Source organism: Pseudoalteromonas sp. CST2 (genome assembly GCF_028599385.1).
GTDB lineage: Bacteria > Pseudomonadota > Gammaproteobacteria > Enterobacterales > Alteromonadaceae > Pseudoalteromonas > Pseudoalteromonas atlantica.
This window is the reverse complement of the sequence record NZ_JAQREO010000020.1, coordinates 1-57,671: the sequence shown is the minus strand read 5'-3', so window position 1 is coordinate 57,671 and position 57,671 is coordinate 1. Positions and strand designations below refer to the sequence as shown.

The window sequence follows — 57,671 nt, the reverse complement described above, 5'->3', positions numbered from 1 at the left end:
TTCCCCGTCTCAGTGGGGTCGCATTATAGGGAGAACAGATTTTTACGCAAGCACTTTTTTAAAGAAAAACCAAAAAAAAGCACTGTTCGGTCAATATGTGAACTAAACCCTCTATAACTGGTAGTTTTATAATCAAAACAGGCCTTTTCTGGCCTATATTTAAGTGTTGCTGTTACACTCAAGCGACTATAACTGGTATTTAAAAGGTATATATATGGCTATCCGTTCTTATAAAGGTGTGACTCCCTCTTTTAATTCGTCTGTTTATGTTGATGAGTCGTCTGTTTTGGTAGGAGATATTACGATTGGTGACCACTGTAGCGTATGGCCTTTAGTGGCAGCGCGAGGAGATGTTAACTATATACGTATTGGTGAACGTACAAATATACAAGACGGTAGTGTTCTTCATTTATCACGTGCGACTAAAAGTAACCCAGATGGTTACCCACTTATTATTGGTGATGATGTGACAGTAGGACACAAGGTGATGCTGCATGGATGTACGCTTGGAAATCGTATACTTGTTGGTATGGGCGCTATTGTAATGGACAATGTAATAGTAGAGGACGACGTTATTATTGGTGGGGGTTCATTAGTACCGCCAAATAAACGATTGGAGTCTGGTTATTTATATGTTGGTAGTCCAGTAAAGCAAGCCCGCCCATTAACAGAGCAAGAGCTTGCCTTTTTAAAAGTATCTGCAGATAACTATGTGCAATTAAAAGACGAGTATTTAGCAGAGATCAACTAGATTCACTTCTATCTGCCCTGCCGAGTTATAACTTTCATCTTCTATAAGTTGCTCGGCACATTCTTCGTAATCAAATCGGTATTTATCGAAATGCTGCGTTGCATGGCTTTCATCTTGAAGCCCTAGCTTTCGTAAATCTATAATACACTCCACCAGCATCCCTGTTACTTGTGCAAAAAAGACTAGTTGGTGGGAAGGTTCTCTAAACTCGAGTCTATCTATAAACTGTATGGCTTGATTCATTTAAGCATGCCTTGTTTTAGTGCTTTAACAACAGGAAGTATGGCGGGCATTTTATTACGCCATACATAATATGCCTGTGCAGCTTGGCCTACTAACATACCACTGCCATCTAACAGCTTAGCGTGGTTATTATGCTCTGCAACCCAGTTCATAAATACGGTATTTTGCTGGGAGTAAAACATATCGTATGCCACTGCGCACTGACTTAGGTGTTTTTCGTCAAGTGCAGGTAACTCGTTGTTCATACTGCTAGAGGTAGAATTTACGATAAGTGAGTAATTGCTTACTGGTAATGTATCAAACCCATAGCCTGTTACCTTGCCATATTCAGCAAATAGTTGCGCTAAGTCTTGCGCTTTTTTTGCCGTGCGATTAACAATCGTTATTTCAGCTGGATTATGCTCAAGTAGCGGTAGTATTACCCCTCTTGCTGCGCCACCAGCACCAATAATTAAAATACGCTTATTGGTAATTGTCACTTCATTGGCAAGTAAATCATTAACAAAGCCCACGCCATCGGTGTTATCGCCTAACAAAGTGCCATCATCGCGTTTTTTAAGTGTATTAACTGCACCAACAATTTTAGCAAGCGGGGTGAGTTCATCAGCCATGGCATACGCTTGCTCTTTAAATGGCATAGTAACGTTGGCACCTATTCCGCCTTGCTCAAAAAAGGTGGTTACTGTTTTTTCAAAGTGATCGATAGGTGCTAATATTGCGCGGTAGTCGATTTGCTCACCCAAAGATACAGCAAATTGTTTATGTATCGCGGGGGATTTTGAATGTTTGATTGGATTTCCAAAAACCGCATATTTGTCCATTTTAAAGCAACCTCTTTGCAGCTATACACTGCCTATTAACGATGATAAGTAATATGATTAAACGACTTTTTTCAAAATCTAAACCAGCTCCTGAGCAACCAGCGCCCACTCCTGAGAAAACACCGTATGAAATTATTGGTGGAGAAGCGGGTACCCGTGCTATTGCTAATAGATTCTACGACATAATGGCCAGCGATGAATACGCCAAACCATTATATGATATGCATCCTCTGCCATTAGATAGAATTCGCCAAGTGTTTTTTGAGTTTTTATCGGGTTGGTTAGGCGGCCCTAACCTATTTACTGAAAAACATGGCCAACCTATGCTGCGCAAACGCCATATGCCTTTTACTATAAATAAAGACCTGCGCGATCAGTGGATGTATTGCATGAATAAAACGCTCGATATAGAAGTAGACAACCCCCTACTGCGCGAAGGGTTAAAGCAGTCTTTTGGACAACTTGCCACCCATATGATTAATGAGCACTAATTGTAACTACTTAGCAAAAAGGCGCTGTTAAGCGCCTTTTATTAGGGTTTATTGAGCTTTGCGGAAAACAGCCCCTACCTTAATTTAATATTTATAACTGCCACTCTCTGGCTATCAAATCAGTAGGTTTAGTGGTTAGCCACTCTTGTGGACGTAAATAGTATTGATACAAATTAGCCTCTGCGCTGTCGGGCGCGGGCTTATAATTGTATTCCCAACGCGCCAGTGGCGGCATCGACATTAATATAGACTCTGTGCGCCCACCGCTTTGTAAGCCAAATAAAGTGCCTCTATCCCACACAAGGTTAAATTCTACGTAACGACCGCGGCGATACAATTGAAAGTCGCGCTGCTGTTGCGTGTATTCATCATTTTTACGACGCTCAATAATAGGTAAGTATGCATCTAAAAAGCCATTACCAACCGATTGCATAAATGCAAAGCTCTGCTCAAACCCTAGTTCGTTTAAGTCATCAAAAAATAAGCCGCCTACACCGCGTGTTTCGTCGCGATGTTTTAGGTAAAAATATTCATCACACCACGTTTTGTATTTTGGATACACTTGTTCACCAAATGGTGCACAAATGTCGTGTGCGACTTGGTGCCAATGCTGTACATCTTCAAAAACGGGGTAAAAAGGCGTTAAGTCAAACCCTCCGCCAAACCACCAAATAGGCTCTTCGCCTTCTTTTTCGGCTATAAAAAAGCGCACATTGGCATGACTTGTAGGAACATGTGGGTTTTTTGGATGAATAACTAATGAAACACCACATGCATGAAAGCTTCGCCCTGCAAGCTCTGGCCTATGAGCGGTCGCAGAGCCCGGCATAGATGCACCAAACACATGCGAGTAGTTAACGCCGCCTTGCTCTATTACATTACCGTTAGTGGTAACACGCGTACGCCCGCCACCGCCTTCGGCACGTTGCCAGCTATCTTCTACAAATTTTGCATTGCCATCGGCCTGCTCTAAACCTTGGCAAATGGTGTCTTGCAAAGCCATAAAATACGCTTTTACTTGTTCTAATAATTCGCTTTGCATATTAACCTCTAAATACTTTGCCGGTCATGGCATCTTTAATTGTGCTTGGCTGCGTGTTGCCCCCTAAGGGCTCATCAATGTAACAGCCTACCTTATCTGCAAATTGCTGCTTGGCTTGTTCAATACTTGTTACGGTTGGCTGTCCGGTTAAATTAGCACTAGTAGAGACAAGAGGCTTACCTAATTGCTGGCATAAGCGCTTAACACTTGGATGATCAGTAACCCGTACGGCAATCGTATCAAACTGCCCTGTTAACCATTTAGGCGTATTTTTAGCTGCAGGCATTACCCAGGTAATAGCACCGGGCCAACTAGAAAAAATATCAGCGCGCTTGTCCATTGGCAGCTTTACATCGTCAACATACTTTAATAACTGGCCGTAGTTATCGGCGATTAAAATAAGGCCCTTTTCAACGGGACGCTGTTTTATTTTTAGCAACTTCTCAACAGCTTGCTGATTATCTGGATCACACCCTAAACCATAGACAGCTTCAGTAGGATATAAAATAACTTCACCTTGCTCTAAGCAAGATATAGCCGTAGGCAATGTAGAAAGGTCTGACAAAATATGCTCCAGAAATTTATATTAATCAGTAGTGGTAAGTTTATGCAGGCAACTTTTTTGTGGGCACTGTAGCACAGTACCATTGGCCATTTTTTTCTCAATAACAAGCGGCCAATCGCACTTAGGGCATGGCTTGGCTATGGGTTTGTTATTTAGAGTATATTTACAGCTTGGGTAACAATCGCATGAGTAAAACGTTTTACCAAATTTATTGCTGCGTGCAACTAGCTGCCCTTTTTTGCATTTAGGACACCCAGGTAATACATCATCGTTATTATTAGGTTCGTCATCGTGGGCGATATAATGACACACAGGGTACCCTGTACACCCAATAAACATACCATAACGGCCGTTTTTAACCACCAGCGGTTTTGTGCACTGTGGGCAGGCTGAATCTTCAAGCACCTTTATTTCGTTGCTGTCGTGATGCGCTAATGGGCGAATAAAGTCGCATTTAGGGTAACTCGCACAACCCAAAAAAGGACCTGTTTTAGAGTTACGGATCACTAATTCAGAACCACATTGCGGGCAGACTTCGTATTCTTTTTCTAAGGCGTGTTTATCCGCCGAGAAAAGCGAATGGTCGATTTTACTCATGAGGTTCCTAATGGGTTGCTGAATTTTCGCCTAATATACCCAAACCACTTAAAGATACAAGCTGTGCATATATGTTTAAGTGGTTTGGCATACAATTTTAATGTAGAAGTTCGGTGGGTTCGTCAAATATAAGGTCTTCCATCTGCTCGTAAGCCTCTTCTGAGCCAGGTACGTTAAATAACACCATAAGCACAACCCACTTTAAGTCGTCGAGCGAAATATAAGGTTTATCTAATGCGGCAAGGCGGTCCATAACCATTTCACGGGTTACACTGTTAACGACCCTTATTTGCTCTAAAAACATCAAAAAGCCACGGCATTCAACGTTTAACATTTTGCATTCGCTATCGGTAAAAATGCGCATTGCTTGGTGAGGCTTTGTAATTAAGTAGGGCGACTCGTCGCTGCGTTGTAAATCGGCCAATTGTTCAAGCCAGTTTAACGCTTTAAAAATTTCGGTCTTATTAAAGCCCGCGCGAAGTAATTCATCGGTAAGCTCGTTTTCTTCAATATAAATATCGGCTTCACTGTGAATGTAGTTTTCAAAAAGATACATGAGAATATCAAACATATTACCTTCCTGTGCTTAGCTTTATATACCCGTCTAACACTCGCTCTATTTCGTCGTCTAACTCTAAATCGAGCAACCTTGCCAGCACTTTATCAATTGGCCACTTGGCGCGACGTACAATTTCATCAACACTGGTTACCTCATACCCTATACTATTTAACACCTCACACTGTGACTGTTTGTTTACAGGCTCCTCTTTATTATATAGACCGCTTTGATAAGAAAAGCTCACCTCATCCAAAATATCTGTTACATTTTCGACTAACTTAGCGCCCTGCTTTATTAAAAAATGACTCGCTTGCGATAAAGGGTTTTTAATAGAGCCCGGTACTGCAAACACTTCTTTATTTTGTTCAATAGCGTAACGTACCGTGATCAATGAACCGCTTTTAATTTCAGCCTCTACAATAACCACGCCTAAAGACAGCCCAGATATAATACGGTTTCTGCGTGGAAAGTTATGCGCATTAGCGGCGGTACCCGGTAAAAACTCGCTTATTAATAAGCCATGCTCTAATACTTGGTCTGTTAATAATTTATGGCGTTTGGGGTAGTAAATATCAACCCCAGTCCCTAATACACCAATTGTTTTGCCATTATTGGCCAATGCGCCTTTGTGCGCGGCACCATCAATTCCCCGCGCCATGCCCGAGGTAACAGTAATACCGGCTAAAGTAAGCTGATAAGCAAGCTCCGAGGCTATTTCGAGCCCCGTAGGGGTCGCGTTTCTACTGCCAACAATGGCCACTTGCGGGCTAGATAACAGCGATATATCGCCTTTACAAAATAACAGTAAAGGGGCACTGGCTATGTGTTTTAGCTCGTTTGGGTATAGCGCATCAAAAATACACACCACTGTAATATTAAGCTGCTGTATTTGTTGCTCGTAATGGTTTACTTGCTGCCAATTGGTATTGAGTAAGTTGCAGGCTTGGTTTTGGGTAAGGCCAAGCTGTTGTAATTCACTTTGGTTTAAATCAAATAATGATTCGAGGGGGTGAGTATGTGATAAGGCTAACAGTGTTTTAATACCTAAGCCTTTACACATATAAAAGGCAAGCCAGTGGGCTAGCTTGCCAGATGACTGATCCATGCTCTCTCCTAGAGCACCGACTCGCTACAACTTAATGAATTACTACACTATCTCCAACGCGAATTGGGTGCTGATTTTTTGTTATTAATGCATAACTCACTTTGTCATACACTTTAAATACAATTAACTCACCCACTTTTTCGTGTGGCATTGTCCATGTTGTGGTGTCTTCATCTGGCTCGCTGCCAAATAATTCACCTGCATCAGATAAAAGCTTTTCAAATTTGCTCGAATCCTCTGGATAACGCGGTCCTCGAGGGCCATCAATAACGGTGGGTGATTGGCGTTCTAAATCGAGGATATGACCAACTTCAATTTGTTGCTCAGCACCTAAGTTTAGCACCACTACATCCATTGTGCTGAATTCTCTTACTTGGCGCGGCGAGTCAATAACACTGCCGGATACACTTTGCTTAGGACGATGCATATTAAAGTACGCTGGTAACATTTGCCCTTGCATAGCAGGGAGTAAAAAATCGCCTTGTTGTATTTCTTGTTTAACTGACTCAACCCGTAAAGACGATGGTACTCCATTGCTTTCATCGCCCGTTCTAAATGCACGAGCCATACCGACATAAGTAGCGCGAGTGGCTAGCTCTTCACCGGTTTGTGTATCTATGTAAGGTTCGCCTTTGTGATAAATAGCATACGCTTTATGTACTTTTAAATCGCCCTTAACGTATAAAATATGCCCGAGAGTTTGCGTTTTAGTATTTTCGTTTGCCCCTAAAATATACGGCTTATCATCTATGTCATCGCTGTTAATCGCTTGCTCATAACTTAAATAAGGTTTAATTATTTCAAGTGGTAAAGTGGTGATGGCGTTATTACCTTTTGGTGTAATACGCCCTTGCGGCGATAACTTTCTGTACGCTTTATTAATCACCAAACGCGGGTTACCGTCGGCGTCGTACACTAACGCGAGTGCATCGCCTGGGTAAATTAGATGCGGGTTATCTATTTGCGGGTTCATTTGCCACAACTCTGGCCACAGCCATGGTTCTTCTAAATAAATGCCGGAAATATCCCAAAGGGTATCGCCTTTTTTTACAACATATTGTTTTGGAGCATCTTTTTTTATTTGTAAAACATCAGCGACTGCAGGAAAGGCAGTACTTAGTGCAAACATAATTGCAGCCAATTGAGATTTCATTGGGCTTCCTTGTATTGTTTTTTCATTATTATTGACCAAAACCTGTTAAAGGGGAACGCGAATGGCTAAAATAAGAGCATACAATACCCTAAATTAAGCACAAGTGTAAAAAGGTAACTATGGCTAGGTTAGAAGTTTTAAGATTTCCAGATGAGCGTTTACGTACGGTAGCAAAAGAAGTTGCACAGGTTGATGACAACGTTCGCCAAATTGTAAAAGACATGCTAGAGACAATGTACGATGAAAACGGCATTGGGCTAGCTGCTACACAAGTTGATATTCATCAACGTATTGTGGTGATCGACGTATCAGAAGAACGCGACGAACCACTGGTTTTAATTAACCCACAAATTATTAAAAAAGATGGTTCAACTATTAGCGAAGAAGGCTGTTTATCAGTGCCTAACTCTTACGCAAAAGTAGACCGTGCTGAAACCGTAACCGTTGCCGCTCTTAACGAAAATGGTGAAGAATTTGTACTAGATGCAGATGAGCTATTAGCTATTTGTATTCAACACGAACTAGATCACTTACAAGGTAAACTATTTATTGATTACCTATCGCCATTAAAGCGTCAACGTATTCGCAAAAAGCTTGAAAAAGAAGCTAAATTTGCCGCGAAGTAATAAGCACCTTAGGAAAACTCAGTGACAAAACCACTACGCATTATATTTGCCGGTACGCCGGACTTTGCCGCTCGTCACCTACAAGCGTTAATTCAAAGCGAACACCAAATTGTTGGAGTTTACAGCCAACCAGACCGCCCTGCTGGGCGTGGTAAAAAGTTAAAAGCCAGTGAAGTAAAAGCGCTTGCGCTTGAACATGAACTACCTGTTTTTCAGCCACAATCATTAAAAAATGAAGACGCACTCACTGAGCTTAAAAGCTTAAATGCCGATATCATGATTGTGGTGGCTTATGGCTTAATTTTACCAAAAGCCATTTTAGAGGCGCCACGCTTAGGGTGTTTAAATGTGCATGGCTCTATTTTACCGCGCTGGCGCGGTGCTGCCCCTATACAGCGCGCAATTTGGGCTGGCGATGAAGATACCGGCGTAACCATAATGCAAATGGATGAAGGGCTTGATACCGGCGACATGCTGCACATTAGCCGCTGCCCTATTGCTGCGGATGAAACCAGTGCCAGTTTATACACTAAACTGGCTGAACTTGGTCCCGGAGCACTTGTTCAAACCATTAATAAGTTAGCCAATGGCGAGCTTATAGCAGAGCCGCAAAACGACGAGCTGGCAAATTACGCTAAAAAGCTTTCAAAAGAGGAGGCAAATATTGATTGGACGATGGATGCCGTACAAATTGAGCGTAATATTCGTGCATTTAATCCATGGCCAGTGTGTTTTACTCAAATGGGTGAGCACAGCGTAAAAATTTACCAAGCCTCAGTCGTTGAGCAAACAGGCCCTGCGGGCGTTGTTTTATCAAGCGATAAAAACGGCATTGTAGTGGCGTGTGGCAAGCAGGCATTAAGTATTACACAGCTGCAACCCCAAGGTAAAAAACCAATGGCAATTAGCGACTTTTTAAACGGTCGCAGTGACTGGGTAACTCCTGGCACCGTATTAGGCGAAAACAATGAGTAATGTTCAAAACGTACGTGCGCTTGCCGCTGAAACTTTATATAACGTGGTTGATAAAGGCGCTTCGCTAAATCAAGAGCTACCATTTGCCAGCCAAGGCCTGCCCCCTAAAGACAAAGCGCTATTACAGCAAATTTGTTACGGCGTGTTGCGCTACCTACCTAGCCTTGAAAACTACTGCCAACATTTAGTAGAACAGCCACTTAAAGGTAAGCGTCGTATTTTTCAGTTTTTGTTGTATGTCGGTATCTATCAGCTGCAGCATATGCGCGTGCCACCGCATGCGGCCATTTCTGAAACCGTTAATGCCCTTGGCCAAATGCGTGCATTAGGCTTAAAAGGCTTAATCAACGCTATTTTGCGTAGCTTTCAGCGCCAACAAAGCGAGCTTGAAGAAAAAGCCAAGCAAATACCAGTGTGTTTATATAACCATCCAAATTGGTTTATTAAACAAGTGCAAGCTGCCTACCCAGACAACTGGGAAGCGCTTCTTGAAGAAAACCAACAACAAGCCCCTATGTGGTTACGTGTCAATCAAGCCCAATACAGCACGCAACAATACAGCGAAATGTTAACGGCTAACGATATAGAGCACACGTTAAACCCTGAGTTTGTTGATGGTATTAAACTAGCTAAGCCGCGTGATGTATTTTCGTTGCCAGAATTTGATGTGGGCGCCTGCTCAGTTCAAGACGCCGCAGCACAATTAGCCGCACGCTTTTTAGCACCTCAAGCTGATGAATACATTTTAGATGCCTGTGCAGCACCTGGCGGTAAAACATGTCATATATTAGAGCTTGCTGATGCAGAAGTATTAGCACTTGATAGTGACGCCACTCGCCTAGAACGTGTTAAACAAAATTTAACCCGTATCGGTTTAGGCGCAGACCTACAATGTGCAGACGCTTCGCAGCCACACACATGGTGGGATGAGCAACAGTTTGACCGCATTTTATTAGATGTCCCTTGTTCGGCAACCGGTGTTATACGCCGCCACCCAGATATAAAATGGCTTCGCCGCGCATCAGACATTGAAGATTTAGCTACACTACAGAGCGATATACTCAATAGCATTTGGCCACTACTAAAACCAGGCGGCACAATGATATACGCAACCTGTTCGGTACTGCCGCAAGAGAACCAACAGCAAGTCGCTAAATTTTTAGCTAATAATAGTGACGTTGAGCATATACCACTGCACGACAACGACACAGTTACCAACCCTGGTTTACAATTACTACCAGGTGAAAGCGACGGATTTTATTACGCTAAGCTAGTTAAAAAAGCCTAATAGCCGTACACTCAATAGCCATTTATTAAACAGTAAATGGCTATTTTTTTAATTAAACAGTAATTCGGGTAAATAATGAAAATAATCATACTCGGTGCCGGACAAGTCGGTGGTACGCTTGCTGAAAACTTAGTTGGCGAACAAAACGAAATAACCGTTGTTGATATAGACGGCAACCGCTTACGAGAGCTACAAGATAAGTACGACTTACAAGGGGTCACGGGGCACAGTGCTCACCCAGATGTGCTCAGACGTGCAGGTGCTGAAGACGCCGACATGATTATTGCGGTAACCAGCTCAGATGAAGTCAATATGGTGGCGTGCCAAGTCGCGTATAGTATTTTTAATACGCCAACTAAAATAGCCCGTATCCGATCAGAGCAATATTTAAAATACCGCGAAAAGCTATTTCATAACGATGACCTCCCGGTTGATCACTATATTGCCCCCGAAGCACTTGTTACCAAATATATTCGCCGTTTAATAGATTACCCAGGCGCGTTGCAAGTGCTGCAATTTGCCGATGGCATGCTCTCTCTTGTGGCTGTAAAAGCTTACTACGGTGGCTTATTAGTGGGTTATGCGCTTTCTGCTTTAAAAGAGCATATTCCGAATGTAGAAACCCGTGTAGCAGCAATTTATCGCCAAGGTAAAGCTATAAAGCCACTGGGCACCACGGTAATAGAAGCGGACGATGAAGTATTTTTCATTGCTGCCACTAAGCATATTCGCGCAGTTATGAACGAGCTACAAAAACTTGAGCGTTCTTACAAAAAAATTATGATAGCCGGTGGCGGTAACATTGGTGCAGGCCTTGCTCGCTCACTGGAAAAAAACCACAGCGTTAAGTTACTAGAGCGTAGTAAAGAGCGTGCTGAGCAACTCTCTGAAATGCTAGATAACACCGTCGTGTTTTGTGGAGACGCCTCAGACCAAGAACTACTATCTGAAGAGCACATAGAGCAAGTTGATGTGTTTATTGCCGTAACCAACGACGATGAAGCAAATATAATGTCGGCCATGCTTGCAAAACGCATGGGCGCACAAAAAACCATGGTGCTTATTCAGCGTGGTGCGTATGTAGATTTAGTGCAAGGGGGTGAAATAGATATTGCTATATCACCACAACAAGCAACTATTTCGGCGCTACTTACACACGTACGCCGTGGCGATATTGTTAATGTGTACTCGTTACGTAAAGGCGCGGCAGAGGCCATTGAAGCCGTTGCCCATGGCGATGAAAACACATCAAAAGTAGTTGGCCGTGCGATTGCCGATATCAAGCTACCTGCAGGTACAACGATTGGTGCTATTGTACGTAATGACGACGTACTGATTGCCCACGACGACACGGTTATTATGTCTGGTGATCACGTTATTATGTTTTTAATCGATAAAAAGCATATCAACGTAGTAGAAAAGCTATTCCAAGTTAGCGCTATATTTTTATAGTTAAACACAAAAAAGCCGCTGACTAAGGCGGCTTTAGTGGAGTATGTTTTTTTAATGCTAGGCAACCCTGCTTAGCAGCTTCTAATTACTGTACTTTTGAAAACTCTTGCTCAGAAATTTCACCATTACCATCAGTATCTAGCTGGTCAAAAATTTTCACTAGCTGTGAATTTACCTGCGCTTCTTGCTTTGAAATTGCACCATCACCATCGGCATCAAACGAGGCAAAGTCGACTGCAGCATATGCCGCTGATGAAGAAGCTAATACGATAACGGCAAGTGCTGTATTTAATGTTTTCATAGTTGTGTCCTAATTAAGAGGAAATCCTTTTCTAAGATCCATGGGTTTAAAAATTAACTAAAAAGTGCTTTTGCCAATGTGCATTACTAAGTTTTAATGCACATTGGATTAGAGCAAATGACTCTTTGCTAAGTGAACATGCGCTGTCCTGCCTAAATTGGCAAAGATCATCACACCCTAGTATTTAGAGAACTCTTGTTTTGAAAGCTCACCATTTCCATCGGTATCAAGCTCAACAAACTCAGCCATTAAATCCGCATCAACCGATGCTTCAGCTTGGCTAATGGCGCCATTGCCATCTACATCTAGCGTGTCAAAATCAGTTCCTGCAAAGGCAGCAGAAGAAGAGGCAATAGCCATAAATGCGAGTGCTTTATTTAAATGCTTCATAATTTAATCCTTCAATATAAACAAATTAGTTAAGTTCACTACGTGGTGTACGCAATCCTTGTAATCCTTTTTCGTAAGCTCCCTTGCCTACTTAGGTTGTCATTGGCAACTCAGGATTGTTACCACACTTTAAGCTTCTGAAAATTCTTCTTTTGATAGCTCACCATCTTGGTCAGTATCTAATTCTGAGAACATGCTCATCAGTTTTGCATCAATTGATGCCTCTGATTTGCTAATCGTGCCGCTGCCATCTACATCTAACGTATCAAAATCGGTTGCTGCAAATGCCGCTGATGATGAAGCAAGGGCGATAAGTGCTAAAGTTTTATTAATGCTTTTCATAATATAATTCCTTCAAGTATATGTGTGCGATTAAGTGTTTTACTTTAAATCACGTTATTGTTCAGTACAGCCAGACTATTACAACTTGAATGCCAAGTTTTAAAAGCTCATTAATTTCAATCAGTTAAAAGAGTGTTTGGCTATTTTTGATAAATTTTCGGGGGTTTTATGTTGCAAACTAGCAACAAAGGGTAAAGCTAAGTTTTTAAATACAATAAAAACAGCTAGTTACATAAGAGAAAAAAGCTACAATTTTCGGCGTAAATTGTAAGGATGAAGATTTATCGAAAAAAGAGACTAAATTTTAGCCATGAGGGGAGCTAACGTATTAAAATAACTCACTCGTAAAACTAGCCTATACTACTGATTTTTATAGAAAATAAAAATTATTTTTTGAAGTTTTAAAAATATGACTGCCACTCAAATAAAAAATGGCCATTTGTTGCTATTAAGCGAAAGTGCTTATTCTAATGGCAGCTCAAGCATCGCGGGATCGATAAAATGCTCTTTCATAAATGCCTTCATTTCATCTTCACTGGCTAGAAGTTTAATGCCACAATTAACCCCCGCAGCGTGTTCTTTTACACTGCATATTTCGCCAGTAAATGCTTTATTGTTGGTATCAACCGTCACCGTGCATTGCATATCTTTAATATTTTCATCGTTTTGATCGCCGCGTACATCAAACATCACCCCGGTAAGCGAGATGTCTTTAATCACCCCTTCAAGTACTCTATCGTCACTAAGAGTTAATTTGGCAGGTAATAAGGTAGGTATGCGTGTTTGCGCGCGCAGTGCAAATAACTGCACTTGTGTAGGGTAATTAATAAAAATGAGCCTAGCAGGGTGTGAGGCAACCGACATAAGCTGCTGCCTAAATGCTATTACTTGTCCGCCACTGCCTTCTATAACAGCTCTTACCACCACCATTACACCGTCACGTAGGTAATCACTTGCAGCAGGTAAACGCTTTGAACTTGGGTAATTTAAAATAATAAATTTATTTTCTAGCAATCCAATAAACTCTGTTTTTACGCGTTTACTACTGGTAGGCGTAACAATTTCCAAGTCGACCAATCGCCCTGTTGTTAACTGCTGTAATTTATCTAAATTAGAATGTGGCATGCCTGTTCCTAAGCATCATTTATATATTATTACCCACGCCAAAAGGTCGGCGTAAATAGCACGAGTAAGGTGAATATTTCTAAGCGACCAAATACCATGGCAATAGTTAATAGCCATTTGGCACCATCGCTCACCGCCCCATAATGCGAGGCAACATCACCTAAGCCTGGGCCTAAATTATTTAAACACGCCGCCGTAGCAGAGAACGCGGTAATGTTATCCATGCCGGTTCCCATTAGCGCCAGCATTATAATAATAAACACCAATGCGTACGCCGAGAAAAACCCCCAAACCGCTTCAACTACTTTATCGGGCAGGGCTTTACGACCAAGCTTAATAGAGTATATAGCACGTGGGTGCACTAAGCGGTTAAGCTCACGTATGCCTTGTAGGTAAAGTAAAAACACGCGTACAACTTTCATACCGCCACCGGTTGAACCTGCACAGCCACCTATAAAGCTCGAAAAAATAAGCAATATAGGTAAAAACAGCGGCCAAGTAGAAAAGTTGTCAGTAGCAAAACCGGCTGTGGTACTCATAGACACCGCCTGAAATAAAGCCTGATCGAGGGTTTCATCGCCATCGGCAAATATTTCGTTAGATGAAAGCACCGTAAAACAAATCACCACCAGCGCTAACTGTATCAGTAAAAAAACTTTAAATTCAGGGTCGCGAATATATACCTGAATATTACGACTCGCTACCGCCGCGTAATGCAGTGAAAAGTTAACCGCAGCAATAATTAAAAAGAAAACACATATAAAGTTAATGACAGGGCTATCAAAGTGCCCTATTGAGGCATCGTAAGTAGAAAAACCGCCAATCGCCACTGTAGAAAACGCATGGCATATAGCATCAAACCACTCCATACCTGCCGCCCAATACGCCAACATACAGGTTACCGTTAACGACACATAAATGTACCAAAGGTGCTTTGCGGTATCGGCAATGCGGGGGGTCATTTTTGAATCTTTTACTGGGCCAGGGATCTCAGCTCGGTATAACTGCATGCCACCGACCCCAAGCATGGGCAGTATAGCAACAGCAAGTACAATGATACCCATACCGCCAAACCACTGTAATTGCTGGCGATAAAACAAAACAGACTTAGGCAGGTATTCAATTCCGGTAAGTACCGTGGCCCCAGTGGTTGTAAGGCCAGAAAAGGCCTCAAACACCGCATCGGCCATAGACAAATTAGGTTCTTGTAAAAAAATCAGCGGTAACGATGCAAACGCCCCTAGTACTAGCCAAAACAGAACAACAATTAAAAAGCCTTCGCGTGCTTTTAAGTCGCCGTTTTCATGCCTGTTTGGGTAATAAGCTGTTAAACCAATAACCACACTAAATATAAACGCTAATACAAAAGGAACACCACCACCATCTTTATAAAATAAAGACACCACCGCAGGCGGCACCATGGTAATACTAAACAGCGCAACAAGTTGGCCAAGGATTTTTATGATGGTACGAAATTGCATGTAGCTTATCGCTTTTATTATTAGTAAATATAAGTGTGTAAGTTATTGTCTTACTCTTTGATAGTTAACTCAACTGCGCCATGGCTTAAATCAAAAATATCTTTAATGGCCTGTTTTGCTTGGCGGCTATCAATAGTAATAACCCATTCAATATTAGCAGTAAATTGTTTTTCTATATTAAGTACTTGATAATTGGTTTTTAACAATTGCTCTATTGCGCCCTGCATGCTGTATTCACTTTGGCCTACAATCTCGATACTCGGTACTTTAGTCACCGTTTTTAGCTGCGAAAGTGCATTATTAAGCGACCCACCATAGGCACGTACTAACCCACCGGTGCCCAGCTTTATACCGCCAAAATAACGGGTGACAACCGCAGTAATTTCGCCAAGTCCAGAACCCACCAGCACATTAAGCATGGGCTTTCCTGCGGTACCATTTGGCTCGCCATCATCAGAAAAACCATAAACATGGCTTCCGCCTGGGTTACCCGCTACGTGCGCCCAACAATTATGACGAGCATCTGGGTACTTTTCTTCAATGCTTTTAATAAATGCTTTAGCAGCCTGTAGGTCTGGCGTATGCGCGATATGAACTATAAAGGTGCTTTTTTTAATTTCTTCTTGATGAAACACATCATCGGCGGGGTATTTATATTCAGACATAATTAAAGCTCAATTAAAAATGGGGCCAAAAGGCCCCTTTGCATTCGCGTATTTTAGCGCGTATTGGCGAGCTCGTCTTTATTAGCTTAATCGAGCGCTAAGTCACGAGTCATATTTTCTAGGCTGTCTTCGTGAACAATAATATTGTCTTCAATACGAATACCGCCGTATGGTTTTAACGACTCAATTTTTTCCCAGTTAATAAACTGCTTACTGTCGGTTTGCGCTAAATCACCTAATAATGAATCTATAAAGTAAAGCCCTGGCTCAATAGTAAACACTTGGTTTTTCTCTATTTTACGAGTACAACGTAAGAATGGGTGCCCTTCTGGCGATGGCTGGTGGGTGCCTTTATCATCACGCATGAAGCCGCCCATATCGTGCACTTGTAAGCCAAGGTGATGGCCCAAGCCATGAGGGAAAAATGTGGAGGTAATTTTACGTTCCACAATTTCTGTTGCGGGTAAGTTTACAATATTGAAGTCGCTAAGAATTTGCGCAATACGGTTATGGCAATCAACGTGTAAATCGCCATATAACATGCCTGGCTTTAATGCGTTGCCTAGCTCAATTTGTATTGCCGTCATAGTTTGTACTAGCTCAGCAAATTCGCCCTGTTTTTTAAAATCGTACGTACGGGTTATATCTGCGGCATACCCATTAAAGTTTGCGCCAGCATCGATTAAAAACGAATTATGAGTAAGCGGTGCTTTTGGCTCAAAATGTGTGTAATGCAAAATAGCGCAGTTTTCGTTAAGCGCTACTATGTTGCCATACGGCATTTCGTTTTCGCTTTGGCGTGTAGCCATAAGGTACGCTTGCTGAATATCAAATTCGCTACCACCATTATAAAACGTATCGCGTGCTGCTTTATGTCCATCTACCGCGATGCGGTTGGCTTGGCGTAAACATTCAAGCTCGTACTGCGTTTTATAAGCGCGGTTATAATGAAAATAGTTAAGTACTGGCTCAGGATTCATAATACTAAAGCCAAGCGCTTGCGCTACCTCTAGGTATTCGCCCATGTAAGCGTATTTAGCTTTATCGTAAGGTAATAGTTTTTCAACTTGATCAGGCTGTAGCAATAATTCTATATCAAAGTACTCAGCCCAAAAATCACGCGGCTCATCTGGTACTTTGTGCCAAAAATCAACTGGGCGGTAAAAAATAAGCTTAGGTTTATCGCTACCATTTACCACAATCCAACAATGTGGATTATCAATAACAGGAAGCCATGCTTTAAAGTGTGGATTAACTTTAAATGGGTAATACATGTCGTCTAAAAACTGGCGCTTAGCTTGGCCTGAGTGAATAACTAAACCCTCGAGCCCTTCACGGTCACAAATTGTACGCGTACGTTGTTGTAATGTGGCAATATGCTCTGCATATAAAACGGCTAATTTATCCATTGTTAATCCATCTGTTAAATTTAACTTGCTTTGAGTCTACCACTTAAACGTAAAGCGCTCAAAAAAGGGGGATATTTAACATGTAAATATCCCCCTAATACTTATACCCATCGTGTTACGTTATTAGCCCTTTATTTAGCACGCTAGAATGGCTAAATATTTTAGGCAATTGGTATTACATAATTTACCCGCCCATTTTCATTTTGAGTAACGGCGCGAGCACGTTTCCTTCTCGGCCCATCCGGGTGTGATAAACCTGGCGATAAGCAAACACATTTTTTACGTAATCTCGCGTTTCTCTATACGGGATCAGCTCAACCCATAGCTCTGCAGGTATGGCTTCGTCAGGTAACCAGCGTTTAATACGATGATACCCTGCGTTGTAAGAAGCCGTAGCAAGTATTTCATTCCCTTTGTTTTTCTTTTTTAAGTACTGCAAGTAACTAGTACCTAAGCGTATATTGGTTTTAGGTTGGTACAAACGCGTACTCGATACCCTTGCTTTGTTAACGTATTCTGCCGTACTAGGGAGCAATTGCATTAAACCACGCGCATTTGCATGCGAACGCGCATCTGGTGCAAACGAGCTTTCGCGCCGTGCAATTGCAATACTCCACGCGGGGTCTATTTTGCTGCGTTTACTGTAGCGCTCAAATATATCTTGAAATGCAAACGGAAAACGCAGTTCAACATAATCCCATGCTTTAATTTTAGCTAACGTGAAAATAACGTTATCGTGCCAATTGTTTTGCGCTGCAACCTTTGAAGCAGCTAGTTTTTCTTCATCTGTAGAGGTGTTCGTTAAGTAATTCCATTCTCGGCGTGCAGAGGTAAAACGCTCGAGTTCGTAAAGTGCTTTTGCACGTTTAAAGCCCGGCGCATTCTTCACCTTCTCTACTAATTTTTGATCAACCTGCAAAGGCTGATTATTTAAATCAACTGGCAGCCCTAATCGTGCCGCCGCTAAAAAACCATAGTAATCGCGGTTAGCGGCCACTTTAGTCCAAATTTCGTCTGCTTTTTGTTGCTCGCCTCGCTTAGCATAGCTATAAGCAAGCCAATATTGCTGGCCTAAACTTAAATCGTCTTTACCTGTAAAAAAAGCCGCTATGCCTTCCCAGTTTTGGGTTTTAAGCATATTACCAAGTTGCCACTGAATTAACTTTCTGTCTTGTCGCGCTTTTGGCACCTTATTAAGCCAAAAACTGGCCTGTTTATGCCCACTTGAAGCAAGTGATAAAGCAAACGTGTAATATAAATCTGCTTTTTCTTCATCGCTGTAGGTAAACATTTTTTCTAGCTTTTGCCAGGCTCTTAAAGCCAGCGCTTTATCGCGCCAAATTAAACGCTTAACACCATAAATGGCTATTTGCGCTTCTTTTGCCGACTTAGTTTTATAACGATACAAGCCTGCTGCCGCACTAGGGTCACGGCGTACTTTTAAGTATAAATCGGCTAAGTAACGCTCGTTTTTAGGTAACAACGTTTTTAAATAAGGGAGTAAACTTTGCGTACCGCCCTGCGCTGCAAGCGTTATGCGCTTCCATACAAGCTCATTATTTAAATAACCTTTTTTGCGCCAAAGCGAAAATAGCGAGTCGCATTCATTCGGTTGCGACTTACCCACCGTCCATAAATCGGTAACCTGATTAAAAATGGCTTTTTCTGGCGCCCCTAAATCAAGCTGAAAATCTAAAAACGTGCATGTTAGTGCTGCGTTAGACGTTTCTCGGTAGTTTTTTATATAAGCTGCTTTTTTATTGTTTTTTTCAAGATACTCTAACCACGCTTTGCGTACCGGCCACTCAAGCGGGGTATGTTCATAAATGGTTAGGTAATCTTCTATTTCGCTTTGGTATTTAAAATTGGGATGGCGTTGCCAATATGTTTTTTCGACATACGGCTTTAGCGGGTGGTCTAACCCGTTTATTGCTTCTTTAAAGTCTTGGTAGCTTCCATAGCGCACTTTTTTTTCAGCATCTAAAAACGCGTCATTATCGATACTCGCTTGGGCAGAACTAAAAGGAAGAATAAAGGCAGCTGCCACAGCGCTTAATAAAATTTTTTTCATAATATCCTTTAGGTTTAACGACCTGTCAGGGTTAATAATTTCCAGTTTGAGACACTAAAACAATAATGAGAGTGCCTTTAATAAAGTATGAACAACATTTAATTTACGCACTCATAATAATTAATGAGTACCTTTTGCACATTCCAGTACACCTTAGCACCAAACCAGCTATATTTTAACCAACCGTTTGTAACCGAGTTAAATTTTTCGTTGCATTTTAATTTTAAAGCAAGCACACTGGTCGAAATGCAAACTCATCGTACCAGTCTTAGTTCGTCAACTAGGGAGAATAATAATGTTATATAAAAGCGATTCCTTTGAAGTTAGCTTCCTAAAGGAAAACATCGCCGAGTTTAAGTTTTGTGTTGCAGGTTCTGTAAACACACTATCTCAGCAAACTCTTTCAGATTGTGCAGCAGCATTAAAAGAATTAGCGTCTAATTCTGATATCAAAGGCATGATTTTTACCAGTGATAAAGATCACTTTATTATTGGTGCAGATATCTTCGAATTTTTACCAACATTTACTAAACCAGAAGAAGAATTAGTAACGTGGATCAAAAACGCAACCGACGTTTTTGACGCAATCGAAGACTTACCATTCCCAACTCTTAGCGCTATAAATGGCTTGGCACTTGGCGGCGGCTGTGAGTGGGCACTTGCTACCGATTATCGCGTTGCAAGCGAAGCCGCTAAAGTGGGCTTACCAGAAGTTAAACTAGGTATAATGCCTGGTTTTGGTGGCACAGTGCGCTTACCACGCATTATTGGCGCAGATAACGCCATGCTTTGGATCACCTCAGGCAAAGAAAACCGTGCTGCTGACGCCCTAAAAGTAGGTGCGTTTGATGCGGTAGTTAGTGCTGACAAACTTTTAGAGTCAAGCCTAGCAACACTTGAATTAGCAATTGCCGGCAAGCTAGATTGGCAGGCAAAACGCGATGTTAAACTTCAGCCACTTAAATTAAACCGTGTTGAGCAAGGCATGAGCTTTGCGATGGCAGAAGGTATGGTAATGGGTAAAACCAAAGGCCACTATCCTGCTCCGATTATGGCAGTTCGCACTATTAAAGCAGCGGCCAACTGTACTCGCGATGAAGCAATGGCAATCGAAAATGCTAACTTTGCAAAACTTGCGCGCACTAACGAAGCAGCTGCACAAACCGGTATTTTCTTAAATGACCAGTTTATTAAAGGTAAAGCACGTAAGCTTGCTAAGCACAGCGATGTAGAAATTAAACAAGCGGCTGTATTAGGCGCAGGTATTATGGGCGGCGGTATTGCATACCAGTCAGCTTATAAAGGCACACCAATCATAATGAAAGACATCCAACAGGATGCGCTTGATTTAGGTATGGGCGAAGCATCTAAACTACTGGGTGCAAAAGTTAAACGCGGCCACATGCCAATGGAAAAAATGCTGGCAACGCTTAGCAAAATTAAACCAACGCTTAACGATGCCGACCTACAAAACGCCAACATTATTGTTGAAGCGGTTGTAGAAAATCCTAAAGTTAAGCAAGCCGTATTAGCTGACCTTGAAAAGAACATGCCTGAAGGCACGGTACTTACATCAAACACATCGACTATTTGTATAGACTTACTTGCAGAAGCACTCGATAAGCCAGAAAACTTCTGTGGTATGCACTTTTTCAACCCAGTGCCAAAAATGCCATTAGTAGAAATTATCCGTGGTGCAAAAACCTCCGATAAAACAATTAATGCAGTTGTTGATTACGCTCTTAAACTTGGCAAGTCTCCAATTGTTGTAAACGATTGCCCAGGCTTTTTTGTAAACCGTGTTTTATTCCCTTACTTTGCAGGCTTTAGCAAATTAGTTGTTGAAGGCGCTAACTTTGCAAAAGTAGATAAAGTAATGGAAAACGTATTTGGCTGGCCAATGGGCCCGGCTTACCTGCTTGATGTTGTAGGTATTGATACGGCGTATCACTGTACTGGCGTAATGGCTGACGGATTCCCTGAGCGTATGGCACGCGCAGAAAAAGATCCGGTGACCGTTTTTGCTAACGAAAAACGTTTTGGTCAAAAGAACAAAGCAGGTTTTTACAAGTACGAAACAGACCGTCGTGGTCGTCTTAAAAAATCAAGCGATGCAACAGCAGTTGAGCTACTAGCGCCAATTACTGATGCACCGAAAGAATTTGATAAACAAGAAATTATCGACCGTTGTATGATCCCAATGATCAACGAAGTACTACTTTGTTTACAAGAAGGCATTGTTGCTTCTCCTCAAGAAGCTGATATGGCCCTTGTATACGGCGTTGGTTTCCCTCCATTTAGAGGCGGCGCGTTCCGTTACTTAGATCAAACAGGTTTAGCTAACTTTGTTGCAGCAGCAGACAAATATGCTCACCTAGGTGCGATTTACCAAGTATCAGAGCAAACTCGCAAATGGGCCGAAGAAGGTCGTGTTTTCTATAAGGTGGAAGGTTAATATCATGAATAATCCAGTAATTGTAGATTGTATCCGCACACCAATGGGTCGCTCAAAAGGCGGCGTATTTAAAAACAAGCGTGCGGAAGATTTAAGTGCTCACCTTATGAAAGGGTTATTAGAGCGCAACCCAGCAGTTGACCCTGCATCAATTGACGATATTTATTGGGGCTGTGTACAGCAAACATTAGAGCAAGGCTTTAACGTTGCACGTAACGCATCACTGCTTGCAGGTATTCCACACTCAGTACCAGCTACAACCGTTAACCGTTTATGTGGCTCGTCTATGCAAGCATTGCATGACGCAGCTCGCGCAATTATGACAGGCGCTGGCGACACTTACCTAATTGGTGGTGTTGAGCACATGGGTCACGTTCCTATGACTCACGGTAACGACTTTCACCCAGGCTTAGCAACTTCAATTGCACAAGCATCTGGCTCTATGGGTTTAACTGCAGAATACCTTGCTACTATTCACGGAATTAGCCGCCAGCAGCAAGACGAATTTGCATACCGCTCACATCAACGTGCACATGCTGCAACAGTTGAAGGGCGTTTCCGCCGCGAAATTTTAGCAATGGAAGGTCACGCAGCTGATGGTTCTTTAATTTTAGTTGAAGATGATGAAGTAATTCGCCCTGAAACAACGGTTGAAGGTTTATCTCAGCTTCGCCCAGTATTTAACCCTGCCTCTGGCTCGGTTACTGCGGGTACATCTTCTGCACTTTCTGATGGCGCATCAGCCATGTTAGTAATGAGCGAAGAGAAAGCAAAAGAGCTTGGCTTACCAATTCGTGCACGCGTTAAAGCAATGGCTGTTGCCGGTTGCGATCCATCAATCATGGGTTACGGCCCAGTACCAGCAAGTAAAAAAGCACTTGCACAAGCTGGTATTACTATTGATGACATTGACGTAGCAGAGCTTAACGAAGCATTTGCAGCACAATCACTGCCTGTACTTAAAGACTTAGGTTTAGCAGACGTGGTTGATGAAAAAGTGAATTTAAACGGCGGCGCAATCGCACTTGGCCACCCACTAGGTTGTTCAGGTTCGCGTATTAGCACCTCGCTTATACACTTAATGGAAGACAAAAATGCAAAATATGGTCTAGCAACTATGTGTATTGGTTTAGGCCAAGGCATCGCGACTGTATTTGAACGTGTTCAAGACTAATTATTAGCTTAAACATGTAAACCATCTTGGTGATTAAAAAGGCGAACTAGCGCAAGTTAGTTCGCCTTTTTTTATGCCACCAGCTTATTGCTGATATGAATAATGTGATCGGGTGTATTAAATTTAAACCAGATTATTTTTTACTGTATTACGCTTACCCGTTATATGCAAAACAGTTAACCAAACAGATTAATTGCGCTAAACTACCCGACCAAACCAAGCCGCGACTATTTTTACAGGTAACTTTTTATGAGCTTTGATAATCCCGATCACCAATTAGACGCCATGGGCCTACGCTGCCCAGAACCTGTAATGATGTTACGCGCTGCAATTCGTAAGATGAACGACGGTGAAACGTTATTAATTACCGCGGATGACCCATCAACCACTCGCGATATTCCAAGTTTTTGTACGTTTATGGATCACACGCTGGTGGCTACAGACGCCGATGAAGCACCGTATAGGTATGTGGTGAAGAAAGGGCTTTAAGATTTGAAAGTTGGTTTAGTAAGTTAGGTTATTTTTGAATATTTAACGCATCGTTAAGAACTTAAACCAGATGTAGGTTGGGTAGAGTTTACGAAACCCAACTTGTTTTATAACACCGAAATTTTATTCATCATACAAAGTGGTTGAATCATTATTGCACTCCCAATCTTGGCTTAGTTTTGATTTTTTAACGTATTGATGAAAGCTTGAAAATGGCCAATCACTCACTTTAATAACATGGTTATGTTTCACCGGGTTGTAGTGAATATAATTAATATGATTATTTAAGTCTTCTTCATCTCTAATTTTATGTTCCCAATAGCGACGCTGCCAAATCCCGCGCTCTCCTTTCGCTATTCGACTTTTATTACAAAACTCTGTTGCTGGCAGCTCTCGAGAAAAACCTGATTTTATAAGTCGCCAACGCATTGCGTAATTACTATCACCTTTAGGTAATTGCCAAATAGCATGAAGGTGATCGGGCATGATAACAATTGCAATCGTCTTTATTGGATGCTTTTTTGCCACCTTTGAATATACACGGCGTAATAACTCTATATTTTCCACAAGCAAAGGCTGAGATCTATCTTCTAAATTTACCGTAAAAAAATAACATGCGCCCGCCTCTAACATACGTTTATAACGCATATTTTTATCCATAAAATAAACAGATAAATAAGAGTATAGATTAGTTTTGTTAATTATAATCAAGACAAGTTTACGTAACTCAACGTATTTGATAACCACCAGCACAGTTTTATTCGCCGCATATGTTGGGTTTCGTTTCACTCTACCCAGCCTACTTAAAATCTACTTATCCATTATCGCGCTTTTGGTTTACGACTGTAATTAGACTAACTAAGCTCATTAATTTGATTGTATATTTATAGCAATCAATAAAAATTATTATTGATGTACGTTGGGTTGAGTTTTACGAAACCCAACGTATTTGATAACCAGCAGAACAGTTTTATTCGCCGCACATGTTGGGCTTCGTTTCACTCTACCTACAACATCCTTGTCATAAATCTATAAACCCACTCGGGCAGCTAAAAGCTGACAGCTCCCAGCTAACAGCTATTTCTTATTAATCGTCACTTTCGGCTTATCGTAGTCACTGTAATCAATACTTACTATGTATGTACCTTTTATTGCAGGCGAGTAACTGAAGTAGTTATAAATAGTATTGCAGTCTGCAAGTACGGGTTGGCCGAGCGTTAGTTTTTGCCCTGCAGGTTGTGAGTCGCTATAGCCGCAGTTATAGCCTTCACTAAAGTCGGCATCGGCTATTTTAAATTCGTACACTTTACCTGGGGTGCTAAATTTAACTTCTGCTTGGTAAAGCGCGCCGCCCACAGGCATAAACTGGTACTGAGGCTCTGCATCCCAAAGAGTAAAATCGCCCCTTAGGTAAATTGTTTTATCCAGCTCTTGCTGTGGCAGTACGTCGTTAATAGACACTTGGCTAGTACACGCTGTGAGTAAGCCGGCTATGGCAAGCGTTAGAATTCGTTTCATTGGTATCATTAATGGGTATCCTTCGTTCTGTTAAAACTAAAAAGCCAGCAATACGCTGGCTTTTTATTGGCTTAAGCGGTGTTATTTTTGTAGTACAGATATATCTGCAATATCTAAAAATAAGCGGCTTAACTGGCTTAATAGTGCGAGGCGATTTTGCTTTACAGCTTCATCGTCGGCCATAACCATGACGTTGTCAAAAAAGTTATCAACACTTTGGCGAATACCCGCCAATTGGCTTAATGCCTCTTGGTAGTTTCCATCGGCGTAAAGTGGTGCAAGCTCAGTTGCAAATTTTGCTACTTGTGATGCTAATACTTTTTCAGCGTCATCGCTTAATAGGCTCTCATCAACATCACCTTCGGTGGTAATGTTATTTTTAGCTAGTATGTTACCTACACGCTTATTCGCTGCTGCAAGCGCTTCTGCGGCGTCTAACGTACGGAAGTGGCTTACTGCTTTAACACGACGGTCAAAGTCAGTAGGTTTAGTAGGACGACGTGCCAGTACTGCTTGAATAACATCTACTTCAATGCCTTCGTCTTGATACCATGCGCGGAAGCGCCCTAGCATAAAGTCAAATACGTCGGTTGATACATTTAGGTTAGTAAGCTTTTCGCCAAACAGTGTTTGTGCTTTTGCTACTAGGTCTAAAATATCAAGCGGTAGCTCTTTTTCTACCATGATACGCAGTGCACCAATGGCAGCACGACGAAGTGCAAATGGGTCTTTGTCACCTTTTGGTGCTTGGCCTATACCAAAAATACCCACCAGCGTATCAAACTTATCTGCAATTGCTACTGCACAGCTGATTAGGTTTGTAGGTAAATTGTCACCCGCAAAACGCGGCATGTATTGCTCGTTTTGTGCAATAGCTACATCTTCTGCTTCGCCATCAAAGCGTGCATAGTGCATACCCATTACACCTTGCACGTCGGTAAATTCCATTACCATTTCGGTCATTAAGTCTGTTTTACTTAATAGGCCAGCACGTTTTGCAAGGTCTTTGTCGGCGCCTAGTTGCTCTGCAATGTAGCCGGCAAGTTCGCTAATACGTACAGATTTATCTTTAAGCGTACCTAACTGCTTTTGGAATAAAACAGTATCAAGTGATTCTAGGCGGCTTTCTAGGGTTTTCTTTTTATCTGTTTCAAAGAAGAACTGCGCATCAGCTAAACGTGGGCGCACTACTTTTTCGTTACCAGATATAACCACACTTGGGTCTTTACTTTCGATGTTAGATACAAACAAAAACTTATTTAAAAGTTTGCCGTTTTGATCTAATAGCGGGAAGTATTTTTGATCGTCCTTCATGGTGTAAATTAGCGCTTCGGCAGGTACATCTAAAAATGCTTCTTCAAATGTTGCCGTTAACGTTACTGGCCACTCTACTAGTGAAGTAACTTCTTCTAATAAGTCTTCATCCATTGCAACAACCGCATTCACTGCGCTTGCCGCTTCTTCTATTTGTGCACGGATTTGCGCTTTACGTTGTTCGTAATCAGCAATAACGTAGGCTGATTTTAATACGTCGAACACGTCATCTGCATGGTTAATGGTGATTTTTTCTGGATGATGAAAACGGTGGCCTTGTAACTGATTAGTTACTTGCTTACCTAAAATTTCGCCTTCAATAAGTTCATCACCAAATAAAATAGTTACGGTATGAACTGGGCGAATAAATTGTGTTTTATTCGCGCCCCAACGCATTGGCTTAGGTATTGGCAGCTTTGCTAACGACTTTGCAATGGCATCGCTCATCAGCGTTTTGGTTTCTTGTCCTGCTACTTTAGCAATATGTAAAAGCCAAGCGCCTTTATCGGTCTCAAGAGTTTGTGCTTCACTTACGTCAATACCACAACCACGTGCCCAACCCATTGCTGCTTTAGTTGGGTTACCTTCGCTATCGAACGCTGCTTTAGTTGCAGGGCCACGCTTTTCTACTTCTTTATCTTGCTGCTTTGCTTCAAGCGCTTTTACTTGTAAACCTAAACGACGAGGTGATGCATACCAGCTTACGCCTTCATGCTCAAGCTCTAGTGTTTCAAGCTCTGCAGTTAAGTTTGCGGCAAAGGCTTCTGCTAATTTGCGCAGTGCTTTTGGTGGCAGCTCTTCGGTGCCAATTTCTACTAATAAATTTTGTGCTGACATGCTTACTTATCCTTACACAGCGGGAAACCAAGCGCTTCACGTGCATCGTAATAACTTTGTGCACACGCTTTTGATAACGCTCGAACGCGTAAAATATAACGCTGACGTTCGGTTACTGAGATTGCATGGCGCGCATCGAGTAAGTTAAACGCGTGCGATGCTTTCATTACTTGCTCGTAAGCAGGCAGTGGTAAATTTGCTTCAATTAGCTTTTGGCTCTCAGCCTCACACTTATCAAACTGGGCAAATAAATCATCTACGTTTGCGTGTTCAAAGTTGTAAGTAGATTGTTCTACTTCATTTTGATGGAATACATCGCCGTAAGTTACACGCCCTAATGGACCGTCTGCCCATACTAGGTCGTAAATACTGTCTACGCCTTGAATGTACATTGCTAAACGCTCTAGGCCGTAAGTAATTTCACCGGTTACAGGAGAGCACTCTAAGCCCCCTACTTGCTGAAAGTAAGTAAACTGCGTTACTTCCATACCGTTTAGCCAAATCTCCCAACCTAAGCCCCAAGCGCCTAGTGTTGGCGATTCCCAGTTATCTTCTACAAAGCGTACTTCGTGCGTTAGGGTATCAATACCCATTGCTTCTAATGAGCCTAGGTAAAGCTCTTGAATGTTATCTGGTGATGGCTTTAAAACTACCTGAAATTGGTAGTAATGTTGTAAGCGGTTTGGGTTTTCGCCGTAGCGGCCATCGGTAGGACGGCGACACGGTTGTACGTATGCGCTCGACATTGGCTCAGGGCCAATAGATTTTAAGAATGTTTGCGGGTGAAATGTCCCTGCGCCCACTTCCATATCAAGTGGTTGAATAATGACGCAGCCTTGCTGCGCCCAATAATCCTGTAAAGCCAGGATCAAACCTTGAAAGGTTTTAACGTCATATTTTTGCATATTTGGCTTTTTACTATCTGAAAGTAGCGTGAAAATTACCCTCAGTATACCTTGTGCACACGCAGGTTTTAAGCAGTTTGTGCGGTTGTTAAAATAAAAAAGGAGCCATTAGGCTCCTTTTAAGATGTAAGTATAATTTTTTACACGTCTAAGTTAACTACGCGAAGTGCGTTGGTTTCTATAAACTCACGACGAGGCTCAACTTGATCGCCCATTAATGTTGCAAACAATTGATCTGCCGCTACAGCATCTTCAATTGTTACTTGTAACATACGACGAGCTGAAGGATCCATTGTGGTTTCCCACAGTTGGCTAGGGTTCATTTCGCCTAATCCTTTATAGCGCTGAATATAGATCCCGCGCTTAGATTCTGCGATCAACCATTCTAAAGCATCCACAAAGTTATCAACAGGTTTTGTTTTCTCACCACGTTGAACATATGCGCCTTCTTTTAAGATGTTTGCGATCTTCGTGCCAGTCACAGCAATGCGTTGGTAGTCACGTGATGCAATAAAGTCGTAATGTAATACGTGTGCTTTATCCACACCGTGCTGACGAATATTCACAACCGGGAAGTACAAGTTGCGCTCTGCATCATGCTCAGTACCCGCATGGAAAATTGTCGCATCTTCATCACGTTCAACTAAGTCATCAACAAGCTCTTTAGTCCACTCAATTACTTTAGCTTCGTTAGATAAGTCTTCTACTTTTAACTCGCTTTGGTAAATCAAACGTTCCATTACCGTGTTAGGGTATTTACGCTTTAAGCGCTCAATGACTTTAACTGTGTTTTGGTAATCTTGTACTATTTGCTCAAGCGCTTCACCTTCAATTGCACTTGCATCTTCGCTTGTGTAAAGCGCTGCATTATTTAGTGCAAGTGATGTTAGGTACTCAACAAGTGCAGGATCGTCTTTAATGTAACGCTCTTGCTTACCTTTTTTCACTTTATAAAGTGGCGGTTGTGCAATGTAAATATAACCACGCTCAACAATTTCTGGCATTTGGCGATAGAAGAACGTTAGTAGCAATGTACGAATGTGAGAACCATCCACGTCCGCATCGGTCATGATAATGATGCTGTGGTAACGTAGTTTTTCTGGGTCATATTCATCACGGCCAATACCACAACCTAGGGCTGTTATTAGCGTTGCTACTTCTTGTGAAGAAAGCATCTTATCAAAGCGTGCTTTCTCTACGTTCAAGATTTTACCTTTAAGTGGTAAAATTGCTTGGTTTTTACGATTACGACCCTGCTTGGCTGAACCGCCAGCTGAGTCACCCTCCACTATGTATAGTTCAGATAATGATGGGTCTTTTTCTTGGCAGTCTGCTAATTTACCAGGTAAACCTGCTAAATCCATAGCGCCTTTACGACGAGTCATTTCACGGGCTTTACGCGCCGCTTCACGTGCTCGTGCTGCATCAATAATTTTACCAACAACAATTTTGGCATCCATTGGGTTTTCTAATAAGAAATCAGAAAACTTTTCAGCCATTGCTTGCTCAACCGCAGATTTAACTTCGCTTGATACTAGCTTGTCTTTAGTTTGTGATGAGAACTTAGGATCAGGTACTTTAACACTTACAACCGCTGTTAAGCCTTCACGCGCATCATCGCCCGTTGCATTACTGGTTGTTTTAGCTTTTTTGTTAAAGCCTTCTTTTTCCATGTAGTTATTAAGTGTACGTGTTAGCGCAGATCTAAAACCGGCTAAGTGAGTACCACCATCACGTTGTGGAATGTTATTAGTAAAACAGTAAATGTTTTCTTGGAAGCCATCGTTCCACTGCATTGAAACTTCAACGCTAATACCATCTTCTTCACGCTCGTGAGTAAAGTGGAATACACCTTTATGTACTGGTGTTTTATTGCGGTTTAAGTATTCAACAAACGCTTGAATACCGCCATCATATTTAAAGTGGTCGGTTTTATTTTCTTCGCGTTCATCAGATAAGATGATGCTTACACCAGAGTTCAAAAACGAGAGCTCACGTAAACGCTTGGCTAAAATATCGTAATGAAAATCAAGGTTTGTAAATGTTTCTGCACTTGGCCAAAAACGCAGTTCAGTACCCGTAGTGTCAGCATCGCCAATAACAGCTAATGGAGCGTTAGGTACGCCCATGCTGTAAGTTTGCTCGTGCAATTTGCCTTCACGACGAATAGTAAGAGTTAGTTTTTCTGATAATGCATTTACTACCGATACACCAACACCGTGTAAGCCACCTGATACTTTATAAGAGTTATCATCAAACTTACCACCAGCATGAAGTACCGTCATGATAACCTCGGCAGCAGACACACCTTCTTCTTCATGGATAGAAGTTGGGATACCACGACCGTTATCTCTTACAGAGACTGAACCGTCTAAGTGAATCGTTACATAAATATCATCACAATGACCTGCTAAGGCTTCATCGATAGAGTTATCAACGACCTCAAACACCATGTGGTGTAAGCCTGTGCCATCATCGGTGTCCCCTATATACATTCCAGGACGCTTTCTTACTGCGTCTAATCCTTTAAGTACTTTAATACTCGACGAATCATAATTCTCAGACATGGTTAATCCCACTTATCTTGTTATTAGGTTGCCATGTTTCACGTGGAACATTTGTAGTTCTCGTTGCATGGGTTCCACCACAGCAGAAATACTTTCAGACAAAATTGAAGAAATAAAAATTTGAGAACTGCAATGAGCCAATAATTGCCCCACTTTCTCTTTTGTATCCTCGCCTAACTCTGAAGGTAGATCATCTATTAGCAATATAGATTGCTTATCTGTCTCTGACTCAATTAAACTATTTTGCGTTACTTTTAACGCATAAAGCAATAACTTCAATTGACCGCGTGAAAACGTATTCTCTACGGTGTTGCCAGCGACACTAAAACTAAAATCGGCCTTATGAGGGCCTTTACTTGTAAAACCTTGGCGAGCGTCTCGCTCAAAGTTTTGCTCTAATGCATCACTTAAAGACTCACTGCCTTTCCAACCTGCATTAAAGTTGATTTCTAAATCGCGTATAAGCGTTAATTCTGCACACATTTTATCAAAAAACTGCTGCTTAAACCTACTTATATACGCCATTCTTAATTTATTTATTTGTTCTGCCAGTCTAACAAATTCTTTGTCCCAAAACCTAATTTGGTCAAAATAATTCTTTGGCTTACTTTTTAATAATGCATTGCGTTGTTTAAGCACTTTATTAAACGACTGCCATAAGTAAAAAAACTCATGTTCCACGTGGAACAAACCCAAATCTAAAAACTTACGTCGCTCTTTTGGACCACCAAAAAACAATGAATAGCTTTCGGGTGTAATAATTTGCACAGGCATTAACTGTGCAAGTTCAGAGATTTTTCTACTGGCTTTGCCTTGTATTTTTAAATTAGTTTCACCACTTTGGGTTTTACTAATCCCAATAGGAATAGACAAGTCGTGTAGCGCTTTGCGGCCGTGTATTACAAACTGATCTTGCTGATGTTGAATAATACTTTTATGTTTAGGTGTTCGAAAAGATTTGCCGTGAGAAAGGTAATAAATAGCCTCTAAAAGGCTGGTTTTTCCGCTGCCGTTTTCACCATAAATTATATTAACGCCGTTGACTGGTTCTAGCGTCAGTGCCTCAATATTACGAAAATACTTGAGGCTCAAGTGACTTAAACTCATTTATAATGGGTATCTTATAATCGCATAGGCATAACCACGTACATTGCTTCTTCATCGCCCGCACCTTCAATAAGTGCACTGCTGTTTGAATCTGCTAATGTAAATAGTACATCTTCTGTTTTTAATGTATTTAGTACATCTAATACATACGATACATTAAAACCAATTTCTAGCTCATCACCCTCATACATTACTTCTACTATTTCCTCAGCCTCTTCTTGCTCAGGGTTATTAGCCGTAATTTTAAGTAAGCCATTGGCAAGGTTTAAACGCACACCTCTAAATTTTTCGTTAGATAAAATAGACACACGTTGAAACGCATTACGTAACCATTCACGGTTAGCGGTAATTACTTTATCTCCACCACGAGGTAATACGCGGCGATAATCAGGGAAGCGGCCATCCACTAACTTACTTGTAAAAGTAAATTCCACATCGATAATACGAATATGGTTAGCGCCAAATTGAATAGTAACTAATTCTTCATCGGCAACCATAAGGCGCATAATTTCTTGCACACCTTTGCGCGGTATTATTAATTGGCGCTGCGTATTTAACGATTGGCCTAATTCTTTTTGCGCTATTGCCAAACGGTGGCCATCGGTGGCCACTGTTTTTATGTCGGTATTATCTACTTCAAACGACATGCCATTTAAGTAATAACGAACGTCTTGGTTAGCCATTGAAAAATGCGTGCTTTCAAGTAATTTACGTAACTCTAAACGCGTTAGCTGAAACTCAACCTCGCCATCCCACTGCTCTAAATTAGGAAAGTCTTCCGCGGCAAGCGTTGTAAGTGAAAAGCGGCTTTTACCACTGGTTAAAAGCAGTTGGTGCTCTTGTAAGCTCAATGTAAGCTCAGAACCATCAGGCAGGCTTTTACAAATATCGAGTAATTTTTTAGCAGGTAGCGTTAACTTTGTATCGGCAATATCATCACCAACAAAAACACCTGCAACTAGTTCAATTTCAAGGTCTGTGCCTGTCATTGAAAGTTGCCCGTTTTCTACCACTAACAATACATTAGATAATATAGGTAACGTATGTTTACGTTCAATCGCACCCGATACTTGCACTAATGGCTTTAAAAATTGTTCTCTTGAAATGGTTATTTGCATAATAAAGTCAGCCCTAAGATGACAACGTTCTTATTAAATTTTGATAATCTTCTTTTATTTCGTGGCTTTCATCACGAAGTGATTTAACCTTTCTACACGCATGTAATACCGTGGTGTGGTCACGTCCACCAAATGCGTCACCAATCTCAGGTAAGCTGTGATTAGTTAATTCTTTTGATAATGCCATAGCTACCTGACGCGGCCTCGCGATAGAGCGGCTACGGCGCTTAGATAACAGATCTGACACACGTATTCTGTAATACTCAGCCACAGTGCGCTGTATGTTGTCTATAGTGACAAGCTTATCTTGTAGTGCCAATAAATCGCGCAGCGCTTCTTTTACAAAGTCGATAGAAATTGGGCGTCCGGTAAAATTAGCATTAGCTATTACACGGTTAAGCGCGCCTTCTAATTCACGTACGTTTGAGCGTAATTTTTTAGCGATAAAAAAAGCGACTTCGTGCGGTAAATTAATTTTACTCTGCTGCGCTTTTTTCATCAAAATGGCAACACGCGTTTCAAGCTCTGGCGGCTCTATAGCAATCGTTAAACCCCAACCGAATCGAGATTTAAGCCTGTCTTCTACGCCCTCAATTTCTTTTGGGTAGCGGTCAGAGGTTAAAATAATTTGCTGATTACCTTCTAATAATGCGTTAAAGGTATGAAAAAATTCTTCTTGTGAGCGCTCTTTATTAGCAAAAAATTGAATATCATCAATCATTAGCGCATCAACACTACGGTAATAACGTTTAAATTCTTCAATGGCGTTATTTTGTAGTGCTTTTACCATGTCTTGCACAAAACGCTCAGAATGCATGTAAACAATTTTAGCATCGGGCTTGTTAGCCATAATGCCATTACCTACTGCATGTAATAAGTGAGTTTTACCTAAGCCTGTGCCACCGTAAATAAATACCGGGTTAAAGGCAGAGCCAGGGTTATCTGCAACTTGTGTTGCAGCCGCTTTTGCTAGCTGGTTAGATTTACCCTCAACAAAGCTGTCAAAGGTATAGTTATCTTTTATATTAGATTTATAGCCTGATTTAGGCGCAGGCTCTACTGCTGCTTTTTGTTCTACAGGTTGCTGTTTAGCAGGTGCCTGTGAACTAGGTGATGCAGGGGCTTCAACACTTGGCGCCGCCGCTTGAGTATTTAGTAGTGGTTTACTACCTACATCAAAACGTAATTCGGGCGCTTCATCACCACAAATTTCTACCAGTAACTCATTAATACGGTTTAAATACTTTTCTCTTACCCAATCAAGAACAAAGCGATTAGGTGCGTAAATCGTTAAGGTATCTTCGGTACTTTCTGCTTGTAGTGGTCTTACCCACATACTGAATTGTTGCGAAGGCAACTCATCTTGCAATACATATAAACAACTTTGCCAAACCGACAGATACACAGTTAAACTCCCAGAGGTATAATTTTTATTCCCGCACATCAATAATGATTAAAAATCATGCATTTATTGCGTTCAATTGGCCAGCTACCCGACCCAAGACCGGGTATTATGAAGGCACTTTATCCACAAGTAAAAGATTGATTTTTATAAAATTGTTGATATCAGTGTATAAATATCTTAACAGACTGATTTATAGCGACTTTTATTTTAAAGCCTGATGACAGATCATAACAAAAACACACTGAGATCGCGAACCAATTTTACGATCTAAATGAGTTTTCCCATGCTTTTATTCACTTTTTAAACACCAGCTGTGGAAAACTTCTTAATTATGATGATCCTAGTTGATCACCCTACTTTATTACGATCCACATTCTTTTAGTCAGTCTCGGCCATTAATTCGCCTTTTTGCGCAAAAGCAGACCATTTTGCTTTAAAATTAATCCATAAATATCAAGCCAGCGTACAAAAAATGTAATAAACACGGTGTTTACAGCGCAATTATGATTGACTTTAAAGTGCTTAATCTATAATATCTCGCGCTCGCAATGGCACCTGTGCCAGGATCGCGACCTGCATAGGATGTTTTAACTTTAACCGATCGGATGAGATTGTTATGAAAAGAACTTTTCAACCTAGCGTTTTAAAACGCAAACGTGCACACGGCTTCCGTGCTCGCATGGCAACTGTAAATGGCCGTAAAGTATTAGCACGTCGCCGCGCTAAAGGCCGCAAAGTTCTTTCTGCTTAATATATAAGTGGAAGACTTTAGCTTTGGCAGGGAGTTACGTCTGTTAACTCCCTCGCATTACTCTCGCATATTTAATGAACCCGCTCGGGCTGCAACTCCTTTATTTACTCTTTTAGCTAAACCTAATGACCAAGATAAACCTAGGTTAGGACTCACTGTTGCTAAAAAACGTGTAAAAAAGGCATGCCAACGAAACCGTATTAAACGACTCGCTCGCGAAAGTTTTCGTTTAAATCAAAACACCATCGATAATATCGATATTGTGCTTATGGTAAAAAGTGGTATTGATGAGCAGTCTAACGAAGAAATAACCAAACAACTTACAAAGCTGTGGCGTAAAATAAATGAACGCTGCAAACCTGGTGCACCTAAACCACCACCTTTTAAAAAACGCCCAAACAAATCAGCTAAATCTAATAAACAAACCCGATAGCAATAGAATTGCAGGGTTAATTAGGGTATCTTTAGCTCACCTTTTAATCATGCGTTTAAAATCTCTAATTGAGCCTTTAAATACATGGTATCTATTCACTAAATATACGCAGGGGTATAAACACCATGAGGTTACTTAAACCACTTGTTGCTATTCCAAAGCGTTGTTTAGTGTTATTTATCCGCGGTTATCAAATGTGGATAAGCCCACTACTAGGCCCGCATTGTCGTTTTAATCCAAGCTGCTCTCATTACGCTATTCAAGCAATTAATTTGCATGGATTTGTAAAAGGGAGTTGGTTAGCACTTAAACGCATATTAAAATGCCATCCTTTACATTCAGGCGGAGAAGACCCCGTTCCTGAAAAATTAACCCGTATTAACCACCAACACGAGAAATAAGAGCTGTTATGGAATCGCAACGCACGTTTTTATTAATCGGTTTAATGTTAGTGTCGTTTTTATTATTTCAAGAATGGAATAATGACTACAACACACCTAAAGCCGATCCTAGTGCCACTACACAAACACTAAACACAACGTCACCAGAGTCAGATGATTATATACCGTCATCGTCAGATTCAGGTTTACCTGCTTCGGCTACCGCTGCTAAACGTTCAGTTATTGACATTACGACTGACGTTTTCAAAGTAAAAATAGACACCAAAGGCGGTGACATTGTTGAAGCAGACTTACTCCAATACGAAGAAGTAAAAGGTGAAGAAACACCATTTATGCTTCTAGGCGAGTTTGATGGCAATCAATACTTCTCACAAAGTGGTTTAATTGGTTTAAATGGCCCAGACGCATCAGCGAATGGTCGCCCTACTTACCAAGCAACGCAAAAAGCCTACACGCTAAGCGGTGATGAGCTACGTGTACCACTTACCTATGTTGATAGTAATGGCGTTAACTTCACTAAAACATACGTATTTAAAAAAGGTCAATACGATGTAGGCCTTGAGTACACAGTAAATAATGCTACAAGTGCGCCAGTGCAAGTACAGCTATACACGCAAATTAAGCGTACCGTACAAGAAAAAGGCAGCTTAGTAGATCAAAACTATTTAGGTGCAGCTTACGGTACTGATGAAGAGTCGTACGAAAAATACAGCTTTTCAGATATGGCTGACAAAAACCTAAATAAAAACACCCAAGGCGGTTACGTTGCATTTATTCAGCATTACTTTGTAAGTGCATGGGTACCTAAGCAAGACGAAACACACACGCTTTACAGCTTAATTACTAAAAGTAATGCCGCTATTATTGGTACAAAAGCAGCGCCTATAAATGTACAAGCCGGCAGCGAGCAAACTCTTAATGCGACTTACTACATGGGTCCTAAAGAGTCAGATATTCTTGAAGCGATTCACCCAGATTTAGACCTGACTGTAGATTACGGTTGGTTATGGTTTATTTCGCAACCTTTATTTGTACTTCTTAAATGGCTACACAGTATTTTAGGTAACTGGGGTGTTGCTATTATTGCCATCACTATTATCGTTAAATCGTTAATGTACCCGCTTACTAAAGCGCAATACACGTCAATGGCAAAAATGCGTGCCCTTCAGCCTAAAATGGCTGCCCTAAAAGAAAAATATGGTGATGACCGTCAAAAGTTCGGCCAAGCTACTATGGAAATGTACAAAAAAGAAAAAGTTAACCCTATGGGTGGCTGTTTCCCTATTTTGCTACAAATGCCAATTTTCTTAGCGCTATTTTACGTATTCTTAGAATCAACAGAGCTGCGCCATGCAGAGTTCATTCTTTGGCTAACTGACCTATCTACAAAAGACCCATATTACGTATTACCAATATTATTTGGTGCAAGTATGTTTGTGACGCAAAAACTACAACCAATGACGGTTACCGACCCAATGCAGCAAAAAATGATGACCTTTATGCCGGTTATCTTCTCTGTATTCTTCTTATGGTTCCCATCTGGTTTAGTACTTTACTGGTTAGTGTCTAACCTTATTTCTATTGTCCAGATGCTTATCATCTACCGTGGCATGGAAAAGCAAGGTATAAAAGTAAGAGGCTAGCTTAACGGCTACTCATATAAAGGCGACTTAGGTCGCCTTTTTTATTGCCTATTTTTTACCACAGCTATTCGCTACCAATAAATGCATAGGTTACAATAGCGCCATTAAAGTTACTCTCGTTGGCAAATAAATAGCATGATCAATCAAGACACAATTGCAGCACAAGCGACCGCTCCTGGGCGTGGTGGCGTAGGTATAATTCGGGTTTCTGGCAGCCTTGCTAAAAGCGTGGCCGAAAAAATAATAGGTAAAGTACCTAAGCTTCGCTATGCCGACTACGTTCCTTTTAAAAGTTTAAGCGGCGAGCAACTCGACCAAGGTATCGCTATTTATTTTGCAGGGCCAAACTCATTTACCGGCGAAGACGTACTTGAACTGCAAGGTCACGGCGGCCCTGTTGTACTCGACATGCTAATAAAAGAAATTAGCCAAATAGAGGGGGTTCGCTTGGCTAAGCCTGGTGAGTTTTCTGAGCGCGCCTTTATGAACGACAAGCTTGATTTAACCCAAGCAGAGGCTATTAGCGATTTAATTAATGCAACCTCAGAGCAAGCAGCTAAAAGCGCACTACAATCGCTACAAGGTGAGTTTTCTAAACACATTGAAACCCTAGTAGAAAAAGTTATTCATTTACGTATGTATGTAGAGGCAGCCATTGACTTCCCTGATGAGGAAATTGACTTTTTATCCGATGGCAAAGTGTCGGGCGATTTAGATGCCATTATCAGTCAATTACATACAGTAACGAGCCAAGCTAAGCAAGGCAGTATTATGCGCGAAGGTATGCGCGTTGTTATTGCTGGGCGCCCTAATGCAGGTAAATCAAGCCTACTTAATGCCTTAGCAGGACGCGAAGCTGCTATAGTAACCGAAATAGCCGGTACTACTCGCGACGTACTACGTGAGCACATTCATATTGATGGTATGCCACTGCATATTATCGATACCGCAGGCCTACGTGAAAGCCCAGACCGCGTTGAACAAATAGGAATAGAGCGCGCGTGGGGTGAAATAAATCAAGCTGATCGCGTGTTGTTTATGCTTGATGGCACCGACACCACCGACACCGACCCACACGCAATTTGGCCTGAGTTTATGGCAAAGTTACCGCAAGGAATGGGGGTTACCGTTATCAGAAATAAAGCCGATTTATCGGGCGATGCAGTAGGTATGGATGAAAACCAACAATACCCAGTAATTAGTTTAAGCGCTAAAAATGCGCAAGGTATTGAGCTTGTACGCGACCACTTAAAAGCTTGTATTGGCTTTCAAGGCGCAACAGAAGGTGGATTTATGGCGCGTCGCCGCCATTTAGATGCACTTGAACATGCGGCCTATCACTTAGATACTGGTAAAACGCAGTTAGAAATGCACGTAGCCGGCGAAATATTAGCCGAAGAGCTACGCTTAACGCAGCAGTACTTAAACGAAATAACCGGTGAATTTACCTCAGACGACCTACTAGGCAAAATATTTAGCTCGTTCTGTATTGGTAAATAACTCGCTAAAGCAGCATAAAATAACACTTACTTTAGGGCACATTAGTGCCCTTTTTTATGCCCGGTATAAAAATTTAAAAAGCAAAAATGGGGCTAAAATTAAATAAAAACGCGCCTGATTTTAGCGTATTCAACTCACCTGTTTAATCTCTTACAGTATAAAAATACACCACGTTAAGCGCGTAATTGGCGCTCTACATAGCTTAAAAAAGTACCAATATGACGCCAAAAAGCATCCTTAAGTAGATCGTTTTAACTACGGTTTGGGAATTTATAAGCAAAAGTAACCGGTACTATTAAGGCCAACACCCACGTTTTTAATTGATCCACCAGCAAAACTCCTCGCTGAACTTGAAAAATAATAAAACAAGTTAAAAAAGGTTATCCACAATCGCCTACTTTATGGCTAATAAATCAAAAATAGCGGCACATTTATAAGCTTAAACCATCACGATCTATAATAAAGCGTGGTTTATTACACTTATTTTCACTTTTTTAGGGCAGATCTGCTTAATCAGATCGTTTTTAAAAATTATTTTTGATCGCCTTTTTAAGTTATCAACAAGATTACTATCCACATTATGATCAACAACAGCTTAGCTATATAAAAACGTGGGCTGGTGGCCTCACTTATAATAAAAAATCAATGAGTTAGCTTTATTTAGATCTACAAAACATACTAGTTAAGCAGAGCTTTCCCCAACCTTATCAACAACTTGATCAGAAGATTACATTTAAATAGTTTTTGTTAATTCATTTATATTCAATAACTTATATAAGCAATTACAACAAAGAGTAAAAACAACTCAAAAATAGTTATACAAAATTACAAAGGTTTTCTTTACTGCAAGCCTAACTCAGTTATCATAGCGGGCAAATAAGTAATGTGTGATCAGTTTAAATATGAGTTCTGTAAATATAATCGTTGGTAGTCAAATGGGATCTGCAGAATATGTAGCAGAACAACTATGTGATGAGTTAAATAACCAAGGTATAAGTGCTGAACTACATGATCAACCTAATTTAACTGATATTGATCAACATAATACAATCTGGCTTATATGCACATCGACCTATGGCGCAGGCGATTACCCCGACAATCTTTTACCATTTATTGAGCAGCTAAATCAGCAAAGTGACTTATCTGCAATTAAATATTCAGTCATTGGTTTAGGCGATACCAGCTACGACACCTATAACCTTGCTGGGCGTAATATAAATAGTTTAATGGCCAGTAAAGGCGCAACATGCATAGCGCCAAGGCTTGAATTAAATATTCTTGATGAGGCATTACCCGAAGATACCGCCCTAGAGTGGTTAGATTCGTGGATAGAGAAAACACAATTAAAGTAATATGATCGATTAAAATGCATAAACAAAGTTACCCACAATTTACTAATAATTTAATAGCTTTTGTGGATAACCGCTGATCAAACTGCGTTTTTAAGCATGCTTATCCATGGGATAAGATCCAATCGATATTGGGCTGTGTATAAACCCCCCTTTTGATCAGAGCTTATTTGCCTGATGATCCGATCATATTAACACCTTTAGATCTGATCTAATTTTATGTTTTAAATGAATAAATAGAGCTTATCAACAGAAAACCCGATCACTAGTAGTAATAGTATTAAAAGATCTCTTTAAAAGATCCTTTATATTATAAGTGATCAGTGACTTAGATCTTGCCCACTGTTTAATCATTTATCTTCTGCTAATTTCTAGGTAGAATACGCTCCCTTTTGAAGTTTACTGGTTTGATTAAGTAGGATCCCATTAATGATTTTTCACGAAAAGTTTGACGTTATCGTAGTAGGTGGTGGACATGCAGGCACTGAAGCCTCATTGGCTGCTGCACGTATGGGGATGAATACCCTGCTGCTAACTCATAATATGGATACACTTGGTCAAATGTCTTGTAACCCAGCAATTGGTGGCATAGGCAAAGGCCATTTGGTTAAAGAAATTGATGCGCTAGGCGGTGCTATGGCACAGGCTATTGATAAAGGCGGTATTCAATTTCGTACCTTAAATTCTTCAAAGGGACCTGCTGTTCGTGCAACTCGAGCACAAGCTGATCGCGCTTTGTACAAAGCTGCAATTCAAAACACATTACAAAACCAAGAAAACCTAAAAATATTTCAACAATCGTGTGACGATCTTATCGTTGAAAACGACAAAGTTGTTGGCGTAGTAACCCAAATGGGATTACGTTTTAGCGCACCTAGTGTTGTATTAACCGTAGGTACTTTCTTAGGTGGCCAAATACATATTGGTTTAGAGAATTTTAAAGGTGGTCGTGCAGGCGATCCCCCTTCAATTGCACTTGCTGATCGTTTACGTGAGTTACCTTTTAGAGTAGACCGTTTAAAAACAGGTACTCCACCACGTATTGATGCCCGTACAGTTGATTTTAGCAAGATGCAAGAACAACCAGGTGATGCGCCTACACCGGTATTTTCGTTTATCGGTAAACAAAGCGATCACCCACAGCAAATACCGTGTTATATCACCTACACAAACGAAAAAACCCATGAGGTTATTCGTAACAATTTACATCGCTCGCCTATGTACTCTGGCGTAATTGAAGGTATAGGACCACGTTACTGCCCTTCAATAGAAGATAAAATTGTGCGCTTTGCTGATAAAGACAAGCACCAAATATTTGTAGAGCCTGAAGGTTTAACATCGTACGAGCTTTACCCTAACGGTATTTCAACCAGCTTACCTTTTGATGTGCAGTTACAAATTGTGCAATCGATAGATGGTTTCGAAAACGCACATATTTGTCGCCCTGGTTATGCTATTGAATATGATTTCTTTGACCCACGTGATTTAAAACAGTCATTAGAAACCAAGTTTATAGACGGATTATTTTTTGCAGGCCAAATAAATGGTACTACTGGTTACGAAGAAGCCGGTGCACAAGGTTTAATAGCCGGCATGAACGCCGCTTTACAAGTACAAGGCAAAGATGCATGGACTCCACGTCGTGATGAAGCGTATGTGGGCGTACTAATAGATGACTTAGCAACGCTTGGTACAAAAGAACCGTACCGTATGTTTACTAGCCGTGCGGAATACCGTTTATTATTGCGTGAAGATAACGCTGATATTCGCTTAACAGAAAAAGGCCGTGAACTTGGTTTAGTTAACGATGAGCGCTGGCAGGCATTTAACGAAAAAATGGAAGTGATCGAAAAAGAGAAACAGCGTATTAAAGAAACCTGGATCCATAAAGATCATGCTGTGGTTGATCAAGTAAACGCCTTATTAAAAACACCGCTTACTCGTGAAGCAAGTTTAGAGGATCTACTTCGTCGTCCAGAAATTCGTTACGACGATTTAATGGCTATTGATGGGCTTGGATCTGAGTTTACAAACCAAGCTGCACTTGAACAAGTTGAGATCCATACTAAATACGCAGGCTACATTGCGCGCCAGCAAGATGAGATCAATAAACAGCTTCGTCATGAAGAAACCATTTTGCCTAAAGAGTTCGATTACTCAACGGTATCGGGTTTATCAAACGAGGTAGTTGCTAAGTTAACAGATGCGCGTCCAGACACAATTGGCCAAGCTTCTCGTATTTCTGGTATCACCCCAGCGGCGATTTCGCTATTATTAGTGTATCTGAAGAAGCAAGGCTTATTACGCAAAACTGCGTAATGGTAAAGGTAAACTGTGTTACAGCAACAATTAACAACATTGTTAGCGCAAACTGATATTGCGCTAACCGAAAAACAACAACAGCAATTAGTTAAATACGTTGAGTTACTAAACAAATGGAACAAAGCGTATAATTTAACGTCTGTACGCTTACCAGAAGAAATGATGATTAAGCACATTATGGATAGCTTAGTTGTTGCACCTCATTTACCCGGTCATCGTTATATTGATGTAGGCACAGGTCCTGGCTTACCAGGTATTGTATTAGCTATTGCACTACCTGATACGCAATTTGTATTGCTTGATAGCTTAGGCAAACGCGTTCGCTTTTTAATGCAAGTTAAACACGAGCTCGGGCTAAATAATGTCACCCCTGTGCAGTCAAGAGTTGAAGAATATCAACCAAGTGTTAAATTAGATGGCGTACTAAGTCGTGCGTTTGCTTCACTGCAAGATATGGTTGATTGGTGTTCACACTTAATTGATCACTCAGGCAAATTTATAGCGCTTAAAGGTGTGTTTCCTAGTGAAGAGCTAGAGTCGCTTCCTGAGGGTGTAAAATTTGAAGATAAAATCTCGCTAGTAGTGCCTGAGCTTGATGCACAACGACATTTAATTATTCTTTCTAAAGACTAGGGATCAGAGACATAGTGGCAAAAGTCATCGCATTAGCAAATCAAAAAGGCGGCGTTGGTAAAACAACAACGGCTGTTAATCTCGCTGCATCTATGGCTGCAACGAAGCGTAAAGTGCTGTTAATAGATCTCGACCCCCAAGGCAACGCTACGATGGGTAGCGGTGTAGACAAATATGGCGATGTCGCCACCATTTACGATTTACTCATTGAAGAAAAACCAATGGATGAGGTGATAATCACTGAAACCTCGGGTGAGTATCATATGATAGCGGCCAACGGCGATGTAACCGCAGCCGAAGTAAAGTTAATGGAATTGTTTGCACGCGAAGTACGCCTTCGTAATGCGCTTGAAAAAATACAAGATAAATACGAATTTATTTTTATCGACTGCCCGCCTTCACTAAATATGTTAACAGTAAACGCCATGGCTGCTGCTGATTCTATTTTAGTACCTATGCAATGTGAATATTATGCGCTTGAAGGGTTAACCGCATTAATGGACACTATTACGCAACTTGCAAAGTTAGTTAACCCTAACTTACAAATTGAAGGCATTCTTCGTACTATGTACGATCCGCGCAATCGATTAGCAAATGATGTATCAGAACAATTAAAACAACATTTTGGCGATAAAGTATACCGCACCGTGATCCCACGTAATGTGCGTCTTGCCGAGGCACCTAGTTTTGGTGCACCAGCAATGTACTACGACCGCGCATCAAGTGGCGCAAAAGCCTACTTAGCACTTGCGGGCGAAATGCTACGCAGAAAAGAAAAAACAGCGCCGGTAGTCGCCTAACTTTAAGGTAAAAAAATAACATGTCTGCTAAAAAACGAGGTTTAGGCCGAGGACTCGATGCCCTTTTAAGTTCATCAAAACCAGCGCCGAGCTCAAGCAAGGAACAAGACACAGTAAATGTGACTGAAGCTGTACAAACTGCAGCACAGCCCGTTGCGAATGAGTTGCAAAAGCTGCCTATTGAGTTTTTACACTCAGGAAAATACCAGCCTCGTAAAGATATGTCTGAAGAAGCGCTTGAGGAGTTAGCAAGCTCTATCCGCTCTCAAGGCATTATTCAGCCAATTGTGGTGCGCCCAGTTGCAGAAAATAGCTTTGAAATAATAGCCGGTGAGCGCCGTTGGCGTGCTGCACAAATAGCAAAGCTTGAAAGCGTACCTTGTATTGTAAAAGATGTGCCAGATGAAGCCGCCGTTGCTATTGCGCTGATAGAAAATATTCAGCGTGAAGATTTAAACGCAATGGAAGAAGCTATCGCTTTAAACAGATTATTGAATGAATTTGAATTAACGCACCAGCAAGTTGCCGATGCGGTGGGTAAATCGCGCACTACCGTGACCAATTTACTACGATTAAACAATTTAAATAGTGATGTTAAAATTCTGTTAGAGCATGGCGACATAGAAATGGGCCACGCACGCTGTTTATTAGCACTTGAAGGTGAAGCACAATCTGACGCTGCAAGATTAGCCGTAGCTAAAGCGCTAACTGTTCGCGAAACTGAAAAGTTAGTACGCTCAATTTTAGAGCCGGTTGCTGCTAAAGAAGCGCCTGAAAAAGACCCAGATGTTAAGCGTTTAGAGCAAAAATTAGCCGACAACTTAGGGGCTAAAGTAGAAATAAATTATAACGCGAAAGGCAAAGGTAAGTTGGTTATTTCTTACACCAATTTAGATGAGCTTGATGGCATTTTAAATCGTATAAATCACAGCAATACCGACCATTAAAATTTTACATGTCCGATAAGAGACATTTGTAGCTATTTTGTGTTACAAAGCGTCTACTCAAGTTGCAAAACTGGTAGGATTAAGTATAATTTCGCCAGTTTTCACACCCTAACAATTAGAACGCCATAAAGGTTAACTAAACGTGACTAATAAGTTAGCAAGACCTTATAGGCTTGCCGCATTTAAATTAATTTGTCTTCAGGGTATCGTAGCACTTGTAGCTGCAGTAATTATTTTTGTTGGTTGGGGAGTAAACGCCAGCGTATCAGCACTTGCTGGTAGCAGCGTAGCAATACTTCCCCACCTAGTATTTGCTCTTTATGCATTCAGATATATGGGTGCAAGCAAAGCAAATCAAGCGTATACCTCGTTAAAACGCGGTAACGGATTAAAATTTATGCTAACAATCGTATTGTTTGCACTGATACTCAAGTCAACCACGGTCGTTTTAGTGCCGTTTTTTTGTGTTTACGTATTTGTGCTCTTTACTGGATTGTTTGCACCCGTTTTTTTTAAACATTAACTTTTGGGATATAACATGGCTGCAGAAGAAGTTACTATATCAAGCCATATCCAGCATCACTTAACAAACGCTAAGATGTGTATGACCGACTCAGGTCTTGCCTTCAACAAAGCGTGTGCAGACAGTGGTTTCTGGACATGGAATATAGATACCCTCGCATGGTCAATCGGACTTGGTCTATTATTTTTATGGACCTTCCGAAGCGCCGCAAAGAAAGCTCACACCGGAGTACCGGGTAAATTTCAATGTTTTATTGAAATGATTGTTGAGTTCGTTGGAGACAACGTACGTGACACTTACCACGGTAAAAGCAAATTAATTGCTCCATTAGCCTTAACAATTTTTGTTTGGGTGTTCTTAATGAACTTAATGGATTTAATCCCAGTTGATTTCTTACCTGCACTTGCTGGTTTTGTTGGTGAACAAGCCTTTGGCATGGACTCACACGACGTTTACATGAAAATTGTACCTACCACAGACATAAACTTAACCGCTGCGTTAGCACTGGGTGTGTTTATTCTGATGATTGGTTACTCTATTAAAATTAAAGGGGTTGGTGGCTTCATTAAAGAGCTTACACTTCACCCGTTTAGCTCTAATAGCAAAGTGGCTATGATTTTCTTAATTCCTTGTAATTTATTACTAGAAACAATCGCTCTAGTGTCTAAGCCTTTCTCGTTAGCACTGCGTTTATTCGGTAACTTATACGCTGGTGAATTGATATTCATACTTATCGGCGCAGTTGGTTTAATGCAACTTCCGTTGCACTTTGTTTGGGCTGTATTCCATATCTTAGTAATCGTGTTACAAGCATTCGTATTTATGATGCTAACCATTGTTTACCTAAGCATGGCAAGTTCAGACAATCACTAATTTATACACTTTTTATATTTAACTTTAACAATTGAAACTTTGGAGAAAAAAATGGAACTAGTATTAGGTCTTAAGTACATCGCAGTTGCTTTACTTATCGGCTTCGGTGCAATCGGTACTGCTATCGGCTTCGGTAACATGGGTGGTAAATTCCTAGAAGCATGTGCGCGTCAGCCTGAACTTGCACCTTCATTACAAGTTAAGATGTTCATCCTAGCTGGTCTAATCGATGCGGTAGCAATGATCGGTGTTGGTATCGCAATGGTAATCCTGTTCGTACTTTAATTTTATTTTTTGAACAGCTTACTATTTTAAGGAGGAGCGGTCGTGAACATAACAGCCACTCTTATCGGTGAATTAATTGCGTTTACGGTGTTTGTACTATTTTGTATGAAATATGTATGGCCACCACTTAATGATGCAATTGAGTCTCGCCAGAAGAAAATTGAAGATGGTTTAGCTGCCTCTGATAGAGCCGAAAAAGACTTAGAACTTGCGCAACAAAAAGCTGCAGAACAGCTTAAAGATGCAAAAGCTCAAGCGGCTGATATCATTGAACAAGCTAAAAAGCGTGCCGTGCTTATTGTTGACGAAGAAACTGTTCGTGGACAAGAAGAGCGTGAAAAAATTATTGCTCAAGGGCACTCTGAAATTGAATCAGAGCGTAACCGTGTAACAGAAGAGCTACGTAAGCAAGTAGCAACTCTGGCAGTGGTTGGCGCTGAAAGAATTTTAGAGCGTGAAATCAATCAAGCCGCACATAGTGACATCGTTGAAAAACTTGTCGCTGAGCTGTAATTAGGAGGGTATGAGCATGTCTGAATTGACTACTATCGCTCGCCCATACGCTAAAGCGGCTTTTGAACTTGCCGTTGAAAAAGGCACAATTGAAAGCTGGAATGACATGTTGTTTTTTGCAGGCGAAGTTGCCAGCAATGAACAAGCATCAGCCATTCTAGCTGGATTGCCTACTGCTACTGCACAAGCTGAGTTATTTATTAACTTATGTGCTGAGCAGCTCAACGAACAAGGTCAGAACCTAGTTAAGGTGATGGCTGAAAATGGACGTTTGATTGCACTGCCTGAAGTTGCTCAGTTATTCGCTGCGTTTAAAGCAGAGTATGACAAAGAAATCGACGTAGATGTGATTTCGGCAACCCCTCTTGCTGCAGCGCAGCAAGAGTCATTGGTAGCGACACTTGAAAAACGTTTCGCACGCAAAGTTAAGCTGAATTGTAGTGAAGACGCTGCAGTTGTTGGCGGCCTTATTATTAAGGCGGGTGACACTGTAATCGACGGCTCAGTACGCGGTAAATTAAACCGCTTAGCCACAACACTACAATCGTAATTGGGAAAAAGAGCATGCAACTTAATTCCACTGAAATTTCAGATCTGATCAAACAACGTATTGAGCAGTTCGAAGTTGTAAGTGAAGCTCGTAACGAAGGTACTATCGTATCTGTTACTGACGGTATCATCCGCATCCACGGTCTAGCTGACTGTATGCAAGGTGAGATGATTGAGCTTCCAGGCAACCGTTATGCTATCGCACTAAACCTTGAGCGTGACTCAATTGGTGCAGTAGTTATGGGTCCTTACGCTGACCTTACTGAAGGCGTAAAAGTATACACAACTGGTCGTATCTTAGAAGTTCCTGTTGGTGCTGGCTTACTTGGTCGTGTTGTAAACACACTAGGTGCTCCTATCGACGGTAAAGGCGCTTTAGATAACGACGGTTTTGAACCTGTAGAAAAAATTGCACCAGGTGTAATCGAGCGTCAATCTGTAGATGAGCCAGTTCAAACTGGTTACAAATCTATTGATGCGATGATTCCAGTTGGTCGTGGTCAGCGTGAGCTTGTAATCGGTGACCGCCAAACAGGTAAAACTGCACTAGCAATCGATGCAATCATCAACCAAAAGAACACAGGCGTTAAGTGTGTGTACGTAGCGGTTGGCCAAAAAGCATCTACTATTGCTAACGTAGTACGTAAATTAGAAGAGCACGGTGCACTTGCAAATACTATCGTAGTTGTAGCATCTGCTTCTGAGTCTGCGGCACTTCAGTACTTAGCACCGTTCTCGGGCTGTACTATGGGTGAATACTTCCGTGACCGTGGTGAAAACGCATTAATCGTATATGATGATTTATCTAAGCAAGCTGTTGCTTACCGTCAAATCTCATTACTACTTAAGCGTCCACCAGGTCGTGAAGCATACCCAGGTGACGTATTCTACCTTCACTCGCGTCTTTTAGAGCGTGCATCGCGTGTAAACGCTGATTACGTTGAAAAGTTCACTAACGGTGAAGTGAAAGGACAAACTGGTTCATTGACGGCATTGCCAATCATTGAAACTCAAGGCGGCGACGTTTCTGCGTTCGTACCGACAAACGTTATCTCTATCACCGATGGTCAGATCTTCTTAGAAACTGACTTATTCAACTCAGGTATCCGTCCGGCAGTAAATGCTGGTATCTCGGTATCGCGTGTTGGTGGTGCTGCACAAACTAAAATCGTTAAGAAACTAGGTGGCGGTATCCGTCTAGCCCTAGCTCAGTACCGTGAATTAGCTGCGTTCTCGCAGTTCGCGTCTGACCTTGATGATGCAACTCGTGCTCAACTTGAGCATGGTGAGCGTGTAACAGAGCTAATGAAGCAGAAACAGTACGCACCAATGTCTGTTGCTGAAATGTCTTTGTCGTTATTTGCAGCTGAGAAAGGTTATCTTAAAGATATCGAAATCTCTAAAATTATGGATTTCGAAGCAGCTTTACTTTCTTATGCAAGTAGCACATACGCAGAGCTTGTGGCTCAAATCAATGAAACTGGTAACTACAACGCCGAGATCGAAGCGCAGCTTAAAGAACTTCTTGAGAAGTTCAAGTCTACGCAAACTTGGTAATTTAGTTATTAATGGTGCGCTTTAGTTTACTAAAGCACACCTTGATTCGGAGAGAGAGTCATGGCCAGCGGAAAAGAGATTAAAAGCAAGATCGGGAGTATTAAAAATACTCAAAAGATCACTAGCGCAATGGAAATGGTTGCTGCGTCTAAAATGAAAAAGGCGCAAGAACGAGTGGCTTCAAGCCGTCCATACGCTGACAAATTACGCAAAGTAATTGGTCGTGTTGCTCAAGCAAATCTTGATTTTACTCACCCGTTCTTAGAAGAACGTGAAGTAAAACGAGTTGGTTATATTGTTATCTCTACAGACCGTGGTCTATGTGGTGGCTTAAACTCAAATGAGTTTAAAAAAGTTGCATTAGACATTAAAGCGTGGAAAGAAAAAGGTGTGGACGCTGAGTTTGCAACTTTAGGTAGCAAAGCTGCTAGCTTCTTTCAACGTTTTGGCGGTCAAGTGCTTGCTAAAAAAGCAGGCCTTGGAGATAAGCCTTCAGTACAAGACGTAATTGGTCCTGTAAAAATTATGCTAGATGCATTCTCAGAAGGTAAAATTGACCGTTTATTCCTGGTATATAACAACTTTGTTAATACCATGAAGCAAGAACCAACAATTGACCAGTTACTCCCTTTGCCAAAAGCTGAAGAAGAAGTATCTGCCCACACATGGGACTACTTATACGAGCCAGGCCCAGACGCTATATTAGAGTCTTTGCTTGTACGCTTTGTTGAGTCTCAGGTATACCAAGGTGTGGTTGAGAACGCTGCCTCTGAACAGGCTGCCCGTATGGTTGCAATGAAAGCTGCAACAGATAATGCCGGCGACCTTATGGATGAGTTACAGCTTGTTTATAACAAGGCCCGCCAAGCGGCAATCACACAAGAAATTAGTGAGATTGTTTCTGGTTCAGCCGCAGTTTAATGCTTCAGGCAAAGATTAACGAGAGGAATAGACATGAGTTTAGGTAAGGTCGTCCAAATTATCGGTGCCGTTGTGGATATTGAGTTTTCTCAAGACAACGTGCCAGCCGTATATGACGCGCTAAAAGTAACAGATGGCGATTTAGCTGGTTTGACTTTAGAAGTTCAACAACAGCTAGGTGGCGGTGTTGTTCGTACTATCGCACTAGGTACTACTGACGGTTTACGTCGTGGTGCAGCGGTAGAAAATACAGGTGAAGCGATTCAAGTTCCAGTTGGTAAAGCAACGCTTGGTCGTATCATGAACGTACTTGGTGAGCCAATCGATGAAGCTGGCCCAATCGGCGAAGAAGACCGTATGTCTATTCACCGTGCAGCGCCTTCATACGAAGAGCAATCAAGTTCAGTAGAACTTTTAGAAACTGGTATCAAGGTAATCGACCTTGTATGTCCATTTGCTAAAGGTGGTAAAGTTGGTTTATTCGGTGGTGCCGGTGTAGGTAAAACCGTAAACATGATGGAACTTATCCGTAACATCGCAATCGAGCACAGCGGCTACTCAGTATTCGCAGGTGTTGGTGAGCGTACTCGTGAGGGTAACGATTTCTACCATGAGATGAACGATTCAAACGTACTTGATAAAGTATCGCTTGTATACGGTCAGATGAACGAGCCTCCTGGTAACCGTTTACGCGTAGCGTTAACTGGTCTTACTATGGCTGAGAAGTTCCGTGACGAAGGTCGCGATGTACTTTTCTTCGTAGATAACATCTACCGTTACACACTTGCTGGTACAGAAGTATCTGCACTTCTTGGTCGTATGCCATCAGCGGTAGGTTACCAGCCTACACTTGCTGAAGAGATGGGTGTACTTCAAGAGCGTATCGCTTCAACGAAGACAGGTTCAATTACATCAATCCAAGCGGTATACGTACCTGCGGATGATTTAACGGATCCATCTCCAGCAACTACCTTTGCTCACTTAGATGCAACAGTAGTACTTTCACGTGATATCGCATCACTTGGTATCTACCCAGCGGTAGACCCACTTGATTCATCTTCACGTCAACTTGACCCATTAGTAATTGGTCAAGAGCACTACGATACAGCACGTGGCGTTCAAACAGTTCTTCAGCGTTACAAAGAACTTAAAGACATCATTGCTATCCTAGGTATGGACGAGCTTTCTGACGAAGATAAGCAACTTGTATCTCGTGCACGTAAAATCCAGCGTTTCCTATCTCAGCCATTCTTCGTGGCAGAGGTATTTACAGGTGCGCCAGGTAAATACGTTTCACTAAAAGACACAATTGCTGGCTTTAAAGGCATTCTAAGCGGTGAATTTGATGACCTTCCAGAGCAAGCGTTCTACATGGTTGGCTCTATCGAAGAAGCTCAAGAAAAAGCTAAAAGCATGTAATTAGGAGGGTAGTATGGCAGCTATGACTGTACATCTTGACGTAGTAAGCGCAGAGCAGAGCTTGTTCTCTGGTCTAGTTGAATCGATTCAAGTATCTGGTAGTGAAGGTGAGCTTGGTGTTAATGCCGGTCACGCCCCACTACTAACTGCCCTTAAACCTGGTATGGTACGTTTAGTTAAGCAACATGGTGAAGAAGAACTGATCTATATTGCTGGCGGTACACTAGAAGTTCAACCGAACATAGTAACCGTACTTGCTGATACAGCTGTTCGTGGTGAAGACCTAGACGAGCAAGCCGCAGAGCAAGCTAAGCGTGACGCAGAAAGCCAAATGGCTAATGCGTCAGCTGCTGAATTTGATTATCAAAAAGCAGCTATGCAACTAGCAGAAGCTATTGCACAACTTCGCGTAATTCAGCAATTACGTAAAAAGTAAGCCTATCCGGTTTTTAAAAGCCCACGTTATGTGGGCTTTTTTGTGCCTGTAATTTGGCTTTACACTTATATCGGTTAGCAAAGCTGGTTACAATAAGTGTAATTATTATGAATAGTTTGTTTATGATAGATTCAGCCATTATTTTTTATAATACGGCTGAGTATGTATACATGGAGTGACATGCGTAATCTAGTTAAGCTACTTTCATTAACTCCTCACTAAAACAACGGAAAAAGGAAATTGTTTTAATGGCTCTAACAACAGTAATTCTTGCTGCGGGTAAAGGTACTCGTATGCGCTCTGCTCTACCTAAAGTTCTGCACAACGTTGCAGGTAAACCAATGGTGCAGCATGTTATAGATAACGCAAAGGCACTTGGTGCAACCACCACTAACTTAGTTTACGGGCACGGCGGCGAACTATTACAACAACAACTTGCCGATAACGACGTAAACTGGGTACTGCAAGCAGAACAACTTGGTACTGGCCACGCAGTAGCACAAGCAAACCCTCATATTAATGATGACGACACTGTACTTGTTTTATATGGTGATGTACCTCTTACAAAGCAATCAACACTTGAGCGCTTACTAGCTGCAACACCTAAAAATGGTTTGGCGGTATTAACAGTTAACTTGGTTAACCCAAATGGCTATGGCCGTATGCTACGAGAAGATGGCAAGCTTGTAGGTATTATTGAGCAAAAAGATGCAAGCGCTGAGCAGCTACTTATCAGCGAAGTAAACACCGGCATTATGGCGGTTAACGGCAAGCTTTTAAAAACATGGTTAGGCAATCTATCTAACAATAATGCGCAGGGTGAATACTACCTTACAGATATCGTTGCTATGGCGCACAGTGAAGGTGTAGAAATCACCTCAGCACAGCCCGATCATGCAATGGAAGTTGAAGGCGCAAACAACCGCGTACAACTTGCAGGCCTAGAGCGTGCTTATCAAGCATGGCAAGCAGAAGAGTTAATGTTAAATGGTGCCACCCTAGCCGACCCTGCTCGTATTGATGTACGTGGCAATGTTAAAACAGGCGAAGACGTATTAATTGATATAAACGTTATTTTTGAAGGTAATGTAACCCTAGGCAATAACGTACAAATTGGCCCTAACTGCGTACTTAAAAACTGTACCATAGGCGATAACGTTGTAATAAAAGCGAATACCCTAATTGAAGATGCAAGCGTAGCGGCTAAATGTACGCTAGGCCCATATGCTCGCCTGCGCCCTGGTGCGGTTATGGAAGAAGACTCGCACATTGGTAATTTTGTAGAGATGAAAAAAACCCGCTTAGGTAAAGGTTCTAAAGCAAACCACTTAAGTTACTTAGGCGATGCTGAAATTGGCGAAAAAGTGAATATAGGCGCAGGTACTATTACCTGTAACTACGATGGAGTTAATAAAGCAAAAACCATTATTGGTGATAACGCCTTTATTGGTTCTAACTCATCACTTGTTGCTCCTGTAAATATTGGTACAACAGCAACAATAGGAGCAGGCTCTGTGATCACCAGTACCGTTGAAGATGAGCAGCTTGCAATAGCACGCTCTAAACAGCGTAATTTAACGGGCTGGAAACGCCCAGTTAAAAAATAGCAACGATCATTACTTATTAAATAATTACAGCGAGTTTAACACTCGCTTTTTATTGCTTAAATTTTGACTGTTATTTAAACTTATAGTTAACGGATTAAAAATTACACTCAAGGAAGTCTTATGTCTGCATATGCTCGTCGTGCTGTCGCCGAAAGGCAGCGCCAAAATCAAATCAAAAACATACTATCAGGTAATAATCACACTCTTATCCAAATGAACTCAGCAGAGTTTGTAGACTACATTATTTCTGTAAAGATGAAGCAAGGTAAATCTCGTTCAGAAGTGGTTGATTGGCTTGATGAGTTACTGGAAGAGCACAATTCACTATCAAGTAAATGGAAACGAATTAAAGATTCATTAAAGACTGGAGGTGGACTCTATCCTTTATTTAATGATGTGAAGGCATTAGCCATTATAGCGGCTGCAATGCAGCGCCAAGGTAATGTTTTCGGTAAGTTTAAAATTAAAGTTTATAATGGTTCCCCCGCTATTATAATGACTTCTTACCCTGGTATCAGCGCTCATTTAACGGGTACTCGTTATTTAGCAAGCAACCCCAAACTTTTTACTATCGGTGTCGGTAAATTAGAAGCTGCAAAAGCGATGAAGGGTGGGTTTGTACTCACTCTAGTAATTTCAGTCACATTTCATGCCACAGACTATTTCTTAAACGATCAAAAAACATGGCATGACTTAGTGGCAGGTGTTGCGGTCGACATGGCAGTAGTTGGTGCCGCTATTGCTACAAGCTCAGCTATAATCGCCATGGGTGGGACTTTAATTGCAGGTATCGCTATAGCTCCTTTAATTATCGTTGTATCCGTAGGATTTCTATTTGCTTGGTTTTTTTCAGATACTACAGCATACGTGGATTATGTTATTAAAAGCCTTCGAATCGCTGAAAAAAATATTATAGATAAAAAAGTTATAATTAATAATCAAATACAGCAATTAGAGGACTCTTATAAAGAAAGCCCTGTTGATTTTATGAAGAGATTTTTTTCCATACCTATTTTTAATGAGGCTCCTCGCAAGTGAAGTTCTTAATTTGGAAAGAATTAGAGCCCCAATACGAAGAGGCTCGCAAGAATGAAATTTTTTCTAAAATTCTATTGTTGTTGATTATTTTAGTAATTATTTACCTGATTGGTATTAATTTTTATTATGAATATAAATTACTTTTTATGAGTAGTGAAGACCCGTTTTATTTTAAAGAAAGCAGTGGCAAAGTTTTGCTAATATCCTTAATTCCATTTTGGTTTTATTTTGCTATGGCAGCAATTCAATTTTTGTTTAAATTTAGTTTTAAGTTATCTATAAAACGAGCCATTCAAAGCGGTATTTACGCTTGTTTATTTTTGGCTATTGGAATTATACCATTTAATACCTATATAGAATCAAGCATAGAAAAGCGTGGCTATAGTTTTTGTAGTTGGTATACAGCACCTTCATTCCGTGCTCCTGATGTATGGTTAAAAAACGATGAGTTATGCTTACAAGATGGCTCTGTCATAATCAGTGATATAGTCGATTGGTTTGAGAAGAAAAATCAGCAAGGTATTGAGCCTTCTGTTAATGAGCTAAAAGAGTTTATAAAAGAAACTCGAAAAAGGCGTAATGAGAATATAAATAGCTTTTAGCTACAAAGATGATTTCATGGGTAATAAGCTAATCCTTAGCTGCAAGCGAGTTTAACACTCGCTTTTTTATTGCCGAAATCTAATGAAAATAGAAGTGCCATAGCTTTGTCATACCTTTGTGTTGTTATTTTGTTCAATACCACACTAAGGAAAATAACAATGTTAAAAAGGTCACTTATAGCACTTTCACTCATATCAGTATTAACGGGTTGCTCACTAGATGGAGATGACGGCCAAGACGGCACGCAAGGTATCCAAGGGGAGCAAGGCACAGCGGGTCAAAATGGTACTAACGGCACCAATGCAAACTCTGCGTTAAATATAAGTTTAGTAGGCCGCGCTGTACTTAATGCCCAAAGCCCCGAAGGTGCAGCCGAAATAGTCGCATATCAAGCATCTAAAAAGTGGATTTACGCCATTAACAGCTCTGGTGATGAAGCCGTTGTTAATATTATACCCGCCGACACCTTTGATACGGCGGCCCTTGTTCAAGATAACGAAGGGATAGTGAGTGCAACTAACCTAACATCAACTAGTACCCTTACCTTAAACGACAACACCCCTGGCGATGCCAACAGCATAGCAATAGATGAAAACAACCAAATACTAGCTGTGGCTATGGCTGCTAAAAATGTGGGCGAAGCGGGACAAATTGCATTTTACGACATAAGCGGCGATGCACCCGCATTCATAAAAAATGTACCAGCAGGCTTTTTACCAGACATGGTGACTTTTAACCACGACGGTACAAAAATAGTTGTAGCCAATGAAGGTGAACCTAATGGCGATTACAGTATCGACCCAGAAGGCTCTGTAAGCATAATTAATATAGTAGAAGGTGTAGTAGCTGATACGGCAACTAATATTGACTTTACTAATTACAATAGTCAGCAAGCTGAACTTGAGTCTGATGGATTTGTGTTTGCTAACCCTACAGGGCGCACTATTAACGGAAATGTAATAAATACGACAGTAGCTATGGATTTAGAGCCTGAGTACGTCAGCATTTCTAAAGATAACAAATATGCCTACGTATCAATTCAAGAAAATAACGGTCTCGCTATTATTAACCTAGAAGATAATAGCGTAGAGCTAAAATCGCTAGGCTTTAAAGACTGGTCAAATTTACAAATAGATGCATCAGATAAAGACGGCGGTGTTAATTTTAAATCGTACCCAGGGCTTTATGGTATGTATCAGCCAGATACAATTTCAAGCTTTAGCTGGAAAGGCGCAAACTTTATAGTATCGGCAAATGAAGGTGATGCACGCGAGTACTTCTTTGATGTAACAGATGAAGCAGACTGCACAGCAAAGGGCGGCCTAGATTACGATGAAGATGATGGCTGTCTTGCCTATATAGATGAAAGCCGCGTTGAAGATTTAACGCTTGCAGCTAATTTTGACTACTTAAATAACGACGATGACGATATAGGCCGCTTGAAGGTAAACACTGTAAAAGGTGATACGAATGACGACGGTCAATACGAATCGCTTTATGCCTATGGTGCACGCTCATTTACTATTTGGGACAGTAATGGGCTGGTGGTATTTGACTCAGGCGATGACATAGGTCGTATTACCGCATCGGTTCATGGTGAAGCCTTTAATAACAATGAAGATGAAAACGAAGGTGACACACGCTCAGATGATAAAGGCGCAGAACCCGAAGCGCTAACAATAGGTACGATAGACGAACGCACTTTTGCCTTTATAGGTCTTGAGCGCATGGGCGGGATTATGGTTTACGATATTACCAACCCTTACGATGTGCAATTTGAAGATTACTTTTATAACCGTGGTGTAATAGAAGGGGCAGATATAACCGGCGACCTTGCACCCGAAGGCATGGTGTTTGTAACTGCCGAACAAAGTGCGACAGGCGAGCCACTGCTTATAATCGGTAATGAGATCTCAGGTTCTATAGCTGTATGGCAAATTGCAGCAAATTAAAACCAACAAAGCAGTACAGCGATTACTAAATGTACTGCTTTTTCTAACGCGCAAATATTAGCTGTAAAATAGCGACTTAACATGCGCGTTTTTTAATCTAAAATCAGCCCGTAGGCCTTTGTTTGTATGCGTTTTATACTAAATTCATTTATTTGTCAAAAAGCTGAAATAAAACATTGACCCCCGCTCGAATCTCCCTATAATGCGACCCCACTGAGACGGGAAACGCTGAAGCATAGCAAGGCACAACGGCTTAGAGAGTTAAGTAAAACTTC

General features: G+C 41.2%; 56 protein-coding genes. 32 read left to right on the top strand and 24 right to left on the bottom strand.

The features are described 5' to 3' along the window. Positions 1-214 precede the first annotated feature (214 nt). Positions 215-751 (top strand): gamma carbonic anhydrase family protein, encoded by a 537-nt coding sequence (locus PSH41_RS19000; RefSeq protein WP_029773008.1) that lies wholly within the window; start codon positions 215-217, stop codon positions 749-751. Here PSH41_RS19000 and PSH41_RS18995 read toward each other — a convergent pair. After that, complete coding sequence (locus tag PSH41_RS18995) at positions 734-994, bottom strand: DUF1488 domain-containing protein (protein WP_024031321.1); 261 nt, start codon at positions 992-994, stop codon at positions 734-736. The two genes, PSH41_RS19000 and PSH41_RS18995, sit on opposite strands and share 18 nt — an antisense overlap. Next, a complete protein-coding gene (aroE, locus tag PSH41_RS18990) occupies positions 991-1,815 on the bottom strand; it encodes a shikimate dehydrogenase (protein ID WP_126005383.1) in 825 nt (274 codons plus the stop codon). Before aroE ends, PSH41_RS18995 begins: the two co-directional genes overlap by 4 nt. A 53-nt stretch (positions 1,816-1,868) precedes the next feature. Between aroE and PSH41_RS18985 the strand changes: the two genes are divergently transcribed. Then, complete coding sequence (locus PSH41_RS18985; RefSeq protein WP_029773006.1) at positions 1,869-2,306, top strand: group II truncated hemoglobin; 438 nt, start codon at positions 1,869-1,871, stop codon at positions 2,304-2,306. Positions 2,307-2,397: 91 nt separating this feature from the next. Here PSH41_RS18985 and hemF read toward each other — a convergent pair whose 3' ends face one another. From hemF to PSH41_RS18955, 6 genes are all read right to left on the bottom strand, one after another. Then, the gene (gene hemF / locus PSH41_RS18980) at positions 2,398-3,348 is read right to left on the bottom strand and encodes an oxygen-dependent coproporphyrinogen oxidase (protein ID WP_273589935.1); all 951 of its coding nucleotides are present in this window, start codon (positions 3,346-3,348) and stop codon (positions 2,398-2,400) included. A gap of 1 nt (position 3,349) precedes the next feature. After that, positions 3,350-3,913, bottom strand: a complete 564-nt coding sequence (locus PSH41_RS18975; RefSeq protein WP_054983829.1) for an L-threonylcarbamoyladenylate synthase — start codon at positions 3,911-3,913, stop codon at positions 3,350-3,352. A 21-nt stretch (positions 3,914-3,934) separates the two neighbouring features. Next, a complete protein-coding gene (locus PSH41_RS18970; protein ID WP_273589934.1) occupies positions 3,935-4,510 on the bottom strand; it encodes a DNA topoisomerase family protein in 576 nt (191 codons plus the stop codon). A gap of 97 nt (positions 4,511-4,607) precedes the next feature. After that, positions 4,608-5,081, bottom strand: a complete 474-nt coding sequence (locus PSH41_RS18965) for a DUF494 family protein (protein ID WP_004588034.1) — start codon at positions 5,079-5,081, stop codon at positions 4,608-4,610. Position 5,082: 1 nt separating this feature from the next. Further along, positions 5,083-6,174, bottom strand: a complete 1,092-nt coding sequence (dprA, locus tag PSH41_RS18960) for a DNA-processing protein DprA (RefSeq protein ID WP_004588035.1) — start codon at positions 6,172-6,174, stop codon at positions 5,083-5,085. A gap of 31 nt (positions 6,175-6,205) precedes the next feature. Then, positions 6,206-7,327 carry a LysM peptidoglycan-binding domain-containing protein gene (locus tag PSH41_RS18955; protein WP_004588036.1) on the bottom strand — a complete coding sequence of 374 codons (1,122 nt, stop codon included), beginning with the start codon at positions 7,325-7,327 and terminating at the stop codon, positions 6,206-6,208. A gap of 119 nt (positions 7,328-7,446) precedes the next feature. Between PSH41_RS18955 and def the strand changes: the two genes are divergently transcribed. The 4 genes from def to trkA all read left to right on the top strand — a co-directional run bounded on the left by def (position 7,447) and on the right by trkA (position 11,668). After that, complete coding sequence (def, locus tag PSH41_RS18950) at positions 7,447-7,953, top strand: peptide deformylase (protein WP_055016188.1); 507 nt, start codon at positions 7,447-7,449, stop codon at positions 7,951-7,953. Between the two features lie 21 nt (positions 7,954-7,974). Beyond that, entirely contained in the window at positions 7,975-8,928 is a 954-nt protein-coding gene (gene fmt, locus PSH41_RS18945) for a methionyl-tRNA formyltransferase (RefSeq protein WP_029773000.1), read from the top strand. Beyond that, complete coding sequence (rsmB, locus tag PSH41_RS18940; protein ID WP_004588039.1) at positions 8,921-10,216, top strand: 16S rRNA (cytosine(967)-C(5))-methyltransferase RsmB; 1,296 nt, start codon at positions 8,921-8,923, stop codon at positions 10,214-10,216. Before fmt ends, rsmB begins: the two co-directional genes overlap by 8 nt. Before the next feature lie 75 nt (positions 10,217-10,291). After that, the gene (gene trkA / locus PSH41_RS18935) at positions 10,292-11,668 is read left to right on the top strand and encodes a Trk system potassium transporter TrkA (RefSeq protein WP_004588040.1); all 1,377 of its coding nucleotides are present in this window, start codon (positions 10,292-10,294) and stop codon (positions 11,666-11,668) included. Between the two features lie 85 nt (positions 11,669-11,753). On the opposite strand, the gene PSH41_RS18930 is transcribed toward trkA, so the two are convergent. The 8 genes from PSH41_RS18930 to PSH41_RS18895 all read right to left on the bottom strand — a co-directional run bounded on the left by PSH41_RS18930 (position 11,754) and on the right by PSH41_RS18895 (position 19,452). Next, positions 11,754-11,969, bottom strand: a complete 216-nt coding sequence (locus PSH41_RS18930; RefSeq protein ID WP_004588041.1) for an EF-hand domain-containing protein — start codon at positions 11,967-11,969, stop codon at positions 11,754-11,756. Between the two features lie 177 nt (positions 11,970-12,146). Further along, entirely contained in the window at positions 12,147-12,359 is a 213-nt protein-coding gene (locus tag PSH41_RS18925; RefSeq protein ID WP_004588042.1) for a calmodulin-like protein, read from the bottom strand. A gap of 129 nt (positions 12,360-12,488) precedes the next feature. After that, positions 12,489-12,701 carry an EF-hand domain-containing protein gene (locus PSH41_RS18920; protein WP_004588043.1) on the bottom strand — a complete coding sequence of 71 codons (213 nt, stop codon included), beginning with the start codon at positions 12,699-12,701 and terminating at the stop codon, positions 12,489-12,491. Positions 12,702-13,163: 462 nt separating this feature from the next. Further along, positions 13,164-13,826, bottom strand: coding sequence for a PilZ domain-containing protein (locus tag PSH41_RS18915; RefSeq protein ID WP_096040917.1), 663 nt, complete (start codon positions 13,824-13,826; stop codon positions 13,164-13,166). A gap of 29 nt (positions 13,827-13,855) precedes the next feature. Further along, entirely contained in the window at positions 13,856-15,307 is a 1,452-nt protein-coding gene (locus PSH41_RS18910) for a TrkH family potassium uptake protein (RefSeq protein WP_004588045.1), read from the bottom strand. Positions 15,308-15,357: 50 nt separating this feature from the next. Continuing rightward, complete coding sequence (locus tag PSH41_RS18905; RefSeq protein ID WP_024032141.1) at positions 15,358-15,972, bottom strand: YigZ family protein; 615 nt, start codon at positions 15,970-15,972, stop codon at positions 15,358-15,360. Positions 15,973-16,058: 86 nt separating this feature from the next. Beyond that, a complete protein-coding gene (gene pepQ, locus PSH41_RS18900) occupies positions 16,059-17,381 on the bottom strand; it encodes a Xaa-Pro dipeptidase (RefSeq protein WP_004588047.1) in 1,323 nt (440 codons plus the stop codon). Between the two features lie 184 nt (positions 17,382-17,565). Further along, positions 17,566-19,452, bottom strand: coding sequence for a transglycosylase SLT domain-containing protein (locus PSH41_RS18895; protein WP_273589933.1), 1,887 nt, complete (start codon positions 19,450-19,452; stop codon positions 17,566-17,568). 295 nt (positions 19,453-19,747) lie between these two features. On the opposite strand from PSH41_RS18895, the gene fadB reads away from it, so the two are divergent. From fadB to tusA, 3 genes are all read left to right on the top strand, one after another. Then, a complete protein-coding gene (gene fadB / locus PSH41_RS18890) occupies positions 19,748-21,907 on the top strand; it encodes a fatty acid oxidation complex subunit alpha FadB (RefSeq protein ID WP_273589932.1) in 2,160 nt (719 codons plus the stop codon). A 4-nt stretch (positions 21,908-21,911) separates the two neighbouring features. Beyond that, complete coding sequence (gene fadA, locus PSH41_RS18885) at positions 21,912-23,081, top strand: acetyl-CoA C-acyltransferase FadA (RefSeq protein ID WP_004588050.1); 1,170 nt, start codon at positions 21,912-21,914, stop codon at positions 23,079-23,081. 249 nt (positions 23,082-23,330) lie between these two features. Continuing rightward, on the top strand, positions 23,331-23,570 hold the full coding sequence (gene tusA / locus PSH41_RS18880) for a sulfurtransferase TusA (protein WP_004588051.1): 240 nt from the start codon (positions 23,331-23,333) through the stop codon (positions 23,568-23,570). A 123-nt stretch (positions 23,571-23,693) separates the two neighbouring features. Here the strand turns inward: tusA and PSH41_RS18875 are convergent, their stop codons facing one another. The 8 genes from PSH41_RS18875 to dnaA all read right to left on the bottom strand — a co-directional run bounded on the left by PSH41_RS18875 (position 23,694) and on the right by dnaA (position 34,341). After that, positions 23,694-24,218: an REP-associated tyrosine transposase gene (locus tag PSH41_RS18875; protein ID WP_248452300.1), complete on the bottom strand. Its 525-nt coding sequence runs from the start codon at positions 24,216-24,218 to the stop codon at positions 23,694-23,696. A gap of 429 nt (positions 24,219-24,647) precedes the next feature. Beyond that, positions 24,648-25,097: a hypothetical protein gene (locus PSH41_RS18870; protein ID WP_273589931.1), complete on the bottom strand. Its 450-nt coding sequence runs from the start codon at positions 25,095-25,097 to the stop codon at positions 24,648-24,650. Between the two features lie 72 nt (positions 25,098-25,169). Beyond that, entirely contained in the window at positions 25,170-27,239 is a 2,070-nt protein-coding gene (glyS, locus tag PSH41_RS18865) for a glycine--tRNA ligase subunit beta (RefSeq protein ID WP_273589930.1), read from the bottom strand. A gap of 2 nt (positions 27,240-27,241) precedes the next feature. Continuing rightward, entirely contained in the window at positions 27,242-28,144 is a 903-nt protein-coding gene (gene glyQ / locus PSH41_RS18860; RefSeq protein ID WP_004588055.1) for a glycine--tRNA ligase subunit alpha, read from the bottom strand. A gap of 140 nt (positions 28,145-28,284) precedes the next feature. Continuing rightward, positions 28,285-30,711 (bottom strand): DNA topoisomerase (ATP-hydrolyzing) subunit B, encoded by a 2,427-nt coding sequence (gene gyrB, locus PSH41_RS18855; protein ID WP_273589929.1) that lies wholly within the window; start codon positions 30,709-30,711, stop codon positions 28,285-28,287. 12 nt (positions 30,712-30,723) lie between these two features. Further along, positions 30,724-31,818 (bottom strand): DNA replication/repair protein RecF, encoded by a 1,095-nt coding sequence (gene recF, locus PSH41_RS18850; RefSeq protein ID WP_273589928.1) that lies wholly within the window; start codon positions 31,816-31,818, stop codon positions 30,724-30,726. 14 nt (positions 31,819-31,832) lie between these two features. After that, positions 31,833-32,936, bottom strand: coding sequence for a DNA polymerase III subunit beta (gene dnaN / locus PSH41_RS18845; protein ID WP_004588058.1), 1,104 nt, complete (start codon positions 32,934-32,936; stop codon positions 31,833-31,835). A gap of 13 nt (positions 32,937-32,949) precedes the next feature. After that, on the bottom strand, positions 32,950-34,341 hold the full coding sequence (gene dnaA / locus PSH41_RS18840; RefSeq protein ID WP_004588059.1) for a chromosomal replication initiator protein DnaA: 1,392 nt from the start codon (positions 34,339-34,341) through the stop codon (positions 32,950-32,952). Positions 34,342-34,957: 616 nt separating this feature from the next. On the opposite strand from dnaA, the gene rpmH reads away from it, so the two are divergent. The 23 genes from rpmH (at position 34,958) to PSH41_RS18725 (ending at position 57,396) form a co-directional block, all read left to right on the top strand. Beyond that, a complete protein-coding gene (rpmH, locus tag PSH41_RS18835) occupies positions 34,958-35,092 on the top strand; it encodes a 50S ribosomal protein L34 (RefSeq protein WP_004335215.1) in 135 nt (44 codons plus the stop codon). Between the two features lie 7 nt (positions 35,093-35,099). Then, positions 35,100-35,525: a ribonuclease P protein component gene (gene rnpA, locus PSH41_RS18830; RefSeq protein WP_273589927.1), complete on the top strand. Its 426-nt coding sequence runs from the start codon at positions 35,100-35,102 to the stop codon at positions 35,523-35,525. Positions 35,526-35,650: 125 nt separating this feature from the next. Continuing rightward, the gene (yidD, locus tag PSH41_RS18825) at positions 35,651-35,926 is read left to right on the top strand and encodes a membrane protein insertion efficiency factor YidD (RefSeq protein ID WP_004588061.1); all 276 of its coding nucleotides are present in this window, start codon (positions 35,651-35,653) and stop codon (positions 35,924-35,926) included. 8 nt (positions 35,927-35,934) lie between these two features. Next, positions 35,935-37,569, top strand: a complete 1,635-nt coding sequence (yidC, locus tag PSH41_RS18820; protein WP_273589926.1) for a membrane protein insertase YidC — start codon at positions 35,935-35,937, stop codon at positions 37,567-37,569. Positions 37,570-37,704: 135 nt separating this feature from the next. Next, positions 37,705-39,069: a tRNA uridine-5-carboxymethylaminomethyl(34) synthesis GTPase MnmE gene (gene mnmE, locus PSH41_RS18815; protein WP_273589925.1), complete on the top strand. Its 1,365-nt coding sequence runs from the start codon at positions 37,705-37,707 to the stop codon at positions 39,067-39,069. Positions 39,070-39,971: 902 nt separating this feature from the next. Continuing rightward, positions 39,972-40,421, top strand: a complete 450-nt coding sequence (gene mioC / locus PSH41_RS18810; protein ID WP_273589924.1) for an FMN-binding protein MioC — start codon at positions 39,972-39,974, stop codon at positions 40,419-40,421. Positions 40,422-40,847: 426 nt separating this feature from the next. Further along, a complete protein-coding gene (gene mnmG, locus PSH41_RS18805) occupies positions 40,848-42,737 on the top strand; it encodes a tRNA uridine-5-carboxymethylaminomethyl(34) synthesis enzyme MnmG (protein ID WP_054983815.1) in 1,890 nt (629 codons plus the stop codon). Positions 42,738-42,752: 15 nt separating this feature from the next. Continuing rightward, positions 42,753-43,373 (top strand): 16S rRNA (guanine(527)-N(7))-methyltransferase RsmG, encoded by a 621-nt coding sequence (gene rsmG / locus PSH41_RS18800; protein WP_096042524.1) that lies wholly within the window; start codon positions 42,753-42,755, stop codon positions 43,371-43,373. A 14-nt stretch (positions 43,374-43,387) separates the two neighbouring features. Further along, the gene (locus PSH41_RS18795) at positions 43,388-44,173 is read left to right on the top strand and encodes a ParA family protein (RefSeq protein WP_004588067.1); all 786 of its coding nucleotides are present in this window, start codon (positions 43,388-43,390) and stop codon (positions 44,171-44,173) included. 20 nt (positions 44,174-44,193) lie between these two features. Continuing rightward, entirely contained in the window at positions 44,194-45,120 is a 927-nt protein-coding gene (locus PSH41_RS18790) for a ParB/RepB/Spo0J family partition protein (RefSeq protein WP_004588068.1), read from the top strand. A gap of 142 nt (positions 45,121-45,262) precedes the next feature. After that, a complete protein-coding gene (locus PSH41_RS18785; protein ID WP_024032126.1) occupies positions 45,263-45,643 on the top strand; it encodes an ATP synthase subunit I in 381 nt (126 codons plus the stop codon). Between the two features lie 15 nt (positions 45,644-45,658). Then, complete coding sequence (gene atpB, locus PSH41_RS18780; protein WP_004588070.1) at positions 45,659-46,516, top strand: F0F1 ATP synthase subunit A; 858 nt, start codon at positions 45,659-45,661, stop codon at positions 46,514-46,516. A gap of 51 nt (positions 46,517-46,567) precedes the next feature. Further along, positions 46,568-46,801: a F0F1 ATP synthase subunit C gene (atpE, locus tag PSH41_RS18775; protein ID WP_004588071.1), complete on the top strand. Its 234-nt coding sequence runs from the start codon at positions 46,568-46,570 to the stop codon at positions 46,799-46,801. A gap of 42 nt (positions 46,802-46,843) precedes the next feature. Next, a complete protein-coding gene (atpF, locus tag PSH41_RS18770; protein ID WP_004588072.1) occupies positions 46,844-47,314 on the top strand; it encodes a F0F1 ATP synthase subunit B in 471 nt (156 codons plus the stop codon). Positions 47,315-47,330: 16 nt separating this feature from the next. Continuing rightward, on the top strand, positions 47,331-47,864 hold the full coding sequence (gene atpH / locus PSH41_RS18765; protein ID WP_004588073.1) for a F0F1 ATP synthase subunit delta: 534 nt from the start codon (positions 47,331-47,333) through the stop codon (positions 47,862-47,864). Positions 47,865-47,878: 14 nt separating this feature from the next. Continuing rightward, on the top strand, positions 47,879-49,420 hold the full coding sequence (gene atpA, locus PSH41_RS18760) for a F0F1 ATP synthase subunit alpha (protein WP_004588074.1): 1,542 nt from the start codon (positions 47,879-47,881) through the stop codon (positions 49,418-49,420). Positions 49,421-49,480: 60 nt separating this feature from the next. Further along, positions 49,481-50,341, top strand: a complete 861-nt coding sequence (atpG, locus tag PSH41_RS18755; RefSeq protein WP_004588075.1) for a F0F1 ATP synthase subunit gamma — start codon at positions 49,481-49,483, stop codon at positions 50,339-50,341. A gap of 33 nt (positions 50,342-50,374) precedes the next feature. Continuing rightward, positions 50,375-51,760 (top strand): F0F1 ATP synthase subunit beta, encoded by a 1,386-nt coding sequence (atpD, locus tag PSH41_RS18750; protein WP_004588076.1) that lies wholly within the window; start codon positions 50,375-50,377, stop codon positions 51,758-51,760. 13 nt (positions 51,761-51,773) lie between these two features. Beyond that, positions 51,774-52,196 (top strand): F0F1 ATP synthase subunit epsilon, encoded by a 423-nt coding sequence (locus tag PSH41_RS18745; protein WP_004588077.1) that lies wholly within the window; start codon positions 51,774-51,776, stop codon positions 52,194-52,196. Between the two features lie 248 nt (positions 52,197-52,444). After that, complete coding sequence (glmU, locus tag PSH41_RS18740) at positions 52,445-53,803, top strand: bifunctional UDP-N-acetylglucosamine diphosphorylase/glucosamine-1-phosphate N-acetyltransferase GlmU (RefSeq protein WP_273589923.1); 1,359 nt, start codon at positions 52,445-52,447, stop codon at positions 53,801-53,803. A gap of 120 nt (positions 53,804-53,923) precedes the next feature. After that, on the top strand, positions 53,924-54,841 hold the full coding sequence (locus tag PSH41_RS18735) for a hypothetical protein (RefSeq protein ID WP_273589922.1): 918 nt from the start codon (positions 53,924-53,926) through the stop codon (positions 54,839-54,841). Further along, positions 54,838-55,443 (top strand): DUF1240 domain-containing protein, encoded by a 606-nt coding sequence (locus PSH41_RS18730; protein WP_273589921.1) that lies wholly within the window; start codon positions 54,838-54,840, stop codon positions 55,441-55,443. The genes PSH41_RS18735 and PSH41_RS18730 overlap by 4 nt, the downstream gene beginning before the upstream one ends. A gap of 159 nt (positions 55,444-55,602) precedes the next feature. Further along, the gene (locus PSH41_RS18725) at positions 55,603-57,396 is read left to right on the top strand and encodes a choice-of-anchor I family protein (RefSeq protein ID WP_273589920.1); all 1,794 of its coding nucleotides are present in this window, start codon (positions 55,603-55,605) and stop codon (positions 57,394-57,396) included. Positions 57,397-57,671: the final 275 nt, after the last annotated feature.

What these genes read in the sequence shown, in the direction of transcription:
- PSH41_RS19000 (WP_029773008.1), top strand. Translation starts at nt 215, where the DNA reads ATGGCTATCCGTTCTTATAAAGGTGTGACTCCCTCTTTTAATTCGTCT.
- PSH41_RS18995 (WP_024031321.1), bottom strand. Translation starts at nt 994, where the DNA reads ATGAATCAAGCCATACAGTTTATAGATAGACTCGAGTTTAGAGAACCT.
- aroE (WP_126005383.1), bottom strand. Translation starts at nt 1,815, where the DNA reads ATGGACAAATATGCGGTTTTTGGAAATCCAATCAAACATTCAAAATCC.
- PSH41_RS18985 (WP_029773006.1), top strand. Translation starts at nt 1,869, where the DNA reads ATGATTAAACGACTTTTTTCAAAATCTAAACCAGCTCCTGAGCAACCA.
- hemF (WP_273589935.1), bottom strand. Translation starts at nt 3,348, where the DNA reads ATGCAAAGCGAATTATTAGAACAAGTAAAAGCGTATTTTATGGCTTTG.
- PSH41_RS18970 (WP_273589934.1), bottom strand. Translation starts at nt 4,510, where the DNA reads ATGAGTAAAATCGACCATTCGCTTTTCTCGGCGGATAAACACGCCTTA.
- PSH41_RS18965 (WP_004588034.1), bottom strand. Translation starts at nt 5,081, where the DNA reads ATGTTTGATATTCTCATGTATCTTTTTGAAAACTACATTCACAGTGAA.
- dprA (WP_004588035.1), bottom strand. Translation starts at nt 6,174, where the DNA reads ATGGATCAGTCATCTGGCAAGCTAGCCCACTGGCTTGCCTTTTATATG.
- PSH41_RS18955 (WP_004588036.1), bottom strand. Translation starts at nt 7,327, where the DNA reads ATGAAATCTCAATTGGCTGCAATTATGTTTGCACTAAGTACTGCCTTT.
- def (WP_055016188.1), top strand. Translation starts at nt 7,447, where the DNA reads ATGGCTAGGTTAGAAGTTTTAAGATTTCCAGATGAGCGTTTACGTACG.
- rsmB (WP_004588039.1), top strand. Translation starts at nt 8,921, where the DNA reads ATGAGTAATGTTCAAAACGTACGTGCGCTTGCCGCTGAAACTTTATAT.
- trkA (WP_004588040.1), top strand. Translation starts at nt 10,292, where the DNA reads ATGAAAATAATCATACTCGGTGCCGGACAAGTCGGTGGTACGCTTGCT.
- PSH41_RS18930 (WP_004588041.1), bottom strand. Translation starts at nt 11,969, where the DNA reads ATGAAAACATTAAATACAGCACTTGCCGTTATCGTATTAGCTTCTTCA.
- PSH41_RS18925 (WP_004588042.1), bottom strand. Translation starts at nt 12,359, where the DNA reads ATGAAGCATTTAAATAAAGCACTCGCATTTATGGCTATTGCCTCTTCT.
- PSH41_RS18920 (WP_004588043.1), bottom strand. Translation starts at nt 12,701, where the DNA reads ATGAAAAGCATTAATAAAACTTTAGCACTTATCGCCCTTGCTTCATCA.
- PSH41_RS18915 (WP_096040917.1), bottom strand. Translation starts at nt 13,826, where the DNA reads ATGCCACATTCTAATTTAGATAAATTACAGCAGTTAACAACAGGGCGA.
- PSH41_RS18910 (WP_004588045.1), bottom strand. Translation starts at nt 15,307, where the DNA reads ATGCAATTTCGTACCATCATAAAAATCCTTGGCCAACTTGTTGCGCTG.
- PSH41_RS18905 (WP_024032141.1), bottom strand. Translation starts at nt 15,972, where the DNA reads ATGTCTGAATATAAATACCCCGCCGATGATGTGTTTCATCAAGAAGAA.
- pepQ (WP_004588047.1), bottom strand. Translation starts at nt 17,381, where the DNA reads ATGGATAAATTAGCCGTTTTATATGCAGAGCATATTGCCACATTACAA.
- PSH41_RS18895 (WP_273589933.1), bottom strand. Translation starts at nt 19,452, where the DNA reads ATGAAAAAAATTTTATTAAGCGCTGTGGCAGCTGCCTTTATTCTTCCT.
- fadB (WP_273589932.1), top strand. Translation starts at nt 19,748, where the DNA reads ATGTTATATAAAAGCGATTCCTTTGAAGTTAGCTTCCTAAAGGAAAAC.
- fadA (WP_004588050.1), top strand. Translation starts at nt 21,912, where the DNA reads ATGAATAATCCAGTAATTGTAGATTGTATCCGCACACCAATGGGTCGC.
- tusA (WP_004588051.1), top strand. Translation starts at nt 23,331, where the DNA reads ATGAGCTTTGATAATCCCGATCACCAATTAGACGCCATGGGCCTACGC.
- PSH41_RS18875 (WP_248452300.1), bottom strand. Translation starts at nt 24,218, where the DNA reads ATGCGTTATAAACGTATGTTAGAGGCGGGCGCATGTTATTTTTTTACG.
- PSH41_RS18870 (WP_273589931.1), bottom strand. Translation starts at nt 25,097, where the DNA reads ATGATACCAATGAAACGAATTCTAACGCTTGCCATAGCCGGCTTACTC.
- glyS (WP_273589930.1), bottom strand. Translation starts at nt 27,239, where the DNA reads ATGTCAGCACAAAATTTATTAGTAGAAATTGGCACCGAAGAGCTGCCA.
- glyQ (WP_004588055.1), bottom strand. Translation starts at nt 28,144, where the DNA reads ATGCAAAAATATGACGTTAAAACCTTTCAAGGTTTGATCCTGGCTTTA.
- gyrB (WP_273589929.1), bottom strand. Translation starts at nt 30,711, where the DNA reads ATGTCTGAGAATTATGATTCGTCGAGTATTAAAGTACTTAAAGGATTA.
- recF (WP_273589928.1), bottom strand. Translation starts at nt 31,818, where the DNA reads ATGAGTTTAAGTCACTTGAGCCTCAAGTATTTTCGTAATATTGAGGCA.
- dnaN (WP_004588058.1), bottom strand. Translation starts at nt 32,936, where the DNA reads ATGCAAATAACCATTTCAAGAGAACAATTTTTAAAGCCATTAGTGCAA.
- rpmH (WP_004335215.1), top strand. Translation starts at nt 34,958, where the DNA reads ATGAAAAGAACTTTTCAACCTAGCGTTTTAAAACGCAAACGTGCACAC.
- yidD (WP_004588061.1), top strand. Translation starts at nt 35,651, where the DNA reads ATGAGGTTACTTAAACCACTTGTTGCTATTCCAAAGCGTTGTTTAGTG.
- yidC (WP_273589926.1), top strand. Translation starts at nt 35,935, where the DNA reads ATGGAATCGCAACGCACGTTTTTATTAATCGGTTTAATGTTAGTGTCG.
- mnmE (WP_273589925.1), top strand. Translation starts at nt 37,705, where the DNA reads ATGATCAATCAAGACACAATTGCAGCACAAGCGACCGCTCCTGGGCGT.
- mioC (WP_273589924.1), top strand. Translation starts at nt 39,972, where the DNA reads ATGAGTTCTGTAAATATAATCGTTGGTAGTCAAATGGGATCTGCAGAA.
- mnmG (WP_054983815.1), top strand. Translation starts at nt 40,848, where the DNA reads ATGATTTTTCACGAAAAGTTTGACGTTATCGTAGTAGGTGGTGGACAT.
- PSH41_RS18790 (WP_004588068.1), top strand. Translation starts at nt 44,194, where the DNA reads ATGTCTGCTAAAAAACGAGGTTTAGGCCGAGGACTCGATGCCCTTTTA.
- atpB (WP_004588070.1), top strand. Translation starts at nt 45,659, where the DNA reads ATGGCTGCAGAAGAAGTTACTATATCAAGCCATATCCAGCATCACTTA.
- atpE (WP_004588071.1), top strand. Translation starts at nt 46,568, where the DNA reads ATGGAACTAGTATTAGGTCTTAAGTACATCGCAGTTGCTTTACTTATC.
- atpH (WP_004588073.1), top strand. Translation starts at nt 47,331, where the DNA reads ATGTCTGAATTGACTACTATCGCTCGCCCATACGCTAAAGCGGCTTTT.
- atpA (WP_004588074.1), top strand. Translation starts at nt 47,879, where the DNA reads ATGCAACTTAATTCCACTGAAATTTCAGATCTGATCAAACAACGTATT.
- atpG (WP_004588075.1), top strand. Translation starts at nt 49,481, where the DNA reads ATGGCCAGCGGAAAAGAGATTAAAAGCAAGATCGGGAGTATTAAAAAT.
- atpD (WP_004588076.1), top strand. Translation starts at nt 50,375, where the DNA reads ATGAGTTTAGGTAAGGTCGTCCAAATTATCGGTGCCGTTGTGGATATT.
- PSH41_RS18745 (WP_004588077.1), top strand. Translation starts at nt 51,774, where the DNA reads ATGGCAGCTATGACTGTACATCTTGACGTAGTAAGCGCAGAGCAGAGC.
- glmU (WP_273589923.1), top strand. Translation starts at nt 52,445, where the DNA reads ATGGCTCTAACAACAGTAATTCTTGCTGCGGGTAAAGGTACTCGTATG.
- PSH41_RS18735 (WP_273589922.1), top strand. Translation starts at nt 53,924, where the DNA reads ATGTCTGCATATGCTCGTCGTGCTGTCGCCGAAAGGCAGCGCCAAAAT.
- PSH41_RS18725 (WP_273589920.1), top strand. Translation starts at nt 55,603, where the DNA reads ATGTTAAAAAGGTCACTTATAGCACTTTCACTCATATCAGTATTAACG.